Annotated in this window: 63 protein-coding genes and 1 tRNA gene (1 of these 64 cut by a window edge); 37 read left to right on the top strand and 27 right to left on the bottom strand. The window is 62.4% G+C overall.

Translation table 11 applies throughout. The features are described from left to right. Window positions 1-67 precede the first annotated feature (67 nt). The gene (locus NKH17_RS13280) at window positions 68-211 is read left to right on the top strand and encodes a hypothetical protein (protein ID WP_352477143.1); all 144 of its coding nucleotides are present in this window, start codon (window positions 68-70) and stop codon (window positions 209-211) included. A 62-nt stretch (window positions 212-273) separates the two neighbouring features. Beyond that, window positions 274-417, top strand: a complete 144-nt coding sequence (locus NKH17_RS13275; protein WP_352477145.1) for a hypothetical protein — start codon at window positions 274-276, stop codon at window positions 415-417. A 69-nt stretch (window positions 418-486) separates the two neighbouring features. On the opposite strand, the gene NKH17_RS13270 is transcribed toward NKH17_RS13275, so the two are convergent. Both NKH17_RS13270 and NKH17_RS13265 read right to left on the bottom strand, forming a co-directional pair. Then, window positions 487-858, bottom strand: a complete 372-nt coding sequence (locus NKH17_RS13270) for a DUF423 domain-containing protein (RefSeq protein ID WP_352477146.1) — start codon at window positions 856-858, stop codon at window positions 487-489. A 53-nt stretch (window positions 859-911) separates the two neighbouring features. After that, window positions 912-2171, bottom strand: a complete 1260-nt coding sequence (locus tag NKH17_RS13265) for a multidrug efflux MFS transporter (RefSeq protein WP_352477147.1) — start codon at window positions 2169-2171, stop codon at window positions 912-914. 181 nt (window positions 2172-2352) lie between these two features. On the opposite strand from NKH17_RS13265, the gene NKH17_RS13260 reads away from it, so the two are divergent. Further along, complete coding sequence (locus NKH17_RS13260) at window positions 2353-3015, top strand: GntR family transcriptional regulator (RefSeq protein ID WP_352477149.1); 663 nt, start codon at window positions 2353-2355, stop codon at window positions 3013-3015. Window positions 3016-3111: 96 nt separating this feature from the next. Continuing rightward, a complete protein-coding gene (locus NKH17_RS13255) occupies window positions 3112-3369 on the top strand; it encodes a DUF982 domain-containing protein (RefSeq protein ID WP_023674477.1) in 258 nt (85 codons plus the stop codon). Window positions 3370-3420: 51 nt separating this feature from the next. On the opposite strand, the gene NKH17_RS13250 is transcribed toward NKH17_RS13255, so the two are convergent. Together NKH17_RS13250 and NKH17_RS13245 are read right to left on the bottom strand one after the other, a co-directional pair. Beyond that, the gene (locus NKH17_RS13250; RefSeq protein ID WP_352477150.1) at window positions 3421-3579 is read right to left on the bottom strand and encodes a hypothetical protein; all 159 of its coding nucleotides are present in this window, start codon (window positions 3577-3579) and stop codon (window positions 3421-3423) included. Between the two features lie 110 nt (window positions 3580-3689). Beyond that, window positions 3690-4733: an aldo/keto reductase gene (locus NKH17_RS13245; protein WP_352971094.1), complete on the bottom strand. Its 1044-nt coding sequence runs from the start codon at window positions 4731-4733 to the stop codon at window positions 3690-3692. A 280-nt stretch (window positions 4734-5013) separates the two neighbouring features. On the opposite strand from NKH17_RS13245, the gene NKH17_RS13240 reads away from it, so the two are divergent. Further along, complete coding sequence (locus NKH17_RS13240) at window positions 5014-5487, top strand: polyphosphate kinase 2 family protein (RefSeq protein WP_352477153.1); 474 nt, start codon at window positions 5014-5016, stop codon at window positions 5485-5487. 45 nt (window positions 5488-5532) lie between these two features. Here the strand turns inward: NKH17_RS13240 and NKH17_RS13235 are convergent, their stop codons facing one another. From NKH17_RS13235 to NKH17_RS13225, 3 genes are all read right to left on the bottom strand, one after another. After that, window positions 5533-6180 (bottom strand): dihydrofolate reductase family protein, encoded by a 648-nt coding sequence (locus tag NKH17_RS13235; RefSeq protein WP_352477155.1) that lies wholly within the window; start codon window positions 6178-6180, stop codon window positions 5533-5535. Between the two features lie 515 nt (window positions 6181-6695). Then, a complete protein-coding gene (hemB, locus tag NKH17_RS13230; RefSeq protein ID WP_352896556.1) occupies window positions 6696-7727 on the bottom strand; it encodes a porphobilinogen synthase in 1032 nt (343 codons plus the stop codon). An 87-nt stretch (window positions 7728-7814) separates the two neighbouring features. After that, entirely contained in the window at window positions 7815-8639 is an 825-nt protein-coding gene (locus tag NKH17_RS13225) for a DUF8605 domain-containing protein (protein ID WP_352477157.1), read from the bottom strand. Between the two features lie 144 nt (window positions 8640-8783). On the opposite strand from NKH17_RS13225, the gene NKH17_RS13220 reads away from it, so the two are divergent. The 4 genes from NKH17_RS13220 to NKH17_RS13205 all read left to right on the top strand — a co-directional run bounded on the left by NKH17_RS13220 (window position 8784) and on the right by NKH17_RS13205 (window position 12570). Continuing rightward, on the top strand, window positions 8784-9827 hold the full coding sequence (locus tag NKH17_RS13220) for an enoyl-CoA hydratase/isomerase family protein (protein ID WP_352477158.1): 1044 nt from the start codon (window positions 8784-8786) through the stop codon (window positions 9825-9827). Beyond that, a complete protein-coding gene (locus NKH17_RS13215; protein ID WP_254817546.1) occupies window positions 9824-10246 on the top strand; it encodes a DUF6163 family protein in 423 nt (140 codons plus the stop codon). Before NKH17_RS13220 ends, NKH17_RS13215 begins: the two co-directional genes overlap by 4 nt. 202 nt (window positions 10247-10448) lie before the next feature. Next, window positions 10449-10964 carry a transcriptional regulator LdtR gene (gene ldtR, locus NKH17_RS13210; protein WP_352477159.1) on the top strand — a complete coding sequence of 172 codons (516 nt, stop codon included), beginning with the start codon at window positions 10449-10451 and terminating at the stop codon, window positions 10962-10964. A gap of 352 nt (window positions 10965-11316) precedes the next feature. Next, window positions 11317-12570: a L,D-transpeptidase family protein gene (locus tag NKH17_RS13205; protein ID WP_352477160.1), complete on the top strand. Its 1254-nt coding sequence runs from the start codon at window positions 11317-11319 to the stop codon at window positions 12568-12570. A gap of 10 nt (window positions 12571-12580) precedes the next feature. Here NKH17_RS13205 and NKH17_RS13200 read toward each other — a convergent pair whose 3' ends face one another. Then, window positions 12581-12865: a hypothetical protein gene (locus NKH17_RS13200; RefSeq protein ID WP_352477161.1), complete on the bottom strand. Its 285-nt coding sequence runs from the start codon at window positions 12863-12865 to the stop codon at window positions 12581-12583. A gap of 143 nt (window positions 12866-13008) precedes the next feature. Between NKH17_RS13200 and glyA the strand changes: the two genes are divergently transcribed. The 12 genes from glyA to NKH17_RS13140 all read left to right on the top strand — a co-directional run bounded on the left by glyA (window position 13009) and on the right by NKH17_RS13140 (window position 23735). After that, the gene (glyA, locus tag NKH17_RS13195; RefSeq protein WP_254817549.1) at window positions 13009-14322 is read left to right on the top strand and encodes a serine hydroxymethyltransferase; all 1314 of its coding nucleotides are present in this window, start codon (window positions 13009-13011) and stop codon (window positions 14320-14322) included. A gap of 68 nt (window positions 14323-14390) precedes the next feature. Continuing rightward, window positions 14391-14969, top strand: coding sequence for a hypothetical protein (locus NKH17_RS13190; protein WP_352971087.1), 579 nt, complete (start codon window positions 14391-14393; stop codon window positions 14967-14969). A 153-nt stretch (window positions 14970-15122) separates the two neighbouring features. Continuing rightward, on the top strand, window positions 15123-15632 hold the full coding sequence (gene nrdR / locus NKH17_RS13185; protein WP_023674492.1) for a transcriptional regulator NrdR: 510 nt from the start codon (window positions 15123-15125) through the stop codon (window positions 15630-15632). Window positions 15633-15634: 2 nt separating this feature from the next. After that, complete coding sequence (ribD, locus tag NKH17_RS13180) at window positions 15635-16765, top strand: bifunctional diaminohydroxyphosphoribosylaminopyrimidine deaminase/5-amino-6-(5-phosphoribosylamino)uracil reductase RibD (protein ID WP_352477164.1); 1131 nt, start codon at window positions 15635-15637, stop codon at window positions 16763-16765. 30 nt (window positions 16766-16795) lie between these two features. Continuing rightward, the gene (locus tag NKH17_RS13175; RefSeq protein WP_254817552.1) at window positions 16796-17413 is read left to right on the top strand and encodes a riboflavin synthase; all 618 of its coding nucleotides are present in this window, start codon (window positions 16796-16798) and stop codon (window positions 17411-17413) included. A gap of 130 nt (window positions 17414-17543) precedes the next feature. Beyond that, window positions 17544-18038 carry a 6,7-dimethyl-8-ribityllumazine synthase gene (ribH, locus tag NKH17_RS13170; RefSeq protein ID WP_352477165.1) on the top strand — a complete coding sequence of 165 codons (495 nt, stop codon included), beginning with the start codon at window positions 17544-17546 and terminating at the stop codon, window positions 18036-18038. Then, entirely contained in the window at window positions 18035-18535 is a 501-nt protein-coding gene (gene nusB / locus NKH17_RS13165; protein WP_352456584.1) for a transcription antitermination factor NusB, read from the top strand. The genes ribH and nusB overlap by 4 nt, the downstream gene beginning before the upstream one ends. After that, window positions 18532-19749 carry an MFS transporter gene (locus NKH17_RS13160; RefSeq protein ID WP_352477166.1) on the top strand — a complete coding sequence of 406 codons (1218 nt, stop codon included), beginning with the start codon at window positions 18532-18534 and terminating at the stop codon, window positions 19747-19749. The genes nusB and NKH17_RS13160 overlap by 4 nt, the downstream gene beginning before the upstream one ends. A gap of 159 nt (window positions 19750-19908) precedes the next feature. After that, on the top strand, window positions 19909-20820 hold the full coding sequence (gene osmF, locus NKH17_RS13155; RefSeq protein WP_352477167.1) for a glycine betaine ABC transporter substrate-binding protein OsmF: 912 nt from the start codon (window positions 19909-19911) through the stop codon (window positions 20818-20820). A 43-nt stretch (window positions 20821-20863) separates the two neighbouring features. Next, window positions 20864-22039, top strand: a complete 1176-nt coding sequence (locus NKH17_RS13150) for an ABC transporter permease (protein WP_254817557.1) — start codon at window positions 20864-20866, stop codon at window positions 22037-22039. Further along, the gene (locus NKH17_RS13145; RefSeq protein ID WP_352477168.1) at window positions 22036-22974 is read left to right on the top strand and encodes an ABC transporter ATP-binding protein; all 939 of its coding nucleotides are present in this window, start codon (window positions 22036-22038) and stop codon (window positions 22972-22974) included. The genes NKH17_RS13150 and NKH17_RS13145 overlap by 4 nt, the downstream gene beginning before the upstream one ends. Next, complete coding sequence (locus NKH17_RS13140; protein WP_352477169.1) at window positions 22971-23735, top strand: ABC transporter permease; 765 nt, start codon at window positions 22971-22973, stop codon at window positions 23733-23735. The genes NKH17_RS13145 and NKH17_RS13140 overlap by 4 nt, the downstream gene beginning before the upstream one ends. A gap of 26 nt (window positions 23736-23761) precedes the next feature. On the opposite strand, the gene NKH17_RS13135 is transcribed toward NKH17_RS13140, so the two are convergent. Next, window positions 23762-23995 carry a hypothetical protein gene (locus NKH17_RS13135; protein WP_254817560.1) on the bottom strand — a complete coding sequence of 78 codons (234 nt, stop codon included), beginning with the start codon at window positions 23993-23995 and terminating at the stop codon, window positions 23762-23764. Between the two features lie 79 nt (window positions 23996-24074). Between NKH17_RS13135 and NKH17_RS13130 the strand changes: the two genes are divergently transcribed. After that, window positions 24075-24575: a DUF2165 family protein gene (locus tag NKH17_RS13130; protein ID WP_352477170.1), complete on the top strand. Its 501-nt coding sequence runs from the start codon at window positions 24075-24077 to the stop codon at window positions 24573-24575. 252 nt (window positions 24576-24827) lie between these two features. Beyond that, window positions 24828-26969 (top strand): sodium-translocating pyrophosphatase, encoded by a 2142-nt coding sequence (locus NKH17_RS13125; RefSeq protein WP_352477171.1) that lies wholly within the window; start codon window positions 24828-24830, stop codon window positions 26967-26969. A 128-nt stretch (window positions 26970-27097) separates the two neighbouring features. Here NKH17_RS13125 and NKH17_RS13120 read toward each other — a convergent pair whose 3' ends face one another. After that, entirely contained in the window at window positions 27098-27631 is a 534-nt protein-coding gene (locus tag NKH17_RS13120) for an outer membrane protein assembly factor BamE (protein ID WP_352477172.1), read from the bottom strand. 114 nt (window positions 27632-27745) lie between these two features. Here NKH17_RS13120 and NKH17_RS13115 point away from each other — a divergent pair, with 114 nt between their 5' ends. From NKH17_RS13115 to NKH17_RS13085, 7 genes are all read left to right on the top strand, one after another. Continuing rightward, the gene (locus NKH17_RS13115) at window positions 27746-28285 is read left to right on the top strand and encodes a ubiquinol-cytochrome C chaperone family protein (RefSeq protein ID WP_352477173.1); all 540 of its coding nucleotides are present in this window, start codon (window positions 27746-27748) and stop codon (window positions 28283-28285) included. A 41-nt stretch (window positions 28286-28326) separates the two neighbouring features. After that, complete coding sequence (locus tag NKH17_RS13110; protein WP_352477174.1) at window positions 28327-28875, top strand: YceD family protein; 549 nt, start codon at window positions 28327-28329, stop codon at window positions 28873-28875. A 123-nt stretch (window positions 28876-28998) separates the two neighbouring features. After that, entirely contained in the window at window positions 28999-30069 is a 1071-nt protein-coding gene (plsX, locus tag NKH17_RS13105; protein WP_352477175.1) for a phosphate acyltransferase PlsX, read from the top strand. Window positions 30070-30078: 9 nt separating this feature from the next. Beyond that, window positions 30079-31050: a beta-ketoacyl-ACP synthase III gene (locus NKH17_RS13100; protein ID WP_352477176.1), complete on the top strand. Its 972-nt coding sequence runs from the start codon at window positions 30079-30081 to the stop codon at window positions 31048-31050. 104 nt (window positions 31051-31154) lie between these two features. Further along, window positions 31155-31478, top strand: coding sequence for an integration host factor subunit alpha (locus NKH17_RS13095; protein ID WP_023717292.1), 324 nt, complete (start codon window positions 31155-31157; stop codon window positions 31476-31478). Window positions 31479-31720: 242 nt separating this feature from the next. Then, a complete protein-coding gene (locus NKH17_RS13090; protein WP_254817568.1) occupies window positions 31721-32263 on the top strand; it encodes a MerR family transcriptional regulator in 543 nt (180 codons plus the stop codon). A gap of 74 nt (window positions 32264-32337) precedes the next feature. Continuing rightward, window positions 32338-32679: a hypothetical protein gene (locus NKH17_RS13085; RefSeq protein ID WP_352896575.1), complete on the top strand. Its 342-nt coding sequence runs from the start codon at window positions 32338-32340 to the stop codon at window positions 32677-32679. Between the two features lie 126 nt (window positions 32680-32805). Here NKH17_RS13085 and NKH17_RS13080 read toward each other — a convergent pair whose 3' ends face one another. Next, on the bottom strand, window positions 32806-33000 hold the full coding sequence (locus tag NKH17_RS13080) for a hypothetical protein (protein ID WP_352477178.1): 195 nt from the start codon (window positions 32998-33000) through the stop codon (window positions 32806-32808). 317 nt (window positions 33001-33317) lie between these two features. On the opposite strand from NKH17_RS13080, the gene NKH17_RS13075 reads away from it, so the two are divergent. Both NKH17_RS13075 and NKH17_RS13070 read left to right on the top strand, forming a co-directional pair. Further along, a complete protein-coding gene (locus tag NKH17_RS13075; protein ID WP_023674515.1) occupies window positions 33318-33596 on the top strand; it encodes a helix-turn-helix domain-containing protein in 279 nt (92 codons plus the stop codon). 119 nt (window positions 33597-33715) lie between these two features. Then, entirely contained in the window at window positions 33716-34174 is a 459-nt protein-coding gene (locus NKH17_RS13070) for a YbaK/EbsC family protein (RefSeq protein WP_352896579.1), read from the top strand. A 38-nt stretch (window positions 34175-34212) separates the two neighbouring features. Here the strand turns inward: NKH17_RS13070 and NKH17_RS13065 are convergent, their stop codons facing one another. From NKH17_RS13065 to NKH17_RS13035, 7 genes are all read right to left on the bottom strand, one after another. After that, a complete protein-coding gene (locus NKH17_RS13065) occupies window positions 34213-34404 on the bottom strand; it encodes a hypothetical protein (RefSeq protein ID WP_352506491.1) in 192 nt (63 codons plus the stop codon). Window positions 34405-34525: 121 nt separating this feature from the next. Continuing rightward, window positions 34526-34720, bottom strand: coding sequence for a hypothetical protein (locus NKH17_RS13060; RefSeq protein WP_254817574.1), 195 nt, complete (start codon window positions 34718-34720; stop codon window positions 34526-34528). A gap of 831 nt (window positions 34721-35551) precedes the next feature. Next, window positions 35552-35628 (bottom strand) — tRNA-Pro (locus NKH17_RS13055). Continuing rightward, window positions 35619-36944 (bottom strand): O-antigen ligase family protein, encoded by a 1326-nt coding sequence (locus NKH17_RS13050; protein WP_352896583.1) that lies wholly within the window; start codon window positions 36942-36944, stop codon window positions 35619-35621. Before NKH17_RS13050 ends, NKH17_RS13055 begins: the two co-directional genes overlap by 10 nt. Continuing rightward, window positions 36941-38476 carry an undecaprenyl-phosphate glucose phosphotransferase gene (locus NKH17_RS13045; protein WP_352477292.1) on the bottom strand — a complete coding sequence of 512 codons (1536 nt, stop codon included), beginning with the start codon at window positions 38474-38476 and terminating at the stop codon, window positions 36941-36943. The genes NKH17_RS13050 and NKH17_RS13045 overlap by 4 nt, the downstream gene beginning before the upstream one ends. Before the next feature lie 115 nt (window positions 38477-38591). Further along, window positions 38592-39716 (bottom strand): glycosyltransferase family 4 protein, encoded by a 1125-nt coding sequence (locus NKH17_RS13040; protein ID WP_352650001.1) that lies wholly within the window; start codon window positions 39714-39716, stop codon window positions 38592-38594. A 12-nt stretch (window positions 39717-39728) separates the two neighbouring features. Further along, window positions 39729-40292 (bottom strand): polysaccharide biosynthesis/export family protein, encoded by a 564-nt coding sequence (locus NKH17_RS13035; protein WP_352896586.1) that lies wholly within the window; start codon window positions 40290-40292, stop codon window positions 39729-39731. Between the two features lie 255 nt (window positions 40293-40547). Between NKH17_RS13035 and NKH17_RS13030 the strand changes: the two genes are divergently transcribed. Beyond that, entirely contained in the window at window positions 40548-42797 is a 2250-nt protein-coding gene (locus NKH17_RS13030; protein WP_352896589.1) for a GumC family protein, read from the top strand. 21 nt (window positions 42798-42818) lie between these two features. Here NKH17_RS13030 and NKH17_RS13025 read toward each other — a convergent pair whose 3' ends face one another. Continuing rightward, a complete protein-coding gene (locus tag NKH17_RS13025; RefSeq protein WP_352650006.1) occupies window positions 42819-44048 on the bottom strand; it encodes a GNAT family N-acetyltransferase in 1230 nt (409 codons plus the stop codon). 89 nt (window positions 44049-44137) lie between these two features. On the opposite strand from NKH17_RS13025, the gene NKH17_RS13020 reads away from it, so the two are divergent. Continuing rightward, window positions 44138-45196: a polysaccharide deacetylase family protein gene (locus tag NKH17_RS13020; RefSeq protein WP_352806464.1), complete on the top strand. Its 1059-nt coding sequence runs from the start codon at window positions 44138-44140 to the stop codon at window positions 45194-45196. On the opposite strand, the gene NKH17_RS13015 is transcribed toward NKH17_RS13020, so the two are convergent. Then, a complete protein-coding gene (locus tag NKH17_RS13015) occupies window positions 45193-45420 on the bottom strand; it encodes a DUF2842 domain-containing protein (RefSeq protein WP_254817582.1) in 228 nt (75 codons plus the stop codon). The genes NKH17_RS13020 and NKH17_RS13015 overlap by 4 nt on opposite strands. A gap of 151 nt (window positions 45421-45571) precedes the next feature. Between NKH17_RS13015 and NKH17_RS13010 the strand changes: the two genes are divergently transcribed. Next, window positions 45572-46666, top strand: a complete 1095-nt coding sequence (locus NKH17_RS13010; protein WP_254817583.1) for a COX15/CtaA family protein — start codon at window positions 45572-45574, stop codon at window positions 46664-46666. On the opposite strand, the gene NKH17_RS13005 is transcribed toward NKH17_RS13010, so the two are convergent. Genes NKH17_RS13005 through speB form a run of 3 tightly spaced genes read right to left on the bottom strand, consistent with a single transcriptional unit; the run spans window position 46656 to window position 49459 of the window. Further along, window positions 46656-47495, bottom strand: coding sequence for an aminoglycoside phosphotransferase family protein (locus tag NKH17_RS13005; RefSeq protein ID WP_352896594.1), 840 nt, complete (start codon window positions 47493-47495; stop codon window positions 46656-46658). The genes NKH17_RS13010 and NKH17_RS13005 overlap by 11 nt on opposite strands. Continuing rightward, window positions 47496-48422, bottom strand: coding sequence for an N-acetyl-gamma-glutamyl-phosphate reductase (gene argC, locus NKH17_RS13000; RefSeq protein WP_352650015.1), 927 nt, complete (start codon window positions 48420-48422; stop codon window positions 47496-47498). A gap of 29 nt (window positions 48423-48451) precedes the next feature. Next, window positions 48452-49459, bottom strand: a complete 1008-nt coding sequence (gene speB, locus NKH17_RS12995) for an agmatinase (protein ID WP_352896597.1) — start codon at window positions 49457-49459, stop codon at window positions 48452-48454. Window positions 49460-49764: 305 nt separating this feature from the next. Between speB and NKH17_RS12990 the strand changes: the two genes are divergently transcribed. Further along, window positions 49765-50823: a glycerophosphodiester phosphodiesterase family protein gene (locus NKH17_RS12990; protein ID WP_352896600.1), complete on the top strand. Its 1059-nt coding sequence runs from the start codon at window positions 49765-49767 to the stop codon at window positions 50821-50823. Window positions 50824-50853: 30 nt separating this feature from the next. Here NKH17_RS12990 and NKH17_RS12985 read toward each other — a convergent pair whose 3' ends face one another. After that, window positions 50854-51738 (bottom strand): aldo/keto reductase family oxidoreductase, encoded by an 885-nt coding sequence (locus NKH17_RS12985; protein WP_352896603.1) that lies wholly within the window; start codon window positions 51736-51738, stop codon window positions 50854-50856. Between the two features lie 94 nt (window positions 51739-51832). On the opposite strand from NKH17_RS12985, the gene NKH17_RS12980 reads away from it, so the two are divergent. Then, on the top strand, window positions 51833-52726 hold the full coding sequence (locus NKH17_RS12980; RefSeq protein ID WP_352896606.1) for a LysR family transcriptional regulator: 894 nt from the start codon (window positions 51833-51835) through the stop codon (window positions 52724-52726). A 109-nt stretch (window positions 52727-52835) separates the two neighbouring features. On the opposite strand, the gene rpsI is transcribed toward NKH17_RS12980, so the two are convergent. From rpsI to NKH17_RS12965, 3 genes are all read right to left on the bottom strand, one after another. Next, window positions 52836-53318, bottom strand: a complete 483-nt coding sequence (gene rpsI / locus NKH17_RS12975; RefSeq protein ID WP_023717316.1) for a 30S ribosomal protein S9 — start codon at window positions 53316-53318, stop codon at window positions 52836-52838. 1 nt (window position 53319) lies between these two features. Next, entirely contained in the window at window positions 53320-53784 is a 465-nt protein-coding gene (rplM, locus tag NKH17_RS12970) for a 50S ribosomal protein L13 (protein WP_023674645.1), read from the bottom strand. A 272-nt stretch (window positions 53785-54056) separates the two neighbouring features. Further along, window positions 54057-54141, bottom strand: partial view of a type II toxin-antitoxin system HicB family antitoxin gene (locus tag NKH17_RS12965; RefSeq protein WP_352477304.1) — the final stretch only. The gene runs 314 nt beyond the window's last position; only the last 85 of its 399 coding nucleotides appear in the window; its start codon lies beyond the right edge, outside the window; its stop codon occupies window positions 54057-54059.

Genomic DNA, 54141 nt, shown 5'->3' with positions numbered 1-54141 from the left:
CGTATTCTTGAATCGATCCAAGAGCGGTTTTTATCCGCAGATTGGATCGATACAAGAGGAGAGCGCCATGCACCCCGTCAATTATCTGTTCGAGGACATTTACCGGAACGACTGGAGCATCCGCTCGGGCGCAGATGCCCGTAAGGGGCGCGACAGGACCGGTCCGTGGATTCGCGACCTGCGTTTCCTCGTAGGACGCAAGCGGAGCTGATCGGCGGCCTATTTTTGTCCCCGCGGATTGGATCGATTCAAAAAGCTAGAGGAGATTAAGCCATGCATCCGATCAAGCATCTGTTCGAAGACATCTATCGCAATTATTGGGGCATCTCGCCGGCCACCGAACGGCTGGAGCGACGGCGTATAGTCAAGACGCCCAAGCGCGACGGCCAAGTCCGGCCCGAACGTCCGCAAGACTGAGCTGGCAAGACGGAGCCGTGGATCGAGCGCGGCTGGCGAAAAGAGCAGCGGCCGCCATTGGTTGCCGCATCAATGGCGGCGCGGGCGTACCAGCGCCGAGGCGGCCATCACGAGCCAGCCGCCGATGAGCAACGTGCCGCCGATCGGCGCCGACATCGGGAACAGCCGCGAGCCAAGGAAGTCGCGGGCCAAAAGATCTCCCGAGAAAAGCAGAAGCCCGACGAGAAGGATGAGGCTTCCGGTTCGCAGGATTCTATTGCCACCGAGCAGCCCGACGGTAAGGAAGACCGGCGCATGCATGAGCAGGAAGGATGCGGCCGTACCGACGAAAGCGCCGCCGAGATGTGCCGCCGCCGCCGAAAGAGCCACGCCGGTTCCGCCGCATAGGCCGCCGGCAAAAATCAGAATGCGACTGCCCGCCGTCTGTTCAGCCATGCTCATTTCCACGCCTCCGCGATTCCTGGCGACCGCCTGAGATAGTGCGGCGAACCGTGTCAGGATTTGCCGGCTTCCGCCAGCATGGCGCGTTCGCGGCGCGACTGGACCAGCCAGTTATAGGCCGCTCCGCCCGCCATCAGCACCGATGTGCCGAGAAACACCGAGCGCATACCGAAATGGCCGCCGACGAAGCCGCCGAGCAACGGTCCGGCGACCTGCCCGACATATTGCGCCGAGATCGACAAGCCCAGCACATTGCCGCCGACGCCATCCGGCACATTGTGGCGGATGACGCTGGTGATGCAGGGCACGAGACCGCCAAGCGCCAGGCCCATCAAGAAACGCAGGCCGACGAGTTGCCAGCCCTGCGTAACGAAGGCCTGCGGGATCAGGAGCAGCGCCGAGACGGCGAGTGCGGCAACGATTACGTTCCAATGGCCGATACGGTCGGCGAGCTTGCCGAGCCGCGACGCCGACACGATGGCGCCGAGCGCCGCCGCGGACATGACGATGCCGGAGATCAGCGTGACCTGGCTCTGATCTTCGATGAGCTGTTGGACATAGACGGTGATGATCGGCTCGATCGACATGGTGGCAAAACTCAACAGCATGCCGGTCGCCAGCATGGCGACGACGGGGCGCTTGTCGGGAATCTGCGACCAGCCGCCTCTCGCTTTTTCTTGTGACGCCGCCTTGACGGCAACCGGGCGAGGGGCCTCCTTGATCAGCAAGGTGGTTGCCAGAAACGCCAGGAAAATGACGCCGCCTGCGAGCAGGAAGGTGGCGCGGATTCCAATCAGCGGCGGCAGCGCGCCGCCGAGCAGCGGACCGACCAGAGCACCGGCGGTTATGCCGGCCGACAGCACGCCCAGCGCCCAGCCGGAGCGATCCTTCGGCGTCTGCATGGCAACCAGGATGGTCGAGCCCGAAGAATAGCCGCCGGCAAAGCCGATCAGCAGGCGCAGGAGCACCATTTGCCAGACGGTCTGCACCATGCCGGTCACCGACATGCACAGCGCCATGCCGAAACTGGCACGCACCAGCATCAGTTTGCGGCCGTAGCGGTCGCCTAGCCGCCCCCACAGCGGTGCGACCAGCGCGGCAGCAAGGAAGGTTGCGCCGTAGGCAATGCCCGACCACTGGGCGATCGCCGCGTGACCCTCTGCGCCCAACTGCTCGACGTAAAGCGGCAGGAAGGGCAACAGCAGCGTCATCGCTACAAGCGTGCTGAACGAGCCGGCAAAACACACGGCGAGATTGCGACGCCAGTGGACGTTGTGCGTGCCCTGCGTGGCGAGGGTGGCGTCTTGCGGCATGTCCTGTCCTGTCCGGCCGGCTTGGATGAAAACTTGTTGTGGATCCCATTTTGGTATACCAGATTGGTATCCGTCATGGACGCAAGGCTGGTCGCTGTCAATGCGGCCGCTGCAAAGTGATCGGCAACAAATGGCCGGTGAACAGAGAGCCAATGAAACGGCTCCGACAAACGGAACGCCAATGTCGCAGATGCAAAACGTCGAAAAGCAGCTTCGCGAGATGATCCTCGGGCTCGAGATCGGTCCGGGCGAGCGGCTGACGGAGCGCTGGGTCGAAAGCCGTTTCGGAGCCTCGCGCACGCCGGTCAGGGCGGCATTGCTGCGGCTCGAGACCGAAGGCCTGATCTGCCGCGACGGCCGCGGCTGGACGGTCTCGCCTATCAACCTCGCCGAACTCGAGCAGATCGCCGTCTATCGCGAGGCGGTCGAGGTCGCGGCACTCAGGCTGACTTGTGCCTTGCAGGATAGGAGTGCCGTCGAAATCATCGAGGCGATGCTCGATTCTTGCGACGACAAGACGCCGCGCGAGGAATGGCATCGCGTCGGCATGGATTTTCATATCGAGTTGGCGCGATTGTCCGGCAACGAGTTCCTGTTCAGAGCGGTTCGCGACTCGATGACACGCCTGTCGCGCGCCCGCTGGCTCGAGGTTCGCGACGAGGCAGCACTTGGCCGTGCCTGGGCCGAACACCATGCCATTCTGTCGGCGGTGCGGGCCGGCGATGCCGATAGCGCCGCCCGCCTGCTTTCAGCCCACATCAGTGGCAGCCGCGACCGGCTGGTGGCCTCGCTGCGCAACGACCGGCGCGGCCTGCGCGCCAGGGGATTTGCCGTCGTCGCTTGAGTGAGGATCGGCTGCCATTGATCACGAAAAGGGCAGATGAGCGAAGAATGCTACTTTCGGTCTCGCTTCGCAAATGCCGATGGCGTAAGAGCGGCGATGGAAAACAACCGATTTGACACACCCGTGACCGTCAAGGGTGCGGCGGGAAGCAATCAGCTCTTGCGTACGGCCCGCGAGGCTTCCGACTACCTCCTCAACAATTGGCCCGGCAAGCGCAGTCCCAAGCACCGCGAAGCGCTGCAGGCCTGTCATGATGCGCTGGCCGGCGACAAGCCGGCCATGAACGCAAGACGGGCCTTCATTGCCGCCGCTCGTGAAGTGAACGTCTTCGTCAGCGACAAGGCGCCCGCCTGAGGCATAGCGGGATTTGACCGAGGCCCGGACCGCCTGACAGGCCCGGCGTCATCACTTGGTCGTTTCGGTTTTGGTTTGGGACTCGCTCTCGCCCTCGGGCTTCGATCGCTCCTTGGCTGCGACCTTGGCAGCCTGCTTTTCCGCCTTCTTGGCAGCCTTCTGCCGGTCGCGTTCCTTGCGCTCCTGACCGTAGTTCGGTGCTCGTGCCATATCGTTTCCTTTCGTTGTGCTTGGCCTTTGCCTAGGAGCATTGGACCGCAAACACAACACCGCAAGCACGATCGGCTCCATATCTCGGCGCAGTCCTGAGAGCCCGGCTTTCAGGCGCCATCGCGGTCGAGGACGAGATCGGCCGGACCGAACCGGTCCTTTGCGGTGAACTGCTGGTGCCAGTAGGGGTAGAGCACGGGCGGCCTGCTGACCGCGTCGAGCCGTGTGCGCTCCTCATCGCCAAGCACCAGGCTTGCAGCGGCGATATTGTCTTTGAAATGCGCTTCGGTTCGTCCGCCGATCACCAACGAGCTGACGGCGGGCCGGCCGAGTAGCCAGGCAAGCGCCACTTGCGCCGCCGACACACCGTGGTTGTTGCCGATGTCGATCAGCGCGTCGACGATCCGCCACAGCCGGTCCTCGTCGCGGATCGGCGGTTCCGACCAGCCGCTGAGCTGGCGGGCGGTCGGCTGGTCACGGTGGTATTTGCCGGACAGCAACCCGCCGGCAAGCGGGCTCCAGACCAGCACGCCGAGCCCTTGGTCGACCGAGATCGGCAACAATTCATACTCGGCCTCGCGCGCTTCCAACGTGTAATGGATCTGCTGGGTGACGAAGCGCGGCTGGTGATGACGGTCACTGATCCCCAGCCCCTTCATCACTTGCCAGCCGGAATAATTGGAGCAGCCGACATAACGGACCTTGCCCTGCGTGACCAGAGTGTCGAGCGCGGCGATGGTTTCCTCAAGCGGTGTCAGGCCATCCCACTCGTGCAGGAAATAGATGTCGATGACATCGGTCCTGAGGCGCTTCAGGCTCCTCTCGCATTCGCGGATCAGATGGTAGCGCGACAAGCCTTCATCGTTGGGGCCTTTGCCGATCCGCATGCGCGCCTTGGAGGCGATCAGCACGTCGCCCTTGCGCTTGCCTCCGAGCGCCTCGCCGATGATCTCTTCCGACACGCCGTTCGAATAGACGTTGGCGGTGTCGATGACATTGACGCCGGCATCGATGCAAAGGTCGATTATCCGGCGCGCCTCGTCGAGGTCGGTCTTGCCGACCGCCGAAAACGCGCCGCCGCCGCCGAACGTCATGGTGCCCATGGTCAGCGTCGAAACCTTCAGCCCGGAACGGCCGAGAGTGCGGTATTCCATGTCGTATCCTCACGATTTATCGGGAAAGGGCGTTGCAAACGACAGCCCTCAATGAACCGGGCATTTGTAGGATAATTCGTTCCGCTTGTCGCCAGTTCCGCAGGGCAAGCTCGATCACATCTTTCCGATTGAACGCACAGCCAGCGCAGCAGTGGCTGCAATAAAAACCGTCATTGCCGGCCTATACTAACATCGGTTCAGCGCTTCGATTTCCGGCCGCCGGGCCGGGCGGCGGAGCGCCTGACAGCGGCCGGCAAGGACTGTAAGCGGAGCAGCGCAAATGACCGAGATAAAACAGAATTCCCCGGCCAGGGACTGGCTGGAAGCGGAACTCGCCGACACGCTCGACGAAGATTATGAGCTGGAAATCTCGGAGCCGGCGCTGTCGATGGAGATCGCCAAGATCTACAAGAATGCGCATCCGCCATCGATCGACCGCCTGCAGTATTTTCGCGATCTCATCACGCTGCAATCCGAATTGATCAAGCTGCAATCCTGGGTCGCCTATCACAAGAAGAAGCTCGTCGTGGTCTTCGAGGGCCGCGACTCGGCGGGCAAGGGTGGCGCCCCGTGGTTCATCGTCGAGGGCAACGACAAGAAACGGGCACGGCTGAACTGCATCGACCAACTCCTCAAGCAGATACCTTATGAGGAGGTGCCGCACGAAGAGATCATACTGCCGGAGCGCGTCTTCAATCCCGAATACGAGCACCAGGTACTGCCGCGCGAACTGTATGTGCCGGAGAAGTACTGACTAAAGCGGCGAGGAGGGCGCTGCTCTGTGGCGCCCTGCGACAAGCTAGGTACGCTCGATGATGACGTGCGTGGCTTTCGGCGTCGCGACCTGCTCGCTGCAGCGATAGCCGAGCTTGGGCATGTCGATGCCGGCAAAAAGGTTCTCGCCGGCGCCCAGCAGGACCGGTGAGATCGCCAGATGCAATTCGTCGATGAGCTTTTCCTGGAGATATTGCCGGATCGTTGCGACGCCGCCGCCGAGCCTTATGTCCTTGCCGTCAGCTGCTGCTTTCGCCTTTTGCAGCGCTGAATGGATGCCATCGGTCACGAAATAGAAGGTCGTGCCGCCCTCCATGACAATCGGATCACGCGGATGATGCGTGAGCACGAAGACCGGCACATGGTAGGGCGGGTTGTCACCCCACCAGCCTTTCCAGCTGTCATCCGGCCATTCGCCGCGGATTGGCCCAAACATGTTGCGGCCGAGGATCCATGCGCCGACGTTTTCGAAGCTGCGTGCGGCGAACGCCTCGTCAGTGTCCGTGGTCCCGCCATCCTTGCCGAGGACCATCTTGCGGAAAGTGCGGGTGCCGAACATCCATCCGTGCAGGGCTTCCCCGCCAACACCCAGCGGGTTCTTCAGGTCTTGGTCGGGACCGGCGCCGAAGCCGTCGATCGACAGGGTGAAAGCGCTGACGCGAAGTTTGGACATGAGAGCCTCCTCGATAACCAATTGTGACATGCAAGCAGTTATCGGGTTAGCTTAACTGATTGCATTTTGCAAGCGGTGTTTTTGGATCGCCGGCTAGCGATGAACGGCTGGGCCACAACCGCCAATCTCCCAACGCTGGCGATTGGCCATAATCAACCATCCCGTCGTCATCCTGGGGCGAAGCAAGGAGCGAAGCGACGCGGCGCAGACCCTAGGATCCATGCCGTGACATCGGCCGAAGAATACAGCGGCCCAGAACGACGAACCACGCGAATGGAGATCAAGAAGACCAATCTGGAATGGTCCGAACTTTTTCGGAGAACCGGATGGGTGCGTTCGTTTTCGATCCGCCGGAGCACTGCCGCCAGGTCACGGCATGGATCCTAGGGTCTCCGCGACGGAGCTTCGCTCCTGCTCCGCCCCAGGATGACGAGGGGGAAGGAGGATTCGGCCAATCCCGAAGGTTTACCACAGGCCCCATCCCATGCACCAAAGTCCCAAAACGATGCGATCACCTATCCCTTCAGCATCGCCGCTACTTCGGGCGCAAAGTAGGTGAGAATCCCGTCGCAGCCGGCGCGCTTGAACGCGAGCAGCGATTCCAGCATCGCCTTGTCGCCGTCGATCCAGCCATTGGCGGCGGCGGCCTTGATCATCGAATATTCGCCCGAGACCTGATAGGCGAAGGTCGGCATCTGCAATTCGTCCTTCAGCCGGCGGATGATGTCGAGATAGGGCAGGCCGGGCTTGACCATCAGCATGTCGGCGCCTTCGGCTAGATCCTGCTCGGCCTCGCGCACCGCTTCGTCGGAATTGGCGTGGTCGATATAATAGGTTTTCTTGTCGCCCTTGAGCAGGCCGGCGGTGCCGACCGCCTCGCGATAGGGGCCGTAAAAAGCGGATGCGAACTTGGTCGCATAGGACATGATCGCTACATCCTGAAACCCATTGGCGTCGAGCGCATCGCGGATGGCACCGATCCGGCCGTCCATCATGTCCGAGGGGGCAATGATGTCGGCCCCTGCCGCCGCCTGGATGACGGCCGCCGCCATCACCTGCTCCACCGTTTCATCATTGACGATAATGCCCTCACGCAAGATGCCGTCATGGCCATGCGAGGTGAACGGGTCCAGCGCCGCGTCGGTGATGATGCCGATCTCCGGCACCGCCCGCTTAATGGCGCGGGTGGCGCGATTGATGATGTTTTCCGGATCGAGGATGTGGGAACCGGTCTGATCGCGCAGGCCGAGCTCCACATTGGGGAAAGTGGCGATCGCAGGAATGCCAAGCTTGGCCGCGCGCTCAGCCTCCTTGACGGCGAGGTCGAGCGACAGGCGGAACACGCCGGGCATGGCGGCGATCGGTTCGCGCACTTGTCTGCCGTCGACGACGAAGATCGGCCAGATCAGATCGTCGACCGAGAGCCGGTTCTCCTGGACAAGGCGGCGCGACCAATCGGCCTTGCGCATGCGCCGCAGCCGCCGGCTGCCGGTGATCTCGTCGACGCTGCGCGCGCCGGCAGGCTTTGCAGGTGTGAATTTGTTCATCGCCAAAACTCCGGACCGGGCGGCTTTTACCACGAGCCTTCGCTGCTGACCAATGCGACACGATTGTGCCAGCGGTCCTGTCGGGCGTTATTCTGGTTGACCATTGCCCGACAGAATCTGCGCAGCACCCCGCATGGCGACGCGGAATGCCTCGTCGAAGCTGACACCGCGCACTTGCCATTTATAAGCCTTGCCGTTCATGGCAAGCCGCCAATCGGCGATCCAGCCAAACTCCTTGTCGCTCCAGATCAGGCTGCCGGCGAGCGCCTGATCGGCACCGGCCTTTCGGGCAAGCTGGTCCAGCGTCGCCATATCGGCATGGCGCAGGGCCCGGTCGTCAAGCTTCGAGGCCGACAGCAGCGACGCTTCGGGAAACACAATCCGCATGACCAGCGGACCGGTGGCATTAACGAAGGATTCGCGCATCGCCGCCCCGCGCTGGTCGTCGGCAGTCAGCGCGAACTGCCTTGTGCCTTGCTCCGCCGCCAGAAAAATCGCCAGGCGTGGCCGCTCGGCAAGCCATGGCTTGCTGCCAAGCGCGGCAAGCACCGGATCGATGGCGTCGGGCTTGTACAGGCAGGTGAGATCATGCGGCCGGTCGTGAGTGCCTTGTTCGTCATGGACCGGAATGCCTTCAAGGCGGTCGTGGTAGCGGAATTCGGCAACGAAGCTGCCGGCCTTGTCGCGCAGCGCCGCCGTCTCAGGTTTTTTCGCCAGCCGCTGATCACCGGAGACACGGACCAGCACCGCATCCAAACATGTCTTGAAACCGATCTGGCGATTGACCTCGCCCTGGCCGGTGACGATGGTCTGCGATTGGTAGAGACTATCCACGGTTTCGGCCGATACGGGAGGAGTGTTCGCAGCGATCAGGCCGACCACCACAACAGCAAGGCGTGGCAACCAAGGCATGGTCCAACCTTCCGGTTCAAAGCGCCAGCATTAGCACCGGCTGCGGCCACGGGCCAGCAGGCGGGATTGGCGCTGCCATTGACGTGGCTATGCGCCACGCATTAGCACTTCACTCCCGGCGGGCGCGGGAGGGATTCTCTGGCGATGGATTTTGGCGGAGGCGACGAGATTCGCTTCGAAAGGTTGGGCAGGGCCGGCGTCGTCACGCTGACGCGGCCGCAGGCGCTCAATGCCGTAACCCACCGCATGGTCAAGGCGCTGGACAAGGCGCTGCGCAGTTGGGAACGCGACGATGGTGTCGACGTCGTCGTCGTCAAGGCCGAGGGCAGGGCATTTTCGGCGGGCGGCGACATCCTCCACATCTACGAAGCCGGCCGGGCTGGAAAACCGCCGGTCGAGTTCTTCGCCGACGAGTACCGGCTGAACGCCCGCATCGCCCGTTTCAAGAAACCCTATGTCGCCCTGATCGACGGCATCGTCATGGGCGGCGGCGTCGGCATCTCCTTCCATGGCTCGCAGCGGGTGCTGACCGAGAACGCGCAGTTTGCCATGCCAGAGGTCGGGATCGGCTTTTTCCCGGATGTCGGCGCCAGCCATCTGTTGCCGGATCTCGGCGGCAGCTTCGGCATGTATCTGGCGCTGACCGGCAACCGCATCCGCTATGGCGATGCGTTGTGGTCGGGCCTCGCCACCCATACGATCAAGGCGGAGGACCAGGCCGGCTTTCTCGACCGGCTGGCGGCAAGCGGCGACCCGGAATCGGTGCTGCGCGGCTGCTTCGTCCCGGCCAAACGCGAGACAGACAGGCCGACGCTGGACGCCATCGCCCGGCATTTCGCGCAGCCGTCACTGGCCGATATGGTCGCCAGCCTGGAGCGGGCAGCCATCGCCGACGAGTTCGCGGCAAAGACGCTGGCCACCATCCGCACACGTTCACCGACCAGCCTGCATGTCGCGTGGCGCCAGATCAGCGCCGGGCAGACGTTGTCGATGGAGGAGTGCATGAAAATGGAGTTCCGTATCCTCAACCGCATGCTTGCCGGGCACGACTTCTATGAAGGCATCCGCGCCGCCATCATCGATAAAGGCTCGACGCCGCAATGGCGGCCGGCAGGCATCGATGACGTCAGCGCCGCCGACGTCGATGCCTATTTCGCACCGCTCGGCGAACGGGAACTGAAGCTGTGAGCGAGGCCGCCTCGAGACGCGTGGTGCTGCAGCCCTCGACGATCGAGGTCATCTTCGCCTGGTTCCAGCGCGTTATCGCCGGCTATTGTCTGCTGTTCGGCATCTTGTACTGGATCCGGCTGATCGGCGTTTACCCCGGCCAGTTGTGGCGGTTCGATCTGATGCCGGTGCACTGGCAGGTGGCGGCGGTGGTGCTGGCGGTGTTTTTTCCATTCGCTGCTGCCGGCCTGTGGATGCTGGCGTCCTGGGGGCCGGTGATCTGGTTCATCTGCGCGGTGACCGAGTGCGTCATGTATGCTGGCTTCCCCGACTTGTTCGGCCGCCGGCCGCTGATCGTCGCCTCGCACCTTGCGGTGGCGCTGCTCTACATAGTGTTCCGCGTGGTGATCTGGATCCAGAAGCGGCAAGCCCGGCGATAGCAATTCCGGCCAGGATCGTTGGCTAAATCTTTAGGTTAATTATCCTTGCTCGGGTGACCGTCCGTTAAGCCTCTTTCGAAACCCCTTACCGGTAAGCTCTTGTTAGCCTTGGCGTTTAAGTCGAATTTTATGAGTATTCGATAGTGTCGCGATCAAGGTGAAGAACAAAAAATCACCGGGCGACAAACGAGAGGCAAAGACAATGATCAATTCGCGTCCGGCGGCGAAGACCGCCAACGTATCCGATGACCGCCGCGAGGCGATCCGTTCGCTGTACATGGAGTCGCTGCAGCTGGTCGAGCGGCTGCATCGCCGTCTGCTTGATGTGATCAAGGACGAATTCGACCGCAACGCCCGCTCCGACATTAACGCCATCCAGGCGCTGCTCCTGTTCAACATCGGCAACTCGGAGCTGACCGCCGGCGAACTGCGCTCGCGCGGCTATTATCTCGGCTCGAATGTCTCCTACAATCTGAAGAAGTTGGTCGATCTCGGCTTCATCAACCACCAGCGCTCGCGCATCGACCGTCGTTCAGTGCGGGTCTCGCTGACGCCGAAGGGCAATGAGGTGGCGGAAGTCGTCGCCGGCCTTTACGAACGCCATGTCGGCTCGATCGAGCAGGTCGGCGGCATCAACACGGAAGAGTTCAAGCAGATGAACCGCGCCCTGCAGCGGCTGGATCGGTTCTGGAACGATACCATCGCCTATCGGATGTAATCGCACCCGCCGCAGCAAGATCTGAAGCTGGACCACGGAAGCGCTGCCGCGGAGCAGACCAAAGACCGGTGCCGAAAAGCACCGGTCTTGCCGTTTCGTCAGGCCGGCCGATCCAAATTCGAGCAACAGCCACGTTGCCGCCATATTCGAATGGAACCGAAGATGCGGGTGATGCTGGGCCAAAGCCGTGCATTTGTCCTGTGCTCAAGTCTCTTCCATGGGTTTTTACACCCATGTGTTTTTACACCGAAGTGATGCGGGCCATGGTTGGCTAATTGTTAAGAAGCCAACTCTAGAGTGCGGGCGAGACCGCCCGGTGGGTTGAATTGTAGCAAGAATGTCTGGACCATCCATGAGAACCAGCCGCCGTTTCTTTCTTTCAGGAGCCTCCGCGCTCGCAGCCGCAATGGTCGCCGGCCGCGCCAGTGCACAGGATGTGATCGGGGATATCCTGAAATCCTCGGCGCGTGGCAATTGGGACGACCAATTCGATGCGCGTGCCAGCGAAGGCGGCAAGGTTGCCTCGACGCTGCCGATCTTCAGCCTGCAGACGGTGTCCTTCACCGAGCAGGCGATCATGCAGTATCAGAATATCGTCGCGCAAGGCGGCTGGGAGCAGGTTCCAGACACCAAGAAGCTGCAGCTTGGCGTCGAGGATCCCGATGTGGTGCCGCTGCGCAGGCGCTTGATGATATCGGGCGATCTGGCGCAGAGCGCCGGGCTCTCGGAAGCGTTCGATTCTTACGTCGACTCGGCGCTCAAGCGCTTCCAGTTGCGTCACGGCTTGCCGGCCGACGGAACCACCGGCAAATATACTTTCGCGGCAATGAACGTGTCGGCGCCGGTTCGGCTTGGTCAGCTGCAGACCAATCTGCAACGGCTGCGTGAGCGGGCCGGCACGCTTGGCAACCGCTATGTGCTGGTCGACATCCCGGCGGCGCAGATCGAGGCTGTCGAGAACGACCGCGTTGTGCTGCGCCACACCGCAATCGTCGGCAAGATCGATCGCCAGACGCCGATCGTCAATTCCAAGATCAACGAAATCATCGTCAATCCGTACTGGAACGCGCCGGTCTCGATCGTGCGCAAGGACATCATTCCGCTGATGCGGAAGGACCCCAACTATCTCAAGGATAGCCATATCCGCCTGTTCGCGCCGGACGGCAGCGAGGTCGACCCAATGACGGTCGACTGGTCGACCGACGATGCCGAAAAATATCGCTTCCGCCAGGATCCCGGTTCCGGCAACGCGATGGCCTCGGTCAAGATCAATTTCCCCAGCCCGGACGGCGTCTACATGCACGACACGCCGCAGCAGAGCCTGTTCGGCAAGCTGATGCGCTTCGATTCCTCTGGCTGCGTGCGCGTTCAGAACGTGCGCGACCTCGTCACCTGGATTCTGCGCGACACACCGGGCTGGGATCGCCAGCATTTCGAGGCGGCGATCAAGACCGGGGAGAACATGCCGGTGCAGGTTACCAATCCGGTGCCGGTTTATTTTCTCTACGTCTCGGCCTGGTCGACAGGGCCGGGCGTGGTCCAGTTCCGTGACGACATTTACGGCCTCGACGGAGCCAACGAGCTGCAGATCACATCCGCGCTCTAAACAGCTGAGTTCATTTGCAAAAGGCCGCCGGAAGGGCGGCCTTTTTCGTTGCCGGGTCTTTCGCGACAAGCTTCGCTGGGCCGATCGCCGGACGGCTGCCCTTCCTGTGGATCTGGATCGGCGACATCGCGACGCGCGTCTCGGCGCGATTACACAAGCGCAAGGCCGAGCCGTTCGGACTGCGCGTCCGGATCGCCGGCTCTGTTGCCGGCGTGCGCGGCGCCATCACGCCGGCCAGATCAACGACCATACGACGCAGGCGCTGTTCACCGAGATCACGCTCACCGAAGCCCACCGGCCCTTCAGCAGGGCAAGGAAATAGAGGCCGCCGGTCTCTCTGGCGCAATCCGGCCAGCAAATTTCGCGCAGCAAACGTGGCGGGCCGAAAGCAACTGTGTTAATGGCGCGACAGACCCGGAACCTTGAGGATTTCAGCCCATGGCAACAGCAGCGGCAGTGTCGAACAAATTCGAATCCTTCTTCGAAACCACGCTTGCCGATGCCGACCCCGAGATTTTCGGCGCCATCCGCAACGAACTCGGCCGCCAGCGCCACGAGATCGAGCTGATTGCCTCGGAAAATATCGTCTCGCGTGCCGTGCTCGAGGCACAGGGGTCGATCATGACCAACAAATATGCCGAGGGCTATCCGGGCAAGCGCTACTATGGCGGCTGCCAGTTTGTCGATGTCGCCGAGGAACTGGCCATCGAACGTGCGAAAAAGCTGTTCGGCTGCAACTTCGCCAACGTCCAGCCGAATTCCGGCAGCCAGATGAACCAGGCGGTGTTCCTGGCGCTGCTGCAGCCTGGCGACACCTTCATGGGTCTCGACCTCAATTCCGGCGGGCACCTGACGCATGGCTCGCCGGTCAATATGAGCGGCAAATGGTTCAAGGTCGTCTCCTATGGCGTGCGCCGGGACGATCATCTGCTCGACATGGACGCGATCGAGAAGACTGCCCATGAGACCAGGCCGAAATTGATCCTGGCCGGCGGCACAGCCTATTCACGTGTCTGGGACTGGAAGCGTTTTCGCGAGATCGCCGATTCGATCGGCGCCTATCTGATGGTCGATATGGCTCATATCGCCGGACTGGTCGCCGGTGGCATGCATCCGTCGCCGCTGCCGCATGCCCATGTGGTCACCACCACGACGCACAAGTCGCTGCGCGGCCCGCGCGGCGGCATGATCCTGTGCAATGACGAGGACATTGCCAAGAAGATGAATTCGGCCGTCTTCCCCGGCCTGCAGGGCGGACCGCTGATGCATGTCATCGCCGCCAAGGCGGTGGCCCTCGGTGAGGCGCTGAAGCCGAGCTTCAAGGTCTATGCGGAGAGCGTCGTTGCCAATGCCAAGGCACTGGCCTCCAGCCTGCAGGAAACCGGTCTCGACATCGTCTCCGGCGGCACTGACAACCATCTGATGTTGGTCGACCTGCGCCCCAAGAACGCCACCGGGAAGCGCGCCGAGGCTGCCCTTGGCCGCGCCAACATCACCTGCAACAAGAACGGCATCCCCTTCGACCCGGAAAAGCCTTTCGTCACCTCGGGCGTTCGGCTTGGCACGCCGGCTGGCACCACGCGCGGCTTCGGCCAGGCTGAGTTCCGCGAGATTGGCAAGCTGATCGCCGAGGTGCTGGATGGACTGAAAGTCGCCAATTCCGACGATGGCAATGCGGCCGTCGAGGCAGTTGTGAAGACCAAGGTGGCGGCATTGACGGATCGTTTTCCGCTTTACCCGTACCTTGGTTGACCACGCCGAGTGTCCTCCATGTGTGCGACAATCCCGGTGCGACAGCAAGGCACTTGCGAAGAAGCTCAATGATGCAAACTTTCCGTTTCGCCGGCTTTGGGGCCTTGCTGGCATCGGCCATTTTGCAGCTGTCGGGCCTCGCTTTGGCGCAGACCGAGCCGACGCCGGCAGCGCCAAGGACAGAGACCTTCGGCAGGTGGTCCACCACGATGGACGAGGTCAACACCGGTGAGGATGTGCGCAAGACCTGCGCCGCCTCGACAGTCTTTTTCGACGCTAACGGGACCAGCGGCACCCTTACGCTGGCCATCTCGAATGGCGACGTACTGCCACCCGGAGGCTATCCGAGCCTCATCATCGCCGTGAGAAACAGTGACTTGCCCAAAGGTGACAACGTCCCGGCCGTGTTTCGCGACGTTAACGACAAGATCAAGGCTGGTTTTCATCTTATCGCCGACGGACAGTGGATGATGGACAACAAACCCGAGACCACGCTTGCCATACTGCGTGCCATGCGCCGTACGAGCGCCCTTGATCTCAGCTTCGCCGACAAGCCGGTCGCGACCATATCGATGGACGGCTTCACCAAGGCCTATCGCTATCTCGGCACGTCCTGCGGCTTCCCGACCGGCGACGTCGCTCCCTGATTGGCGTATTGCCGTTCAACTGATTGCCACTCTCGCAATTTTCCTCGTGCCTCGCTATCTCTGAGGCGCGATCGGTCATCGGCCATACTTTGCCATCGTGGCAAAAACCTCTAAGCCTTTCGCTCCACGAGAATCGCGAACCGAAGGCCCTCCATGCGCTGTCCCTATTGTCAGTCCGAAGATACGCAGGTGAAGGATTCACGCCCCGCCGAAGACGGCGCGGCGATCCGCAGGCGGCGCGTCTGCCCGGATTGCGGCGGCCGTTTTACCACGTTCGAGCGCGTCCAATTGCGCGATCTCGTCGTCGTGAAGAAGTCTGGACGCAAGGTGCCGTTCGACCGCGACAAGCTGCTGCGCTCGGTCGAGATCGCGGTACGCAAGCGCAATGTCGATCCCGAGCGCATCGACCGGGCGGTGACCGGCATCGTGCGCCAGCTCGAAAGCTCGGGCGAGACCGAAGTGGCTTCTGGCGAAGTCGGCCGGCTGGTCATGGAGGCGCTTAAGTCGCTCGATGATGTCGCCTATGTGCGCTTTGCCTCCGTCTACCGCAATTTCCGCGAGGCCAAGGATTTCCACGACGTATTGGGCGAACTCAAAGGCGACGAGCTCAAAACCGACGAGCCCAGGGGCGAAGAACTGAAGAGCGAAGAGGACGCCAGCTAAGCATGGCAGGGTCCGAACGCAGCACGGCTGAGCAAGAGCTCCTCGATCGCCGCTATATGGCGGCAGCCCTCAGGCTGTCGCGCAAGAATGCCGGCCGGACCTCGACCAATCCTTCCGTCGGCACGCTGATCGTGCGTGATGACGGCAACGGGCCGATGATCGTCGGCAGCGGCGTCACCGCCGTCGGCGGCCGGCCGCATGCCGAGACCGAGGCTTTGGCAGAGGCCGGCGAACTGGCGCGCGGCGCCACCGCCTATGTAACGCTGGAGCCCTGCGCCCATCACGGCCGCACGCCGCCTTGCGCCAATGCGCTGGTCAGTGCCGGCGTGGCGCGTGTGGTCGGCGCTGCCAGCGATCCGGACCCGCGTGTTTCCGGCAAGGGCTATGCAATCTTGCGTACCGCTGGGGTCGAGGTGGTGGAAAAAGTGCTGGCGGACGATGCCTCGGAGCAGATGGCCGGCTATTTGATTCGATCTCTGAAAAAACGCCCGGAAGTGATCCTGAAGCTTGCGCTTTCAAGCGACAGCAAGATCGGCATGAGAGGCGAGGGACAGGTCTCCATCACCGGCGATATCGCCCGGCGCGAAGTCTATCTGATGCGCGCCGAAGCCGATGGCATATTGATCGGCATCGGCACGGCACTGGAGGACGATCCGGCGCTGACGGTTAGGCTTCCGGGACTGGAGAGCCGTTCGCCGGCGCGCATCGTGCTCGACCGTCAGATCAGGCTAGCCGAGACTTCGAAACTGGTCGCCGGCGTCGACCGTGTGCCGCTCTATATCGCTGCCTGCGCCGAGGCCGATCCGCATCGGCGCGCCGCGCTCGAACGCGTCGGCGTTCGCTTCATCGGCACTGAGACGTATGAAGGCGATATTGCGCTGCCGGAACTGCTCGAGGATCTGGCGGCGCTCGGCATGGCCAGCCTCTTGGTCGAGGGCGGCGCCAGGGTGGCCAAGGCGTTCCTCGATGAAAAACTGGTTGATCGTATCGTGCTGTTCCAGGGGCCGGACGCGATCGGCGAGGGCGGCATTGTACCGCCAATCGATGCCAACAATATCCCGCCGGGATTTCGCAAATTGCGCAGCATGCGTTTCGGCGAAGACACATATGCCGAATGGATAAGAGACATCTAGGACCGAACTGATGTTCATGGGGCCAAACTAATGTTCACTGGAATCGTCACCGATGTCGGCACCGTCGCTGCCGTGAAGCCGCTCAGGGAAGGCGTCGGTTTGCGTATCGACACCGCCTACGATCCGCGGACCATTGCCATCGGCGCTTCGATTTCCTGTGGCGGCGTCTGTCTGACGGTAACGGGACTGCCGGAAGACGGCGCCAACGCACGGTGGTTCGAGGTCGAGGCCTGGGAAGAAGCACTCAGACTGACGACAGCTATGGCCTGGAAATCCGGCACGAGGATCAATCTGGAGCGGGCGCTGAAGATCGGCGACGAACTCGGTGGCCACATTGTATCAGGCCATGTCGATGGCATGGCCGAGATCGTGGCCCGCAAGGAGGAGGGTGACGCCGTGCGCTTTACCCTGGAAGCACCGCGCGGGCTTGCCAAATTCATCGCCCCCAAGGGTTCCGTCGCACTCGACGGCACTTCGCTCACCGTCAACAAGGTCGAAGGCACCCGCTTCGACGTGCTGTTGATCCATCATTCGCTGACCGTCACCACCTGGGGCGAACGCCAGGTCGGCGACTGGGTCAATCTCGAGATCGACACCATGGCCCGCTACGCCGCGCGGCTGATGGAGGCGGCGAAGGAGGGGCTTTGAGGCGGTCGTCCATAAAGCCCATTCCCTGATGCGACCGCCACCGGGTTGGCCTTGAAAGTTCCTTCGGCAATCTTCCGCTTGCGATCAAACCGGCTTCGGCCTAAGTCACCGGCGATCCCCGGAGACATCTATGGCAGGCACATCCCAACACGGCAAAGCGTTCATCCGTCCGAAGAAGAAGGCACACCTTCTTGTCATCGAGGCGCGCTTTCACGACGATCTTGCCGACGCGCTGCTCGAAGGCGCGACCAGCGCGCTCGACGAAGCGGGCGCGACATACGATGTCGTCACCGTTCCTGGCTCGCTCGAAATCCCCGCCGTGATTTCCTTCGCGCTCGACGGTGCCTCCGAAGGCGGGACGAACTATGACGGTTTCGTCGCCCTCGGCACAGTCATCCGCGGCGACACCTATCATTTCGAGATCGTCGCCAATGAATCCAGCCGTGCCCTGATGGACCTGTCCGTGCAGGATTCGGTCTGTATCGGCAACGGCATCCTGACCACCGAAAACGACGAACAGGCGTGGACACGGGCCAGGCGTTCGGAAGGCGACAAGGGCGGCTTTGCGGCGCGCGCGGCGCTGACCATGATCGCTCTAAAGGAACAGCTGGGAGAGCGAACGTGAGCGAACCCGCGTCGCCCGGCCAGCCTGCGGTTCGCCATGCCAACAAGCGCGGTGCAGCCCGTCTGGCCGCTGTACAGGCGCTCTACCAGATGGATGTCGCCGGCAGCGGCGTGTTTGAGATCACCGCCGAATACGAGGCGTTCAGGCTCGGCAAGGAAGTCGACGGCGCGCTCTATCGCGAAGCCGATGCGCAATGGTTTCGCGCCATTCTTGCAGGCGTCGTCGAGCACCAGAAGACCATCGATCCGATCATCCGACAGGCACTGACCGAGGACTGGCCTCTGTCGAGGCTCGATTCCACATTGCGCGCCATATTGCGCGCCGGCGTCTACGAGCTCATGCAGCGCGAGGACGTGCCGGTGGCGGTCATCGTCTCCGAATATGTCGACATCGCCAAGGCATTTTACGAGGAAGACGAGCCGAAACTGGTCAATGCCGTGCTTGATCGCGTGTCGCGCCGGGTGCGTGGCGAGGGCCGCGGCAAGGACGCCTCATGACTGCCGTCGTCGCCGTTGAGGCGGGCAAGGAAGCGCGTCGCACCGCCTTCATCCTCGCAGCCTCGCAGGCGATCATCGGCTCGGCCGCCCCCATCGCCATTTCCATGGGCGGATTGGCCGGGCAGTATCTGCTCGACGCTGACAAGTCGCTGGCAACCGCGCCGATCACCGGCTTCAATGTCGGCGTGGCACTCGGTTCCCTGCCGGCCGCGGCGATCATCCGCCGGCTCGGCCAGCGCGACGGCTTCATGACTGGAACGGCGGTGACAGCGCTTGGCGGCCTGATCGCCACGCTGGCGCTGTTTCATCCCAGCTTCTGGCTGTTCGCTTTCGGCTTGGCCGTGATCGGGATCGGGGGCGCCTTCGTCCAGCAATTCCGCTTTGCCGCCGCCGACAATGCCCCGCCTGAATTCAAGGCGCGTGCCATCTCCTTCGTGCTGGCCGGCGGCATCGTCACCGCCATACTCGGGCCGCAGATCGTCATCTTCACCGGCGATCTGTTCTCGCCGGTGAAGTTTGCCGGCTCGTTTGCGTCCATCCTGGTCCTGGCGGCGGTCGGCGCCGCCATTCTCTCTTTGTTGCGTATCCCAGCCAAGGCAACCAAGAAGGTGGAAATTTCCGACAGCGACGCCAGGCCGCTCTCAGAAATCGTCACCAGGCCACGCTTCGTCGCGGCGTTGTTTTGCGCCATCGGCAGCTACGCACTGATGAGCTTCGTGATGACCGGCGCGCCGCTGGCCATGGTCGGCTGCGGCCTTTCGACCGACGACGCCACGCTCGGCATTTCCTGGCACGTCATGGCGATGTTCGCGCCGAGCTTCTTCACGGGGTCGCTGATCCATCGTTTTGGCGCGGAACGGATCGTGGCTATCGGCCTGGTACTGCTCATTGGCTGCGGCATAGTCGCGCTGTCGGGGTTGGCACTGTGGCAGTTCTGGACGACGCTGATCCTGCTCGGCCTTGGCTGGAACTTCAGCTTCATCGGTGCCACCGCCATGGTGGCCGACAGCTACCAGTCATCCGAAAAAGGCAAGGTCCAGGGGTTCCACGATTTCGTCCTGTTCGGCTCCGTCGCCTTCGCCTCGCTGATGTCGGGCGCAGTCTACAATGCCTGGGGCTGGGAGATGCTGAACTGGATGATTTTCCCGGTCGTCGCGCTGTGCTTCGTGGCACTGGGCGTGTTGAAGATGACGGGCTTGCGGGCGGCCAACTGACGTCACGCTGTCGGGACGTCGCGGCAGCGGATTCACTCACATCCGAACAAAATTATTGCGCCCATCCCCTCTCTTGTGAAACCGTGTACCCCGACGGGGCATCGAAGCCATGCTCATATGCGGCAGCCGTATTCCGGTTCACAGCAAGGGATTTGTGAGATGTTTTCAATCAAGGTTCTGGCCGGCGCTGTACTAGCGCTCGGAATCACGTTTGCCTCGGCGAGTGCCCAGGTGGTGGTGTCGTCGAAGATCGACACCGAGGGCGGCGTGCTCGGCAATATCATCCAACTGGTGCTGAACGCCAATAATATCCAGACCACCGACCGGATCCAGCTCGGCGGCACGCCCGTGGTCCGCAAGGCGATTACAGCCGGCGAGATCGACATCTATCCGGAATACACCGGCAACGCCGCCTTCTTCTTCGAGAAGGCCGACGATCCGGTGTGGAAAGACGCCGCCAAGGCCTACGAGACTGCCAAGAAGCTCGACTACGACGCCAACAAGATCGTCTGGCTGTCACCGTCACCGGCCAACAACACCTGGGCGATCGCCCTGCGCAAGGAGGTCGCCGATACCAATAAGCTCGTCACCCTTTCCGACTTCGGCAAATATGTCTCGGGCGGCGGCAAGGTGGTGCTGGCGGCCTCCGCCGAGTTCGTCAATTCGGCGGCCGCGCTGCCCGCTTTCCAGAAGACCTATGGCTTCACGCTGAAGCCGGACCAGTTGATCACGCTGTCGGGCGGCGATACGGCGGCGACCATTGCCGCTGCGGCCAACCAGACCAACGGCGCCAACGCCGCCATGGTCTACGGCACCGACGGCGGCATCGCGCCCTCCGGCCTCGTCGTGCTTGAAGACGACAAGGGTGTGCAGCCGGTCTACCAGCCAGCGCCGATCATCCGGGAGGCGGTGCTGAAGGAGCATCCCGAAATCGAGACGCTGCTGAAGCCGGTCTTCGCCAAGCTCGATCTCGTTACGCTGCAGGAGTTGAATGGCCGCGTGCAGGTTGGCGGCGAGCCAGTCAAGGGCGTCGCTGAGGACTTTTTGAAAAAGAACGGCTTCCTGAAGTAAGGCGATTTCCGGCGCTCCGCTTCAAGGTGCGCCGGATCGGCCGATGGGGGAGGGCGTGCGCATCCGGTTCGACAAGCTTGGCGTGGTCATCGCGGCGATATCGGCCTATGCGGCTTTCGCGGCGCCATTCGCCACCTTCCGCGCCAATCGCATCGTACCCGGCGAGGCGCGCTCGATCCTCGAATCTTTGCCCGCGGCGGTCGGTCCGCTATTGATGGCGATTGTTGTCGCAGCGGCGCTCATTGCGCTGCTGAAAACGCCGCTTGCTCTGCGCCTCGCCGCCAGTGTGGTTGCACTTGCGGCGCTGGCGCTGCTGATTGGCGTTGCCGGCAGCTTCCTGACGCCCGCCGGCAACACCTTCGCCCGTATCTCGCCGGCTTCGGGATTCTGGCTGCTTATCTTCGCCTTCACCCTTCTGCTCGCCGACGTGCTTACAAGGCTGAACCTGTCGCCGCAGGCACGGGTCGGCGTGCTTGTTGTCGCCGCAGCGGCAATCGGCCTGCTGCTCGTCTCGGGAAGCTGGAACAGCCTGTCGATCCTCAAGGAATATTTCAATCGCTCCGATAGTTTTTGGGCGGAAGGCTCCAAGCACGTGACGTTGGCGCTGGGTTCGCTGGCGGCTGCGGTGATTATCGGCCTGCCGCTCGGCATCCTCTGCCATCGCGTCGAGAAATTGCGGGCCGGCGTGCTCAACGTGCTGAACATCATCCAGACCATTCCTTCGATCGCGCTGTTCGGCCTCTTGATCGCGCCGCTCGGCTGGGTCGCTTCGCATGTGCCGGGTGCTGCCGCGCTCGGCATTCGCGGCATCGGCACAGCGCCGGCTTTCGTCGCCCTGTTCCTCTATTCGCTGCTGCCGGTGGTGGCTAATACCGTGGTCGGCCTTGCCGGTGTGCCGCGTGCCGCCAACGACGCAGCGCGCGGCATGGGCATGACCGACCGCCAGCGGCTGTTCGGTGTCGAGTTTCCGCTCGCCTTCCCGGTGATCCTCACCGGCATCCGCATCGTGCTGGTGCAGAATATCGGCCTCGCCACGATTGCCGCGTTGATCGGCGGCGGCGGCTTTGGCGTGTTCGTGTTCCAGGGCGTCGGTCAGACGGCGATGGACCTGGTGCTGCTCGGCGCCGTGCCGACGGTGGCGCTGGCCTTCGCCGCCGCGATCATCCTCGATGCAGTGATCGAAATGAGCGCCAGCAAGCGCAGGGTTGAAACGGCATGATCGAGATCGAAGGCATCACCAAGCGCTACGGCGAGACGACAGTCGTCAACGACGTGTCGATGGTAATCGAGCCGCGCAGCATCGCCGTCATCGTCGGCACCTCCGGCTCCGGCAAGACGACGCTGCTTCGCATGATCAACCGGCTGGTCGAGCCGACATCGGGCGTGATCAAGCTCGACGGCGTCGACAACCGCTCGGTGCCGGATTATGAGCTGCGCCGCAGCATAGGCTATGCCATCCAGGGCCACGGCCTGTTTCCGCATCGCACGGTGGCGCAGAACATCGCCACTGTGCCGGTATTGCTCGGCTGGGACGCCAACCGCATCAAGGCCCGCGTCGACGAGCTGATGACGCTATACCAGCTCGACCCGCAAGACTACGGGCCACGCTATCCGCACGAGCTTTCCGGCGGCCAGCAGCAGCGCGTCGGCGTCGCTCGGGCGCTTGCCGCGGAACCCAACGTGCTGTTGATGGATGAGCCGTTCGGGGCGCTCGATCCGATTATCCGCAACAAGGCGCAGGAGGATCTGCTGGCAATCCAGAAGCGCTTCGGCACCACCATCATCCTGGTCACCCATGACATGGAAGAGGCCGTTCACATGGGCGACAAGATCGCCGTGATGGACGGCGGCAAAGTGGTGCAATATGCCGAGCCGGCCGAAATACTGGCGAGACCGGCCAGCGCGTTTGTCGAAACCCTGGTAGGTGCCAGCGAAAAACCGTTCCGGCTGTTGTCGCTTGGCCGGGTCCGCGACGCGGTGGAAAACGGCACCGCCGAAGGCGAGGCGATCCCCGGTGACGCCAGCCAGCGCGACGCGCTCGCCGAACTCCTGTGGTCGGGCCGCCCTGCGCTGCCGGTGACAGATACCGACGGCAAGCCGCTTGGCCGCGTCACGGTGGACGGGCTGGTTAAGCGCGCGGCGAGACCGGCATGAAAGAGGCTGGCTTAAAGGCTTGGCTTCCATCACTGCTCAGGCTTGCCCTGGTGGTGCTGCTTATCGCCTTCGTCACCAATCCCGGCTGGTTCGAACCGCTGCTGAAGCCGCTGACAGAGAACAATGCGCCGGTAATCTACAATCAGGGCAGCCTGTTGACGCTGACGCTGCTGCATCTGCGGACCGTGCTGATCGCGACGGTTGCCGCGACGATCGTTGCGGTCGCGCTCGCCATTCTGGTCACCAGGCCAGCCGGCGCCGAATTCCTGCCGCTGTCGCGCAGCCTGGTCAATATAGGCCAGACCTTTCCACCGGTAGCGGTGCTGGCGCTTGCCGTGCCAGCGGTCGGCTTCGGCGAAAAGCCGACGCTGATTGCGCTGTTTCTCTATGGCCTGCTGCCGATCTTCGAGAACGCGCTGACCGGCCTGACGACGCTGCCGGCCAACGTCGTCGAGGCGGCGCGTGGCGCCGGCATGACTGGCTGGCAAAGGCTGGTCAAGGTCGAGCTGCCGCTCAGCGCGCCGATCATTCTCGGCGGTATCCGGCTGTCGGTGGTGATCAGCCTTGCCACCGCGACCATCGGCTCGACAGTTGCGGCGAGGACATTGGGCGAGGTGATCATCGCCGGCCTGCTGTCGAACAACCTCGCCTTCATCCTGCAGGGCGGCCTGATCGTCGCCGCCCTTGCCGTACTGATCTATGACGGGCTGTCGGCGATCGAGCGCTACACAGCGCGGCGCATGGGACGCGAGGCGGAGTAAGCCTCTCCGAGCGAGCTTCGTTCCTTTCAGCGGCCGATCGAACGCGCCGGATGATCAAGCGTCAGTTCGAGCGCCATACCCGTCCCGCTGGCGATCCAGCGGCGGCGGATGACGGCGAAATCGTGCTGTGTCCCGGCTCCAACCACAGAGACCAAGTCGCCCACAGCGCAATCGCTATCGAGATCGAGGGCTTCGACAGTCTCGGCAATGTCTTGCTTGCCGGCATAATGTCTCGCAATGGCTGTGAGCACGATGATCACTGGGCCACCCGTTGCGCGATCTTCGGGACTCGGCGATTGATGAGTGCGATGCCCCGATCTTTCAGCAGGAGTTCTTGCCATGACCGCGCGTTTCTCCAAGATCGTCATGTGTTTGTGTCTGGCGGCTTTCGCCTTCCTCGTCGCCTTTGGCAACATCACCGATTACGGCTCAAACTTCGCCTTTGTCCAGCATGTGCTGAGCATGGACACGACCTTTCCCGGCAACGCACTGATGTACCGCTCGATCACCAACCCGGCCTTGTGGACGGCAGGCTACTGGCTGATCATCCTTGGCGAGGCGCTGACCTGCCTGCTCTACCTGATCGCCGCCTGGCAACTCTGGCAGGCGCGCAACGCCAGCGGACAGGCTTTCAACGATGCCAAGAAGTTCGCCATCATTGCCGCCACAATGGGCTTCCTCGTTTGGTATTTCGGCTTCATGGTCGTTGGCGGCGAGTGGTTTGCCATGTGGCAGTCTTCGACATGGAATGGTCAGGAGGCGGCGTTCAAATTCTACATGACCATGCTGGTGGTGCTGGTCTTCGTCGTCCAGCCGGACGGCGACCCGCGCAAAGCTTGACGGCCGTTCGCCGATTTCAGTCGATCTAACCGGATGGCGGTGTCGACAGGCGTACTGCCGTCCAGCCTTTTGGACGAAACCCGGGATCTTTTGGGCGAAAGCCGGACAAGAACCGAACAATATCTTGACGTTCAGAGCCCTGTTTCGCATAAGCCGCTGCGAAGGGACGGATTCCGGTTGCGGAAATTCGTCCCCTGTCTCAACGGCCCGGGGAGGGGTTCTTTTGGGCCACCAATCGAGGAAAATTCGGCAATGACCATAATTTCAGCTGTCATCGCCTGCGGTCTGCTTTCAGTCCTTTACGCCATCTGGGCGACACGTTCGGTTCTCGCGGCCGATCAGGGCAATGCACGCATGCAGGAAATTTCCGCGGCCATCCGCGAAGGCGCGCAGGCTTATCTGGCGCGCCAGTACACCACCATCGCCATCGTCGGTGTCGTGGTCCTGCTTCTCGCCTGGTGGCTGCTTTCGATTACCGCCGCCATCGGCTTCTTGATCGGCGCCGTTCTGTCGGGTGCCGCTGGCTTCATCGGCATGCACGTCTCGGTGCGGGCCAATGTGCGCACCGCGCAGGCGGCTTCCAACAGCCTCGCTGCCGGCCTCGAGATCGCCTTCAAGTCGGGCGCCATTACTGGCATGCTGGTTGCTGGCCTGGCCCTTCTCGGCGTCTCCATCTACTACCTGATCCTGACCCAGTTCATGGGTCTGCAGCCAAACGATCGCGTCGTCATCGACTCGCTTGTTTCGCTCGGCTTCGGCGCCTCGCTGATCTCGATCTTCGCCCGTCTCGGCGGCGGCATCTTCACCAAGGGAGCCGACGTTGGCGGGGATCTCGTCGGCAAGGTTGAAGCCGGCATTCCCGAAGACGATCCACGCAATCCGGCCACCATTGCCGACAATGTCGGCGACAATGTCGGCGATTGCGCCGGCATGGCGGCCGACCTGTTCGAGACCTATGCAGTGACTGTGGTCGCCACGATGGTCCTGGCCGCCATCTTCTTCGGTGGCACCGCCGTTCTCGGCGCGGCCATGCTCTATCCGCTGGCCATCTGCGGCGCCTGCATCCTCACCTCAATCGTCGGCACCTTCTTCGTCAAGCTTGGGTCCAGCGGCTCGATCATGGGCGCGCTCTACAAGGGCCTGATCGTCACCGGGCTGCTGTCGATTGTCGGCCTTGCCGTAGCCACTTCGGCATGTATCGGCTGGGGGGAGATCGGCACCGTCGCCGGCATGGCTATTACCGGCACGAACCTGTTCATCTGCGGTCTTGTCGGCCTTGCGGTGACCGGCCTCATCGTGGTGATCACCGAATATTATACCGGCACCAACAAGCGTCCGGTGAACTCCATCGCCCAGGCCTCGGTCACCGGTCACGGCACCAACGTCATCCAGGGCCTCGCGGTCTCGCTGGAAGCGACGGCGTTGCCGGCGATCGTCATCGTCGGCGGCATCATCTCGACATACCAGCTTGCCGGCCTCTACGGCACGGCGATCGCGGTGACGACGATGCTCGGCCTCGCCGGCATGATCGTCGCGCTCGATGCCTTCGGCCCGGTTACGGACAATGCCGGTGGCATTGCCGAAATGGCCGGCCTGCCCAAGGAAGTGCGCCAGTCAACCGACGCGCTTGACGCTGTCGGCAACACGACCAAGGCGGTAACCAAGGGCTACGCCATCGGCTCGGCCGGCCTCGGCGCGCTGGTGCTGTTCGCGGCCTATTCTAACGACCTGAAGTTCTTTGCCGCCAATGGCGACAAATACCCGTACTTCCAGGGCATGGGCGACGTCTCCTTCGACCTCTCCAATCCTTACGTCGTCGCCGGCCTGATCTTCGGCGGCCTGATCCCGTATCTGTTCGGCGGCATCGCCATGACCGCCGTCGGCCGCGCCGCGGGTGCTATCGTCCAGGAGGTGCGCAAGCAGTTCCGCGAGGATCCGGGCATCATGGCCGGCACCTCGAAGCCGAACTATGCGCGCGCCGTCGACCTTCTGACCAAGGCAGCGATCCGGGAGATGATCGTTCCGTCATTGTTGCCGGTCCTGGCGCCGCTGGTCGTCTATTTCGGCGTCCTCCTGATCTCCGGTTCGAAGGCATCCGCCTTTGCCGCCCTCGGCGCCTCGCTGCTCGGCGTCATCGTCAACGGCCTTTTCGTCGCCATCTCGATGACCTCCGGCGGCGGTGCCTGGGACAACGCCAAGAAGTCGTTCGAAGATGGTTTCGTCGACAAGGACGGCGTCAAGCATATGAAGGGCTCCGAAGCGCACAAAGCTTCGGTGACCGGCGATACGGTCGGCGACCCCTACAAGGATACTGCCGGCCCGGCGGTCAACCCGGCGATCAAGATCACCAACATCGTCGCGCTGCTGTTGCTGGCCGTTCTCGCGCACGGCTAAGCTCGGTCGCTACGACCTTAAGACAAAAACCCGCGGGATCGCTCCCGCGGGTTTTCCATTGCCTGAGATGTGCCGCTTCCGGGGAGGGAAGTAAAAGGAAAGAAGGAGCCGACCTCCGCCGGAATGGATCAGGTGCCGCCGAGCGTGCTGCCGCCGCCGCCGCCGGGAATACCGGGCGCCAGCTTGCTGGCGCCATTTATGATCTGGCTGAGGAAGTTCTGGTCCTTGCCGCCGGTCGGCGTGGTGCGCGAGATGAAGTCGAACACTTTGCCGTCCTTCAACCCGTAATTGGCTATCTGCGTGACGCGCCCGTCATCGCCGAAATAGACTGCCAGTACATGCTGGTCGACCAGCCGCGGCTTGTCGAAGGCGACGTAGCGCTTGCGCGTCTGCGAAATGTAATAAAAGGCCTCGTTGTCGAAGGTCGCTTTCGTCGAGGGAGTGCCGAGCGCCAGCAGCACCTGTTCGCGGCTTGAGCCGACCGGCACCAGGTCGATCGCCTGCTGGTCGATGACGTAGCCTTGCGTCAGCGTCTCGCTCGGATTGAGATCGCCGATCATCTTGGATGAATTGCAGGCGGAAAGCGCCGCAGCGATCACCAGTAGCGAAACCGCACCGGCGGGCCTGGGCAGGAAAGTCGACTTGAATTTCAGCGCGCGCAACTACAACTCCATAAGCTGGCCGCAACTTGCGCTGGGCCGCAAAACCGGTAAACCAGCTTGCTTGCCGATGCAACAAGGCCACTTCAACAAACGGTCCCGGGAGACCACCCTCAAATGTTCCAGCGCCTCTTTGGCCGCGAACGACATGCCAACCGCGCCATCACCGAGGCGCTTTACGCACAAATCGTGGCGGCGGCGCGGCAAACGGTGTTTTATTCCGCCTGGAACGTGCCGGACACGCCGCTCGGCCGCTTCGAGATGCTGTCGTTGCACATGTTCCTGTTCCAGCACCGGTTGCGCGGCGAGGGTGGTGCGGCGGCAGAGGTTGCGCAGGTGCTGATCGACGAGTTCTTCATGGATGTCGAACATTCGTTGCGGGAATTGGGCATTGGCGACGTCGGCGTGCCGAAGCGCATGCGGAAACTGGCGAAGATGTTCTACGGCCGCACCGCCGCCTATGACGATGCACTGCAACGAAATGACCATGATGCACTTACCGGCGCCCTTGCCCGCAATGTCAGGCCCGATGCCGGCGCCTGGCCGCAAGCGTCGCAACTGGCACTCTATGCCGCCGATGCATCCAGGCAACTCACGGAACAGCCGACCGAATCGATCGTTTCCGGCACGGTGGTATTTCCCGTGGCCAACGCTTGAGCGGCGGCAGGCCGAATGAAGATGGCGAAGTGGAGGCGAACATGAAACGTCCTGATATCCACAGCCCAGTGTCATTCCGGGCAAATGTCGCTCGGCTGCCGCAAAAGGGGCTGCCGGTGGTGATCGATGCCGACGCCGGGCAGCGCGCCCTGCTGGCCGCCGAGCACGAACTGCTTTCGGTAGAAAACTATCGCGCCGAACTCCTGGTCGAGCCCTGGAAGCGCAACGGGGTGAAAGTCAGCGGCCATGTCGAGGCCGATGTAACGCAGGCCTGCATCGTCACCCTCGACCCGGTCAAGGCGCATATCGACGAGCCGGTCGAAGCGCTGTTCCTGCCGGAGCAATCCAAGCTCGGCCGGCAAGGTTTCGACGGCGGCGGTGAGATCCTACTCGACGCCGAAGGGCCGGACAGCCCGGAGACCTTTTCCGGCGACGCCATCGACGTCGGAGCGCTTGCCGAACAGTTCTTTGGCTTGGCGATCGATCCCTATCCGCGCAAGCCCGGTGTGTCGCTGGAGGCCGCCGGCGATGCCGAGCCTGTGGAGAATGAGTTCCAGCAAAAGCTCAGATCACTGTTGGGAAAATCCTGATAGCTGATCCAATTTGAGAAAAGTTGGTTGTGCGGCAGCCCAAAACCGTTATTTTCGCCGAACCTTCGCGAGCCCCGTACCTTGGCAAGCCCGCTGGCCAAGCAACCGTGAGATGAACACCGCGTGATCAGGATTTCCATCGATGCCATGGGCGGCGATCACGGGCCAAGCGTGGTCATCCCGGCGCTCATGACTGTCGCCACCCGCCGTCCGGACATACGCTTCGTCATTTATGGGCGCGAAGAAGTGGTACGGCCCGAACTCGCCAAATTCCCCAAGCTGGCGGACGTGAGCGAGTTCATCCACTGCGAGATCGCAGTCCGGATGGACGACAAGCCGAGCCAGGCGCTGCGCCATGGTCGCTGGAAATCATCGATGTGGAAGGCCGTCGAGGCGGTCAAGGCAGGCACTGCCGACGCCTGCATCTCAGCCGGCAATACCGGCGCGCTGATGGCAATGTCCAGGTTCTGCCTTCGCACCATGGCGACCATCGATCGCCCGGCAATCGCGGCGCTCTGGCCGACATTGCGCGGCGAAAGCGTGGTGCTGGACGTCGGCGCCACTATCGGCGCAGATGCGCATCAACTGGTTGATTTTGCCATTCTGGGCACCGGCATGGCGCGCTCGGTTTTCGGCATTGAACGGCCTAGCGTCGGCCTGCTCAATGTCGGCGTCGAGGAGATCAAGGGTCAGGAGGAGGTCAAGGAGGCGGGCCGCATGCTTCGCGAGGCCAACATGGCCTCGATGAACTACCATGGCTTTGTCGAGGGTGACGATATCGGCAAGGGCAGTGTCGACGTCGTCGTTACCGAAGGATTTGCCGGCAACATCGCGCTGAAGACGGCGGAAGGCACGGTCAGGCAGATCGCCGGGTATCTGCGCGCGGCGATGAACCGCACGCTGATGGCCAGGATCGGCTATATCTTCGCGAAGACCGCCTTCAATCGCCTGCGCGAGAAGATGGATGTCGGCCGCTCCAATGGCGGCGTCTTCCTCGGGTTGAACGGCATCGTGGTGAAAAGCCATGGCGGGGCTGATTCGGATGGCTTTGCGGCGGCGATCGAGCTTGGCTACGACATGGTACGCAACAATCTGCTTGACCGCATCGAAGCCGATCTCGACCTGTTCCATGCCCGCAATCCGAATGCCCAGACAATCCGGAAATCCGACGTCGTCATCGACGCAAAGGAATAGGAAAGAGCATTGATCAGATCAGTCGTGCGCGGCACGGGCGCCGCGCTGCCCCGCCGCATTATGAAGAATGCCGATTTCGAAGGCATGGTCGAGACGTCGGACGAGTGGATCGTCCAGCGCACCGGTATTCGCCAGCGCCACATCGCGGCCGATGACGAGACGACGGCCTCGCTGGGCGAGGCGGCGGCGCGCGCAGCCCTCGACAGCGCCGGCCTGATGGCGGACGACATCGACCTGATCGTGCTGGCGACCTCGACGCCCAACAACACCTTTCCCGCGACCGCGGTCGAGATCCAGAACCGCCTCGGCATGCACCACGGTTTTGCCTTCGACCTGCAGGCGGTTTGCTCCGGCTTCGTCTATGCAGTGACGACCGCCGACCTCTATATCCGCGGCGGCTTGGCCAGACGGGTGCTGGTGATCGGCTCGGAAACATTTTCGCGCATTCTCGACTGGAACGACCGCTCGACCTGCGTTTTGTTCGGCGACGGCGCCGGCGCGATGGTGCTGGAAGCAGGCACGGGAGCAGGCGGCATCGCCGACCGAGGCGTTCTGGCGGCCAGCCTGCGCTCCGACGGCATCCACAAGGACAAGCTTTTTGTCGACGGTGGGCCGTCGACCACCGGGACGGTCGGGCACCTCAGGATGGAAGGCCGCGAAGTGTTCAAGCATGCGGTCGGCATGATCACCGACGTTATCGAGGCGACGTTCGCACAGGCCGGCATCAGCGCCGCCGATCTCGACTGGTTCGTGCCGCATCAAGCCAATAAACGAATTATTGACGCTTCGGCCAAAAAGCTCGGGATAGAGGAGCGGAAGGTGGTCGTGACCGTCGATCTGCACGGTAATACCTCCGCTGCTTCGGTGCCGCTGGCACTGTCCGCGGCCGTCGCCGACGGTCGCATCAAAAAGGGTGACCTGGTACTGCTTGAGGCGATGGGCGGCGGCTTCACCTGGGGCGCCGTCCTGCTCCGCTGGTAAGTGCCGAACTATCGGGTTCGGGTCCTTGACCTTGACGGATCAATTACTTAGGTTCTGCCGTTGCTTGTATCGATTTATGTTTTTGAGCTGATGGGACGGTTCGTATGGGGGGAAAGACACTTACGCGCGCCGACCTCGCCGAAGCCGTTTACCGCAAGGTTGGGCTGTCGCGTACTGAATCGGCCGAGCTTGTCGAGGCGGTGCTGAATGAGATCTGCGAGGCGATCGTTCGCGGCGAGACGGTGAAGCTGTCGTCCTTCGCGACCTTCCACGTGCGCTCCAAAAACGAGCGCATCGGGCGCAATCCCAAGACCGGTGAGGAAGTACCGATCCTGCCGCGCCGGGTGATGACCTTCAAGTCGTCGAATGTGCTGAAGAACCGTATCCTGCGCTCCCATCAAAACAGCAAAGCCAAGGGCAGCAAGTAGACGCCCGATCCACTTTGCCGAGAATCATGCTCCAGGCTTCGGTTGAAAAACGAGCCCTGCTTTTGCGCCGGGCTTGAATATTGTTTCATAAACCGCTGAAATAAGATGCGATTCGGTAGGCCGGATCGGTATTTGGGTGTAATCGTTCCGGCGGGACGGAAAGCTGCTCTCTTTGTTAAGCGTGATGTCCCCCGAACCCGGTTCCCGCCTTCGCGATCATGCTCTAGCGTGAGGATTCGTCCATGGACAAGAGCCCTGATGCTTTCCGCACCATCAGCGAGGTCGCGGAGGATCTGGATTTGCCGCAGCACGTGCTGCGCTTCTGGGAGACGCGTTTCAACCAGATCAAGCCGATGAAGCGCGGCGGCGGCCGCCGCTACTACCGTCCGCAGGACGTCGAACTGATCAAGGGTATTCGCCATATGCTCTACGATCAGGGCTATACAATCAAGGGCGTGCAGAAGCTGTTGCGCGAGAACGGCAACCAGTTTCTGATCGCCGTCGGCAATGGCGACATGGCGGCGGTCGAGGCGATCTCGCAACGCCGACAGGCCGACACGGTACCGCTGACGCAAGCGGCACAGCCGCGCGGCCCGGACGACGAAATGCTGGTCGGCCAACCGAGGGTGAAACCCAGCCGTCGTTTTTTCGGCATCGGCAAGACCGACGAGGAAGGTCCGGTTCCGCCGGACACGTCAAAGCTATCCCGTGACAATCGCGCATTGCTGCAGGAGGCGCTGTTCGACCTCCTGGAATGCAAGCGCCTGCTCGATCAGGTTCGCTAGAGCCCGCCGGGCTGACCGGAACGGTCTTCAGGGTCATGCGTTAGGCTTCCTTCTACATATGAAGGAAGCACGTCATGCCATCGCTTTCGAGCATCTCCGACACCGATCTGAACAAGCAGGTCGCGGCCCTGACCAGGGAACTGGCCACCTTGAAGAAAGCCGTGTTAAAGCGGGGCGGCGCCTTTTACGAAGACGGGCGCGATACCGCATCGGATTATTATTCGGATATCACTGAGCGCCTCGGCGACGCCTTGCCGGCAATCAGAAGGCAAGGCCGGGCGATCGAGAAGACCGCCCGAGATCACCCGGCGACGGCGGCCGCTGTCGGGCTGGTTGTGGTCGGGCTCGTCGCCAGTCTGTTCCTCGGCGGCCGGCAGCAACAAGCACCGCGGGCGCGTTCAAGATCGACACGTTGAGATAAGCAAATGGCGGCGGTCAGCGGACCGCCGCCATTTTTCGCCGACACGGCAAACCCGGCAAGCGTGCCGCCCTTGATCAAGGGCCAGAACGCCTGATTGCCGGTTGTTCGACCGAGGGTGTTTTCAGTACTTCTTCGCCACAACCTTCTTGTGATGGTGGCGGTAGTGGTGGTGGACGCGGTGATGGTAGTGATGGCGGTGATGCTTCTTGACGGTGGCGTGCATCGTCGTTGCATTCGCGCTGCTTGCGCCGATGATCGGCATCGAGAGGGCAAGTGCGATTGCAAGTCCAAGGGCGGAGAGAAGAGGCTTGTTCATGACATCGTTTCCTTTTTGCGCAGGCGGAATTTAAGCGTCACCGATTCAGGTCGGTGACCCGATCGGTGCGGTTGGGACTATCGCCTTGAAGTTTTTCGGCAGTTTTTCCGGCCTGTAGAATTTTGTTTCCGAACCGTGTCTGCCGATGATCCAGCCGGATGTCGGCGCACCGGCATCCGCCATTGATTCCGGCGTCGGTTCACGATGCCGTGACGCTATCTTTGATGCTTGGCAAATCACCGACGAGCGGGCATTCTCCCGATCGTCTCAGGCAACAACATGATTTGATCTAACTCTTTCATCCCACGGAGTTGCCAATGCCCCAAATAGCAAAACGCGAACCTTACTCCGAACTGGCGGCGAGCGCGGTTACGCCTGAACGCAGTGCCGTCCGAACCGCCCGGGAAGCCCGTGGATACAGCATCGAAGAGCTGTCCCTGGCGTGCGGGCTGGCAGCCTATGAGATTGCCGACATTGAAAGCGGCAAGGATGCCGATCCCTCGAAACGTCGGCGTATTGCCTCCGCGCTTCAACTTCCGGAAAGCGCTCTGTTTGACGAAGCCGTGTTGCCTGCCAAAAGGCGATCCGTGTCGTAGCGACGTGTCATGCTTTTATTCCACGAGCTCGCCATGGGTCGCCCTGGCGGGCTTCGTTTTTTCGGCCACTTAGTGGACTTGCCGGCCGCTACGGCGACGCCAGACGGAAATTGTCGGAGATGAGCCTCGAATCCGTTCGCGCCTTTTTCGCCGCACACGCGCCCGACATCGACGTTATCGTCACGGAAGCCAGCTCGGCGACAGTGCCTCTGGCCGCCGAAGCGCATGGCGTAGCGCCAGCGCAGATTGCCAAGACGATCTGCTTGCGCGCCGGCGACCAGACGATGCTGATCGTGGCCAGCGGGATCTCCAGGCTGGACAATCGCAAATTCAAGGACCGGTTCGGTGGCAAGGCGCGAATGCTGGATGCCGAACAGGTGCTTGCCGCGACCGGTCATCCCGTCGGCGGGGTGTGCCCATTCGGCCTACCGGCGCCGCTCCCGGTCTACTGCGACATCTCGCTGCGCGCCTTTGACGAGGTCGTCCCGGCGGCAGGCGCGACGAATGCCGCCGTACGGCTCAGCCCGCAACGCCTGGCCGAACTCGTCGACGCCGAGTGGGTGGATGTGTGCCAGTAGCCATTTATCCGGGTCGTGGGATCCGCTGAGTGTTACCGCTACTCGGTCTTCTGTGGCTCTTCTTTCTTGATCGTCTGAGCGTCTGTGGCAGTCGACATATCGGCCTTCTCGACGCTCGCTGTCGTCTGCGTGTCGACCGATGCCTGGACCTTTGAATGCGCGGGGCAATCCGCAGAGGCAACTGATATGGACATGGTCAGTGCCGCAGCTATTGCGAGGAATGTCTTCATGATCATTCTCCTCGTTCGTTCGATGGGCAAAGTTAGCCCGTCTGGCCCCGACCACAAAATCACATTTGTTCACACGCTGGCCCAGTAATTCAAATGGCTGCGCGGATAGCCGCTTGCCGTATCAAAGCCCACTGGCTCCGGCCGGAGGATTTTTGGCGTTAAAGATCTCGCCGCTCAGAGCCAGTCTCAGGTCTTCGGCGCTGAGCTGACCACTTTCGAACAAATCCATCACCCTGCGGCCGAGCACTTCTCTGCCTGGATCGCCGTCAGCGAGGCCTAGTTCACGGCATCGGGCATCAAGTGCCTTGGTCAACATGGTCAGCTCGGCAGGACAGGCAACCCCTTGAAGCGACATTGCATCTCTCCCCTAAGGGCGAAAGCGCGTGGCATCTTCGTAGCGTCCGCTCGCCCTTACAACTGCGGACGACGGCAATTCAAATAAAGCCAACCTTTTTCGAACTCAACATTCAAACGTACCAAAACGCCGCGCGCTCCAATGCGAGGATCCTGCTACAATACGGTATGGCCGTCCGAATAGCGGTTATCCTCGCGCTTCTCTTCGCCTTCGCCTACGGTTTCGCAAAACTCGCGGAACATTATGGCAGAGTTGGCCACAGACCCTCTCCGTGTGAAGAATTGCCCTATCCTGATTGTCCTGATCAAAAAGCTCTTCCCCGGGAAGAAACTGAGCCTTGAGCACGCCTGTTCAGGCCAGGCCAGGCCAGCCATCGGGATTGAATTAGTTCTTTCCAACCGACGGTTGGTGGACGCATTGCAGCTGATGGGCCTAGGGTTCACTACGATCCGCGCGCACCGGGCATGCCCAAACCCCCGAGTCACCCCTGCCTGATGCAAGGCGCCTGATCGAGTCCCGCCGTTCTGGCATGTGCGGCGGGACCTTTTCTTATTGAAGCTGGAATACGGGCTCACGATAAAGGTTGGCGTACGCACCAAACGTCGCCTAGCCACTGTCGCGCGGTTTCTCGGTGGGCTTCTGGCTAGCCGCCAGCCTCCGTGCCTCGCGCACGAGTGATCGTGATCGATTCTTCGATGAGATCACGCGCCTGCGTACGTTGCGCTGGCTGCAGTGCGGCTATTGTCTGTACAGCCAGTTTGGGGGAAAACTGGCTAAGCCTTTGGATTTTAATGGTCGGAGTGGCCGGATTCGAACCGACGACCCCTTGACCCCCAGTCAAGTGCGCTACCGGGCTGCGCTACACTCCGGACCGGTCGCGATGTATCGTGATAGACCGGCTCCGGTCAACCGAATTCGGTTGCTGTCCTGCCTGAAGCAACGGCAACGGGCATTGCGCCGCCCGCAGCTGCCACTGGTGGCGGTATTCGAGCGCGATGGCACCCCAGATCAAGCCAAGCAGCAGGTAGACATGGCGCCAGTGGTCGATGTCGATGAAGGTGCCGAGCCCGATATTGCCGATGAAGGCGACGTAGGCGCATAGAAGATAAGGCTGCCACGGCCGGTCGCGCAGCAGAATGCGGAAGCCGGCGGCGATCGTCCAGCACGTCAGCGTCAGGAACGACACGAAGCCGAGCCAGCCGTAATCCATCAGCATCTTCAGCCAGATGTCGTGCGTGTCCTCGCCGAACATCTTGCCGAAGACGAGCGGGCCGATGCCGAACGGATGCTCCAGTGCCATCTGAAAGCCGATCGTGTAGCGGGCGAAGCGGCCGAGGCGGGCGGTGTCGTAGCTTTGTTCAAGCTGTGCGCGGTTCGAGAACATCTCGGCGACGCCCGGCAGTTGCAGGATGACGATCATTGCGATGACCAGCAGTCCGACGGCGGCGATGGTCATGACGACCACGCGCAGCCGGAACTTGCCGCTGGCGCTCTGCAGGAACAAGGCACCGGTTAGCAGGATCGCCGAAACGGCGAACATGCCCCAGGCGCCGCGCGAAAAGGAAAAGAAGATGCCGGCGGTGATGATCAGCAGCGGCACAGCCAATAGAGGCATGCGCGCGACCGAGCCGGTAAGCAGCAGATAGAGCAGGTAGATGCCCGGCAGCACCAGGAACGGCCCGAACACGTTCGGGTCCTGGAAGGCGCCGGCGGCGCGGTCGTATTTGGTGAAGATCTCGGCTCCCGGAAAGGCATGAAAATAGCCGGCTATGCCGACCAGCGAAGTCAGCACCGCCGACACCACATAGGCGACGAAGATCACCCGATAGAGACTGGGCCGGACCGCCGTTACCGAAGCGAAGAAAACCGCGGTTAAGGCCAGGAACAGCGAGACGGCGAGATAGAGCGGCGTGCCGGCGAGGTCCGACATCTGCGTCATCGAGATCATGCCGCCGATGTTCATGATCAACAGCAGCACCAGAAGCGGCACCGCCGCGCGCTGTATGCGCATTCCGAACAAGGGCCACACCACGATCAGCCCGATCATATAGACGTCGTACGGCGCCGGCTCGGCAATGACGAAGCCGGACAGGAAGACGCCGAGGAAAACCGCCCCTGACGCAATCAGTGCGATCAGCTTGGCGTTGACCGCCGCCGCCGGCAATTCATAGGCCGTCGCGCTCAATATGCATTTTCCGTGTTGAGCAGGCGGATCGGCGTCAGGAACAGGATTTTGAGGTCGAACAGGAGCGACCAGTTCTCGATGTAATAGAGGTCGTATTCCGTCCGCATGCGAATCTTCTCGTTGGTGTCCATCTCGCCGCGCCAGCCATTGATCTGCGCCCAGCCGGTTACACCGGGCTTGACCTTGTGACGGGCGAAATAGCCGTCGACCACCTCATTGTAGAGGAGGTTGTGCGACTGCGCGGCAATGGCGTGCGGGCGCGGCCCGACCAGCGACAGCGAACCGAACAGCGAATTGAAGAACTGCGGCAATTCGTCGATCGAGGTCTTGCGGATGAAGCGGCCGACGCGGGTGACGCGTGGATCGTTCTTTGTCACGGTCTGCTTCGCCGTCGGGTCCGCCTTGTCGGTGTACATCGACCGGAACTTATAGACCTCGATGATCTCGTTGTTGAAGCCGTGCCGCTTCTGGTGGAACAGCACCGGCCCCTTGCTGTCGAGTTTGATCGCGATCGCGGTCGCCAGCATCACCGGCGAGAACACGATGATGCCGATGATTGAAAAGACGATGTCGAAGGCGCGCTTGGCGACCGAATCCCAGTCGTTGATCGGCTTGTCGAAGATATCGAGCATCGGCACCGAGCCGATATAGGAATAGGCGCGCGGCCTGAACTGCAGCGCGTTCGAATGCGCCGACAGCCGGATGTCGACCGGCAGCACCCACAGCTTCTTCAATAACTGCAGCACGCGCGATTCGGCGGTCAGCGGCAGTGATACGATCAGCATGTCGATGCGCGCGATGCGGGCAAATTCGATGAGTTCGGAAATTGTGCCGAGCTTGGGATAACCGGCTACAACCGGCGGCGACCGCTTATCGCCGCGGTCGTCGAAGATGCCGCAGATGCGGATGTCGTTGTAGGGCTGCCTTTCGACCGAGCGGATCAGTACTTCCGCCGCCTTGCCGCCACCGACGATAACGGCGCGGCGCTCCATCCGCCCATCGCGCGCCCAGCGCCGGATCAGCTTCGACATCACCAGGCGGAGACCCAGGATCAGCACGAAGCCGACAACAAACCACGTGCCGAAGAGCAGGCGCGAATAGTCTTCCGACATTTTCATGGTGAAGGCGGTGAGCGCCATCAAGGCGAACGTTCCGGCCCAGACCAGCAGGAGCCGGCCAAAATTGGCGATCGGCCGCATTAGCGCGACGATCTGGTAGCAGTCGGTGACGTCGAGCAGAACGACCGCGAGGAACGAGGTGGCGGCGATCGTCAGGGAGTATTGCCAGGCAAGATAGTTGAAAAAGCCGACGTAGTAGAAATAGACGGCAAGACCTGACACCAACAGCAGCGCGAATTCCACCATGCGCAGCACGCCGCTCACCATGATCGGCGACATCGTATCGCGCCGGTATTGCGAGGCGACCTGGCGGGCGACGTCGTTCATGCCGCCGGCCGTGTTGTTCTCGGCAGGGGCGTTGAATTTGCGCACCGCGTCTAGCGAAAAACGGCGCGCGGGGTCGATTTCGTTCATGGGGTGTCCGCAGGTTTCCCTCAGGTGAATAGCAAAAGAGAGCTAAGAAACCCTTGAAACAACAGATGGCTTTGGAGACGCTTTCACCAGGTGCAGCCCGGTGGAACCCGTTGCCCTATTTTTTTTGCGCGGCGAAATAAGCCTTTTCGATTTCAGCGGCCATTACATCGGCGCCGAATCGTGCCTTGAGGTCGGCGATGCCGGGCATCAGGCCCTTGTAGGCGTCGAGATCGGCCAATGCGGCGCTTATCTTGTCGCCAAGTTCGCGCGGGTCGGGCCGGATCAGGGCAGGCGAGCTGGTGTCGAAGATTTCCGGTATGCCGCCGACCGACGTCGCGATAATCGGCTTGCCGGCGGCGAGCGCTTCCAGAACGATATAGGGCATGGCTTCCGCGCGCGATGGAACGACGACCAGCTTGGCCAGCGTGAAGGCCAGCCTGGCCGGCATCGGCGCCAGGAAGCCGACGTCCAGGCCGCGCTGACTCACCTGGGCGCGATAGCGCGGCAGGTCGTCGCCGTCGCCGACCATCAGCGCCTTCAATGGGTGGCCGAGCCGTGTTGCGGCAAGCCCCAGCGCATCGATGAAGATGTCGGGGCCTTTGAGGTCTCGCATCATGCCGATGTAGAGGAGGTCAACCGCATTGTGCTCGGTCCGCACCGGCTCGAACTCTGCGGCGCGCAGGCCGTTGTGGACGAGAGCGTTCGGAATAGGCGGCTCGCCGACCTTCCTGCGATAAGTCCGTCGCTCATAATCGGAAACAAACAGCAGGCAATCGGTGAAGCGAGCCATGAAGCGCTCGAGCGCGAAGAACAGCTTCCCCATGGCGGTGGTCTCGTCATAGTGAAGCGAGCCGCCATGCGGCGAATAAAGGCGGGCTACGCGAGACCTGGATACCCGCAACAATGAGCCGAACAGACGGGCATAGGCGCCACCTTTGGCGCCATGCCCGTGCAGCACGTCCGGCCGCAATTCTTTTATGATCCTATAGGTGCGCCGGGCCGAGGCGAGATCGCCTGGCCCGACATGCCGCTGCATCGGCGTGCGGTGAATGCCGAGCGCCAGACTGCCCTTCATCTGTTCGAACAGCCGTTCCTCGAAATCGCCGCCCGTCGTCGAATCGCAGACGATGCCGACGGCATGGCCGGCGGCGACCTGAGCCTCAGTCAGGTCGCGCACGTGCCGGAAGATGCCTCCGACCGGTGAGCGAAAGCAGTGGACGATCCTGAGTGTGTCCGCCACTTGGTCAGCACATCAAAACAGGCGTTCGCGAACATAGACTGTATCGCCGGGCAGTAGCGGGTCGGAGGTCACCACGCGTCCGGTTATCACCTTGCCGTTGATGTCGCGGGTAATGTCGACGCTCTCCTGGTTGGCGCGTGGCGTGAACCCGCCGGCGATGGCGACGGCCTTCTGCACGGTCAGGCCCGGAACATAGGAATACTGGCCCGCCGCACCCACTTCACCCATGACGAAGATCGGTCGGTAGCGATCGATTTCGACAGAAACGTCAGGATCCCGCAAATAGCCCTGGCGCAGTTTCTCGGCGATCTCGCCCTCGAGCTGCTGGGCGGTGTGGCCGCGCGCCGGCACGTTGCCGACGAGCGGCAGCGAGAGATAGCCGGATTGGTCGACACTGTAGGTGTTGGTTAATCCCTCCTGCTCGAACACTGTGACGCGGACGCGGTCGCCGGCGCCGAGGCGATAGGGCTGGTCGAGAACTTCATGGAATGCGGCCGGCGTCGGCCGGTAGCTGGAGCAGCCCGAAAGCATCGATACGGCAAGCAGCGCGCGGAAAAGGGGAGTAGTGCTTTTCATGAGCGGACACGTACCTTTGAATAGCCGGCGACTCTGCGGCAAACCTTAACGATCGAGCTCGGTTATCATCCTGTTAGGGTTAATGGCCGGTAAAGGCGCACCGCCGATACGGGCCGGATCGACAAATGCAGATCGTTTTCAGCCTCTTGTTTGCGGCTTGTTAGTAGAGCCTAACAGGTTCTTACCGCGATATTAACGGCTGAGTTACCATAGTTGTTTACGGTGCATGCTGACTCAGTACCGGAGCAGGGATGCATGTCCGTTCAATCCGCAGCCGCAGATGTCGACATCGATCTCAGGCAGCTTTTCGCCAGCCTGGCGCGAAACTGGTTGCGCATCCTTGTCGTCGCGCTGGCTGTAACCGGCCTGGCCTTTGCGCTCGCCTGGCTTGCAACGCCCGAATACAAGGCGGCAGCCAAGCTGGAGATCGGGCCTCGAGAATCGGAGTTCACGCGGCCAGCCGGGGCCAACGGCAACGAGCGGTCGATTCCCGACGAAGAGGCTGTGGCCACCGAGGTCCAGATCATCTCGTCCCCCGACATCCTCAAGCAGGTGGCGGCGAAGCTCAACCTGGCGAAGTTGCCCGAATTCGACGAGGCGCTGAAGATGTCGGCGCTGAGCCGCACCCTTGTCCTCGTTGGCTTGAAAAGCGATCCCTTCGAGATCCCGCTGGAAGAGCGCGTGCTGGACGCAATGCATGAGAAGCTCAACGTCTATGGCGTCGAAAAAACCCGCGCGATAGCAATCGAGTTCTCGTCGGAGGATCCACAGCTTGCCGCCGCGATCCCGAACGCCATTGCAAACGCCTATATCGCATCCAAGGGCAACGCCAAGCTCGAATCGAATTCCGCTGCCACCGACTTTCTGGCGCCGGAAATCGCGGATCTGCAGAATCGGGTGAAGGAGGCGGAAGCCAAGGTTGCCGCATTCCGTGCCCAGTCGGATCTTTTGATGGGCGGCAACAATTCGGTGCTTGCCACCCAGCAGCTGTCCGAATTGTCGAGCGAATTGTCACGGGTGCGCGCCAACCGCGCTTCAGCGGAAGCGACCGCCGACAGCGTGCGCAGGGCATTGCGCAGTGGCGGCTCACTGGATGCCGTTCCGGAGGTGTTGTCGTCCGAACTGATCCAGCGCCTGCGCGAGCGGCAAGTCGAACTCAAGAACAACATCGCCGACCTTTCCACCACCTTGCTCGACAACCATCCGCGCATCCGGGCGCTGAGGTCGCAACTCGCCGATCTCGACCGCCAGATCCGCAACGAAGCGGAAAAGATCATGAAGGGTCTGATGGCGCAGGCCGAGACGGCAAAGGCGCGCGAGGCTCAACTCGTGGCCGACGTCAACACGCTGAAGGCGGCGTCCGCCCGCGCCGGCGAAGAGCAGGTGGAACTCGATGCGCTGCAGCGCGATGCCGCGACCAAGCGCCAGCAACTCGATCTCTACTCGTCCAGCTATCTCCAGGCGGCCGCACGCAAGGATCGCAACTACCTACCTGTTGACGCTCGCCTATTTTCGGAGGCCCGGGCGCCGACCGAACCCTATTTCCCCAAGATTGGTCCGATTGTCGGCGCGGCCTTTGTCGGCTCGTTGCTCATCATGGCGATCGTCACGTTGCTGCAGGAACTGTTTTCCGGCCGTGCCATGCGTCCGGCCGCCGGTGCCCATTTCGAACACATCGAGCAGGTTGCGATGCCGGCTGTCCAGGCCGAACGCGCATCGGCCGAGCCCGACCCGCCGGTTGCGCGGTCCGAACCGGCAGTCGCCGAGATCGATGAGACCGACGACGACAGTATCATTGAAACCAAAGTGGAGCCGGAACCCGTCGCGGTGGCGGAAGCGGCTGCCGAGAAAATCGAACCGGAGTACTCTGAAATGGCCGCTGGAGACATTGAACCGGCACGTTCTATCCTCGGCGAGATCGACATCGACAAGGCCGCGGAAAAACTGATCGCCACCGGTGCAGCCCGGGCCATATTCGTGTCACCGGAAGGCGACGAGGCGGCTGCCTCGGCGGTGCTGGTGGCGCGCGCAGTCTCCGACGCTGGGCTACGCGTGCTGCTGCTTGATCTCACCGCTTCGGGTGCTGCCTCGCGGCCGATGCTGGACAGCGGGCTGTTTCCGGGCATCACCGATCTGCTCGCCTCGCAAGCGCAGTTCAGCGATGTGATCCACCCCGATCTCTATTCGGATTGCCACGTGATTCCCGTCGGCACAGCCGATCCGGTCCGTGCCATGCGCGCCGCCGACCGGCTGCCGATCATCATGCAGTCGCTAACCACGGCCTATGATCTGGTTGTGGTCGAATGCGGGCCGGCCGACGCGCAAGGCATCAGCCGCCTGGTGGGCGAGGGCACCGAGGTGCTGCTCTCCATGCTGGAGCCGGACGACCAGGTGACGCAAGCCGCAGTCGCGCTCATCGAGAGCGGTTATCCCGACCTAACGCTGGTCACGCCAATCGGCCATGTGGCGCCGGGGCCAATGCCGGGACGGCGCTCGGCGGCCTGAGGCATTTTTCTCAAATCGAAATCAGCTGTCGTCTTCGCCTGCGGCCGGTGCTGTCTGGCCCACGGCCTTGCGGCGCAGCAGCTTGGTCAGCTTCCAGACCATTGGGCTGTGCTTGATGAATGCTTTCAGGCTTGCGCCGTGCCTGAGCGCAAGCGCCAGCGCGCGACCTTTCAGCGTCAGCGGAACCAGCGCCTCGAAATGTTGCGTTTCGACATCGCACCACAATCGCTTGTAGGGTTCGTCACCGACCGAGAAATCATAGATTTCAAAACCCGCCTCGCAGGCTTCCTGGATGTTCTCGAAGAACAGGAAGTCGCCGGGGCTGGTGTGTGCGAGTTCGTCCTCGGCGATCGCCCCGAATTCGCAGATCAGCCGCTTGCCCGAGCGGCTCGATCCGGTGACCGCACGAAGCTTGCCGGCGACTTCCAGCCCATGCAGCACGAAGGACGGATCTTCCTCTTGGAGCGCGTCGGTAAACAGCGAGCGAAAAAAAGCACGCACCTCCGCTTCACCGAAAACGTTGGCGATGCCCATCTTGCGGAAGCGAAATTCCTTCATCTCGAAAAAGGCGTCGAGCAGCCTGTTCACCTCGTCCGCAGTCCTCGCCTCGATGCGGCAATGGCTGCCGACGGCCCCGAATTTGCGCGCCTGCGAGCGATGCTTCTTGCGCCTGCGCTTGCCGCTCACGCGGGTGAGCAATGCATCAAACCCTCCTACAAGACCGGCGGCCAGAGACAGATTGGGGCTCGAAAAATGCGGCAAGGCGGAGAGCGGGTTGGCAACGCCGTCGAGATCGGGCAGCAGCCGCTCTAGCGCAACAAGATCGATATCACGCCGCACCTTGGCAATCGCAGCCAGCATAGCGCGGATCGCCGCGTTATCGGCATTCGCCAGCCATTGCGGGTCGGCGGCGGCAAAATTGCCGTTGGCATGGCGGCCGCCCATGAACCGGGCGACGCGGAACGCTCCACTGCGAGTGACCTCCAGCGCCAACGAGAAAACCGGCCTGTTGTCGGCGCGCAGCGTCGCAACGACAACGTCGGCACCGGTATGTGCGGCCCAGTTCAGGATCCAGCCTGCGCTCTGCGCCGGGGCAAAAAGCGCCGAACGGCAGAATTCGGCGTACGCCGCCAGCGCCGCACTATCGGCAACCGAGATCGACAAGCCGGCTTTGCCGGCCGGCAAGGTATACGGCGACGCCTCGCTGCTTGCCAGCCGATTGCCGTCAAATGACGCGGTGGCGTCAACCATACCTCAATCCTTAGGGCGTATTCGTCGCGATTGGGGGTCCGCGCAGGCGCATTCCATGCTTGATGAGCTTAGGCGCAAAAGGTGAATGAATGATCGACGGGGGCGAGGCAATTCGCAAACTGGCGCTCAATCTCGCCCGCTATTCCGGTCTCGCGCCGCTGGCCAAGCCGTTTATCGGCGGCCTTGGCGTCATCCTGATGCTGCATCGGGTCACCGCGACGCCGGAAAAGCCGAACGGCGTCAACCGACACTTGAACATCGCGCCTGGGTTCCTCGATATCGTGATCGCCGACATGAAGGCGAACGGCTACAGGTTCATCACGCTGGACGAGGCGATCGAGCGCATCAAGGCCGGCGACAAGGACGGCCAGTTCGCGACGATCACCGCCGACGACGCCTATCGAGACAACATGACCGAGGCGCTGCCGGTGCTGGAGAAGCACGGCGCGCCGATCACCATCTACGTCGCACCGGGACTGATCGACGGCGCTGCCGACCTGTGGTGGGACCTGGTTGAGGATATCGTCAATGCGCGCGATCGCCTGACGCTGACGACGCCGGACGGCCCGGTGACGATCGACTGCTCGAATCGGGGAAAAAAGGTCCAGGCCAATGCGCGCCTGCACGCCTATCTGACGCTGAAGGTGCGCGAGCGGGACCAGCGTGCGGTGTTGCGCGATCTGGCGCGCTCGAACGGCATCGAGTTGGGCGGTCCGCGCCCGAGCACGCTGATGAACTGGGACGAGATCCGCACCATGGCCGGGCACCCGCTGGTGACGATCGGCGCGCATAGCGTCAATCATTGCAATCTGAAGCGGCTTTCCGAGAGCGACGCGCGGCATGAGATCGGCGACGTCAAGCGCATATTGCAGGCCAAACTCGGCGAGGAGCCGCGCCATTTCGCCTATCCCTACGGTCATGCCAGCGCAGTCGGCCGCCGCGAAGTGGGCCTTGTCCGCGATGCCGGCTATGCGTCGGCGGTGACGACCCGCCACGGCGTACTGCGCGCCGAGCATGCCGGGTTCCTGCATGCCCTGCCGCGCATTTCAGTCAACGGCCGCTATCAGAGCATCGCCCACATCCGAACCATGTTGTCGGGCGTGACGACGCCGCTGGCCAATGCCGGCAAGACGGTGGTGACGATTTAACTGTTGCCTCGGCCCTTCGGCCGCGGCTCCAGGATCAGCCACTTGATGATGCCCATCGCCGGCAGCACCCACAAAAGCCCGCTCAGCAGGAAGAAGATGAAGTGCGCCAGCGGCCCGGACTGCGACAGTTGGGCGACCGCGACGATCGAGGCGACCAGCGCATAGACGACGACCAGCACTACCAGCAGGAAGCTTCCGATCAGCTTTTTCAGGCGAATGGGCATGGCGCGATCTCGTTGATCGCTATCGCTTAGGCCGAACGGCGAATGCGCGCAACCCGCCAGGAACGGCGCGACGGCGTGCCGCGTCGCCCGGCCTTGCAAGCCGGGTTGCGATGGTTCACCAATCCGCGACTTCAACTGCCGGGACAAACCCATGGCTGCTGCCATATCCGACGACGCGCCCTTCGCCGCCCGCGATCGAGACCTTCGCAATCGTGCACTGGTGCGCGGTTGGCTCTATGTCGTGCTGCTCGTGCTGTTTGCGCTGGTGGTGGTCGGCGGCGCTACTAGGCTCACCGATTCCGGCCTGTCGATCACCGAATGGCAGCCGATTCACGGCGTCATCCCGCCGCTCAACGATTCCGAGTGGCAGGAGGAGTTCCTGCGCTACCAGCAGATCCCGCAATATGCCGAACTCAACAAGGGCATGAGCATCGAGGCGTTCAAGTCGATCTTCTGGTGGGAATGGGTGCATCGTATCCTGGCACGTAGTGTCGGCGTGGTCTTCGCCCTGCCGCTGCTGTTCTTCTGGGTGACGCGCCGCATCGAGCGGGGCCTCGGCACGAGATTGTCGGGCATCCTCCTGCTCGGCGGGCTGCAGGGCGCGATAGGCTGGTGGATGGTGGCATCCGGCCTGGTTGACCGGGTTTCGGTCAGCCAATACCGGCTGGCGACGCATCTGACGCTGGCGGCGCTGATCTTCACGGCGACCATGGTTGTCGCGCGTGGGCTGGCGCCGCACTCGGAACCTGCCGCCGACCGCTCGACGCAACGTCTGGCCGGCTTTCTGGTGCTGCTGGCGCTCGTCCAGATCTATCTCGGCGGGCTGGTCGCGGGGCTTGACGCCGGCTTGAGCTACAACACCTGGCCGCTGATGGACGGCAAGCTGGTCCCTGGCGACCTGCTGCTGCTCGAGCCGGCGTGGCGCAATTTCTTCGAAAATCCGAAGACAGTGCAGTTCGTGCACCGGATCGGCGCCTACACGATCTTCGCGGTCGCGCTCTGGCACATGATTGCGACACGCCGGCGTCTGCCGGGCACGACGCATGCCCGACGCGCGACGCTGCTGTTCCTGATTGTCGTGGTGCAGGCATCGATCGGCATCGGCACCCTATTGATGCAGGTGCCGCTGCACATGGCCCTGACGCATCAGGCATTCGCGCTGGTTCTGCTGGGCTTCGCCGCCGCGCATTGGCGCGGTACCAAGGGCGCTTACCCGCTGCCCCACGAGATCGCTCTCAGAGGCTGAGCCGCACCCGCCGGATTGCCGCGGCAATCGCCAGCTCGCGGTTTTCGTCGACCGCATTGCGATCTTCATGGTGCCATGCAGCCGACAGGCAGCCATAGGCAACGGCGTGGTCCAGTACGGCAGGCCCCGTCTGGCCGAGCGTAGCGCCAAAGACTTGCGCCATATGGGCGATCCGCCTCGGATCGAGGCAAAGATCATCTCGGTCGAGTGGGTTGTAGAACATGTTGGCGGCGTCGAAACCCGGGTCGCCGAGGACGCCCTTCGGATCGATCGCCAGCCAGCCGCGTGGACCGTGCATGATGTTGTCGTGATGCAGGTCGCCATGCAGCGGCCGTACGTCGTGTGGATTGGACAACAGCCGTTCCGCGATTTCGGCAGCTTCGACATACAGGCTCTTTTCGCCGGCGGCGCGATCGGCCTTCGCCTTTTTGAACAGGCTGGAAAACCGTCTCCGCAACGGCTGAAGGTCCGGCGGGGCGGCGTGCTTCGACGGCGAGACCAGTCTTGCCATCACCTCGGCCGCGATGGCGGTGGCGGCATTGTCGTCCTGATCCGCAATGATCTGTGACAGCGAGATTTCGCCGGCGTATTCGAGCAGCATGCGGTGGCCGTCGCGGCCGAGCAGCCGCACCGCGCCTTCGCCGCGTCGCCAGGCGAGGAAATGCTCGCCACGCAGCTCGTCCTCCACATCGTCGAAAGGCTTTAGATCCTTGACGATTGCCGGTGAGCCGTCCTCGCGAACAACTTTCCAGATGAGGCTACTGAACGTTTCGGCAATGAGCTCCGGCGCGCTGACCTTCCAGCGCTTTGGAAATCTCGGCGCATCCATTCAAAGGCCGAGCATCAGATCCATGTTCTGCACAGCAGCGCCCGAGGCGCCCTTGCCGAGATTGTCGTAGACGGCAATCAGCAGCGCCTGCGCCCTGTTATCATTGGCAAAGACATAGAGCTTCATCCGGTTGGTGCCGTTGTAGATCTCCGGATCGATGTCGGGCATGCGTTCCTGATGCAGATACGGCGCCACCTCGACCACGCCGCCATCGATGGAAGCGAAATGATCGGCGATTGCCGCATGAAGCTCCGCGCCGGTCGGCACATGGTCGAGGCCGCCGAGTTGCAGCGGCACCACGGTGATCATGCCTTGCGCGAAATTGCCGACTGCCGGCTGCATGATCGGATCGTGCGAAAGCTTGGCATAGGTCCTGAGCTCAGGCACGTGCTTGTGCTGCAGGGTCAGCCCGTAGGGCAGGAATTCCGGCGCATCCTCGCCCTTGGCGACATAATCTTCGATCATCGGCCGGCCGCCGCCGGAATAGCCGGAAATGCCGTTGACGGTGACCGGAAAATCGACTGGCAACAGCCCCGCCGCAACCAGCGGCCGCAGCGTCGCGATCGGTCCTTGCGGCCAGCAGCCCGGATTGGCGACGCGCTTCGCCGAAGCGATCTTCTTCGCCTGGTTCTTGTCCATTTCGGCGAAACCATATTCCCAGCCCTCGGCGACCCGATGCGCCGTCGAGGCGTCGATCACCTTGGTGGTGTCATTGGCGATCAGCGAAACGCTTTCCTTGGCGGCCGCGTCCGGTAGGCAGAGGATCGCAACATCGGCGGCATTGAGGAACTCGGCGCGCGCTGCCGTTTCCTTGCGGCGTTCGGCCGGGATGGAGATGATTTCCAGGTCGCCGCGCTCGGCAAGCAGCGCCCTTATCTGCAAACCGGTGGTGCCGTGCTCGCCGTCGATGAAGATTTTCGGTTTCATTGCCTGCCAAAATTCCTCTTATCTCAAAGCTATATGCCGCTTGCCTGATTCAATCCGGCAACGCTGTGGTTGCTCTGGTTCATGTCCTCGAGCCGGGCCTTTCGTTCCGCCAGCAGCCCGAGATAGTGCATGGCCACCATCGAGCCGGCAATTGCCGTTATATCGGCGTGATCATAGGCTGGCGCAACCTCGACGACGTCGGCGCCGACGATATCGACCTGGTTGATCTGGCGCAGCACCGACAGGATCTTTGCCGAAGACGGGCCTCCCGCGACCGGCGTTCCCGTGCCGGGCGCAAAAGCCGGATCCAGACAATCGATGTCGAAAGTGACGTAGGTCTTCTTGCCGCCCGTACGGTCGACGATGGCATAGGCGATATCGGACGCCCGCATTTCCTCCACTTCATGGCCATATAGGATCTTGATGCCGAACGTGTCGGGTGCATGGGTGCGGATGCCGATCTGGATCGAGCGGTCGGGATCGATGATGCCCTCCTTGACCGCACGGCCGACGAAGGAGCCGTGATCGATGCGCTTGCCGTCGTCGGGCCAGGTGTCCTGATGTGCGTCGAACTGCACCAGAGCCAACGGGCCGTGGATGGCGGCATGCGCCTTGAGCAGCGGCCAGGTGACGAAATGGTCGCCGCCGAGTGAAAGCAGAAAGGCGCCGGATTTTAAAATCTTTGCCGCTTCGCGCTCGATCGTGGCAGGCGTCTTCTGGTGATTGCCGCTGTCGAGCAGGCAATCGCCAAAGTCGATCACAGCAAGCTGTTCGAACAGGTCGCGCGAAAACGGATATTGCGGATCGTTGTCGAGGATGGCCGAGGCGCGGCGAATCGCCTGCGGTCCGAAACGAGCCCCCGGCCGATTGGTGACCGCCGCATCGAAGGGAATGCCCCACACCACTACATCAGCGCCCTTCGCGTCCTTCGAATATTTGCGCCGCATGAACGACAGCGCGCCGGCGTAGGTCGGCTCAAACGACGCGCCTGTCCTGGAGCGGGTGGTGAAGGCGTGATCGATGGTCCTTGGCGGCATGAAGCGATCTCCTGTGCGTCGACGCGCAACCTTATTGGACATAATTCTCAGAATTGCGACCCCTGCGGAGGATCATGGCCATTCGATCCGGTCACAAATCCTTGCTCGCCAGGCGAACCCCGCATGGCCGGCCCGGAGATTGCCTGGTAAATAACCGAAAGTAGCCGCCAACGGCTGCTTCGGCAGGCATTGATCTGATTTTCCTGCGTTTGCGAAGCCGGCTTCGTTCACCTGCCTGTCACGGGCATCGCTTAACCGGGGTGCGATCCCGGTACGGAGCGATTCTCGTGCGAACGACTTGTCCGATGCGAACGATTTGGCTGAGCCTTCTGCTTTCCGCGGCGCTGGCGGTCTCCCTTGGCCAGGCATCGGCGGGTGAAACGCGCGCCAGGCAGATTCTCGACCGTTTCGAGCACGCCAACCAATGGCGCGACCATGTGATGGTGGCCGCGCACCGCGCCGGCGGCATGCAGGCCGGCAAGACGCTCTATCCCGAAAATTCGATCGCCGCCGTCGAGGCGTCCATCGCAATGGGCGCCGAAATCGTCGAGGTCGACATCAGGCGCTCGAAGGACGGAGAATTCGTCGTCATGCATGACAGCTGGCTTGATCGCACCACGACCTGCAAGGGCGAGGTGGTCAACCGCACATTGGCCGAACTCAAGACCTGCCGATTGGTGATCGAAGGCACCGGCGCCGTTACGGGCGAGACGGTCTCGACGTTGCGCGAGATGCTGGTGGCGACCAGGGACAGGATTCTCGTCAACCTCGACAACAAGCTCGACACCGGAAGCCTCGCCGGCATGGTCGCCGTCGCCCGCGATCTCGGCATGGCCGAACAGGTGATCGTCAAAGAGAACCTGTGGAATGCGGAGAGGATCGCCAGGGTCAAGGCTGCCATGGCCGAGATCGGCAGCGGCTTCCAGTTCATGCCGATCATCGCCGATGACGCGGTTCGCGACGCCATGTTTGCCGAGGAACTGAGCCGGGCCTTCCCGATGCGCGCAGTCGAGATGATCAACTGGCGCATGGGATCAGAGACACTGACGGAGACCGGCGGCCCGCTGTTCAGCCCGCGCATGCGCGCGCTGGCGGTGAGGGGCGACTGGCACATCTGGGCCGACACCTATGCCATCGTCAACAAGCCGGGCGGCTTCCTCGCCGGCGGTCGCGGCGACGAGCTGGCGGTTGCGGCCAGCCTGCCGCGCGAGACTTATGGCTTCTGGGTCGAGCGCGGCGCCACCATCATCCAGACCGACGAACCGAAGGCGGCCATCGGCTGGCTGGCGGCGAACGGTTTTCGCGTGCCCTACGCCGGTGAGAAGCGCCCGGCCGAGCCGGCGAATACGGCCAGCATTAACTAACGCCGGGCACGAACCAGAGCGATTGCGGCGCTACGCGTGAGCGGGGACATTGCCGGCGATACTGTCCAGTTCCTCGATCGCATCTTCGGGCAACGCGAGATCGCCCGCGGCGAGGTTCTCCCTGAGATGCGCGACGGAAGACGTGCCTGGGATCAGAAGAATGTTGGGCGCGCGGCGAAGCAGCCAGGCGAGCGCGACCTGCATGGGCGTGGCGCCGAGGCGTGCGGCGACCTTGGACAAGGTCGACGACTGCAACGGATTGAAGCCGCCAAGCGGGAAGAACGGCACATAGGCGATGCCGTTGCGGGCGAGATCGTCAATCAAGGCATCGTCGCCCCGATGCGCCAGATTGTACTGATTCTGCACGCAGACGATCTTGCAAATCCTGCGGCCTTCGGCGATCTGCGCAGCGGTGACGTTGCTCAGCCCGATGTGGCGCACGAGGCCCTGTCGCTGAAGCTCGGCGAGCGTCGCAAGCGGCGCCTCGATCGACCCTTCGGCGGGGCCATGCGCGTCGAACATGATCCGAAGGTTGACCGCCTCCAGCACGTCGAGCCCGAGATTGTGTAGATTGTCGTGCACCGCCTGGGTGAGTTCTTGGGCCGAGAAGGCCGGCAGCCACGATCCGCCCTGGCCGCGCCGGGCGCCGATCTTGGTGACTATAACGAGGTCGTCGGGACAGGGTGCGAGCGCTTCGCGGATCAACAGGTTGGTCACGTGCGGGCCATAGAAGTCGCTGGTGTCGATGTGATTGACGCCTCTCGCAACGGCTTCGCGCAGTACGGCCAATGCCGCGTCGTGGTCCTTTGGTGGGCCGAAGACGCCGGGCCCTGCGAGCTGCATGGCGCCGTAGCCGAGCCGTCTGACTTTGCGGTCGCCGAGGATGAATGTGCCGGACTGGTCGATACTGGACATGGTCTTTCTCCTTCAGGGATGGCGCACAGATAGACGCTGTCCGATCCCATGATAATTGGGTACAATCCGCACAGGCTGTGCGGAATGACGAACAATGAAGATCGATCTCGGGGATCTGAACGCTTTTGTGGCCGTGGCGCGCGCCAAGGGTTTTCGCGATGGCGCCCGCGCCAGCGGTGGCAGCGCGTCGGGCTTGAGCGAGGCCGTGCGCCGCCTCGAGACGCAGCTCGGTGTCAGGCTGCTCAACAGGACGACCCGCAGCGTCGTCCTGACGGAGGCCGGCGAAGGCCTGCTGGCGCGGCTCGGTCCAGCCTTGACCGAGGTGGAGTCGGCTCTCGACGTGGTGAACGGCTTTCGCGACAGGCCGGCGGGCTTGTTGCGCCTCAACGTGCCGGTCAGCACGGCGCGGCTGGTCCTGCCCAGCATCGTCCCGCGGTTCCTTGCCGCCTATCCCGGCATCCGGCTGGAGGTGATCGCTGAGGAAAGCTTCGTCGATGTGCTGGCGGCCGGCTGCGACGCCGGCATCCGCTACGACGAGCGGCTGGAGCAGGACATGATCGCCGTGCCGATCGGACCGCGCGTGCAGCGTTTCGCCACCGCCGCCAGCCCTGCCTACCTGGATCGTCATGGCCGGCCGCAACACCCGAGCGACCTGCTCGGCCACGCCTGCCTGCGCGGCCGCTTCGCCAGCCGTGCGATGCCGCCGTGGGAATTCGAGCGCGACGGCGAGGTGGTGCGGGTCGACCCGACGGGGCCGCTTCTCGTGACCCTGGGCGGGGCGACGGACCTCAAAGTCGATGCAGCCATCGCCGGCACCGGCATCATCAGCCTGTTCGAGGATTGGCTACGCCCTCATTTCGAGAGCGGGGCGCTCGAGCCGCTGCTTGAACCCTGGTGGCAGAGCTTCTCCGGGCCGTTCCTCTATTATCCCGGCCGGCGCCTCGTGCCGGCGCCGTTACGGGCGTTTATCGACTTCATCAAGGCCTGAAGTCTGCCACGATGCGAGCGAGCCGCGCCTGCCGCCGGTGATTGGTGCCGCCATTCATGGAAAAGGCCGCCCGGAGGCGGCCTTTCGATAGCGTGTAATTGCGCAGCGCTTAGCGCTTGGAGAACTGGAAGCTCCGGCGGGCCTTCGCCTTGCCGTACTTCTTGCGCTCGACGACGCGGCTGTCGCGGGTCAGGAAGCCGCCCTTCTTGAGTACGGCGCGCAGCGCCGGCTCGTAATAGGTCAGCGCCTTGGAGATGCCGTGGCGCACGGCACCGGCCTGGCCGGAAAGGCCGCCGCCGATGACCGTGGCAACGATGTCGTACTGGCCGGCGCGGTTGGCCGCGATGATCGGCTGGTTGAGGATCATCTGCAGGACTGGACGCGCGAAATATTCGGCGAACACCTTGTCGTTGACGACGATCTTACCGGAGCCGGGCTTCACCCAGACGCGCGCGATGGCGTTCTTGCGCTTGCCGGTGGCGTAGGCTCGGCCCGATTTGTCGAGCTTCTGGACATGGACGGGTGCTGCCGGCTGGGTGTTGGTGTTGCCGGTGGCAGTTCCGAGTTCTGCGAGCGAGGAAAGCTCAGCCATCTTACGAAACCTTCTTGTTCTTGGCGTTCAGCTTGGCCACGTCGAGGACAACGGGCTGCTGGGCGACATGCGGATGTTCCGTGCCTGCATAGACGCGGAGATTCTTCATCTGGCGTCGGCCGAGCGGGCCGCGCGGGATCATGCGTTCGACGGCCTTTTCGACGACACGCTCGGGAAAGCGACCCTCGAGCAGCTGGCGCGCGGTGCGCTCTTTGACGCCGCCGGGGTGGCCGGTGTGCCAGTAATAGACCTTGTCGGTGAACTTCTTGCCGGTGAACACCACCTTGTCGGCATTGATGACGATGACGTTGTCGCCGTCGTCGACGTGCGGGGTGAAGGTGGGCTTATGCTTGCCGCGAAGATGATTGGCGATGACAGTGGCGAGACGGCCGACGACGAGACCCTCGGCGTCGATCAGCACCCACTTCTTCACCACATCCGCAGGCTTCTGCGAAAAGGTTGCCATGGATTGTTGCTTTCGGTTCGGACCTTCCCCCATTCACGAACGAAAAGGGAAGGCGTTTCTTGTTGCTTGGATTGGCAAAAGGCACTTGCTGTCGCCAATAACAAAACGGCGGCCTTTGCGGGCCGCTGCTTCGTCACGGTTTATAGGGGAGGGTGGTTATCGCGTCAAGGCGCATGAAATGATTGCTGGAAGATAAACTTAAATGAAAACAAGGATTTGAGTTAAAGGTATGATTTTACCACATCGCGATTTTGGCCCTGTGTCAGGTGAGTTCAGTGCTTTGCCTCGATTTCCTTGCGAGCTGCGCTGGAGAGGAATGCCGATCGCGTTATGCCTCGGTCGCGCGCTGCGGCGTCG

This window comes from Mesorhizobium sp. M1334 (assembly GCF_040317995.1).
Taxonomy (GTDB): Bacteria; Pseudomonadota; Alphaproteobacteria; order Rhizobiales; family Rhizobiaceae; genus Mesorhizobium.
This window is presented reverse-complemented; position numbering and strand designations above follow the sequence as displayed.

Coding starts and splice junctions, on each gene's coding strand:
- NKH17_RS13270 (WP_352477146.1), bottom strand. CDS start 858: ATGAGCATGGCTGAACAGACGGCGGGCAGTCGCATTCTGATTTTTGCC.
- NKH17_RS13030 (WP_352896589.1), top strand. CDS start 40,548: ATGTCCGTTCAATCCGCAGCCGCAGATGTCGACATCGATCTCAGGCAG.
- NKH17_RS13005 (WP_352896594.1), bottom strand. CDS start 47,495: ATGGATGCGCCGAGATTTCCAAAGCGCTGGAAGGTCAGCGCGCCGGAG.
- NKH17_RS13070 (WP_352896579.1), top strand. CDS start 33,716: ATGAGCCTCGAATCCGTTCGCGCCTTTTTCGCCGCACACGCGCCCGAC.
- NKH17_RS13245 (WP_352971094.1), bottom strand. CDS start 4,733: ATGGAATACCGCACTCTCGGCCGTTCCGGGCTGAAGGTTTCGACGCTG.
- NKH17_RS13015 (WP_254817582.1), bottom strand. CDS start 45,420: ATGCCCATTCGCCTGAAAAAGCTGATCGGAAGCTTCCTGCTGGTAGTG.
- rpsI (WP_023717316.1), bottom strand. CDS start 53,318: ATGGCTGAGCTTTCCTCGCTCGCAGAACTCGGAACTGCCACCGGCAAC.
- NKH17_RS13175 (WP_254817552.1), top strand. CDS start 16,796: ATGTTCACTGGAATCGTCACCGATGTCGGCACCGTCGCTGCCGTGAAG.
- NKH17_RS13130 (WP_352477170.1), top strand. CDS start 24,075: ATGACCGCGCGTTTCTCCAAGATCGTCATGTGTTTGTGTCTGGCGGCT.
- NKH17_RS13140 (WP_352477169.1), top strand. CDS start 22,971: ATGAAAGAGGCTGGCTTAAAGGCTTGGCTTCCATCACTGCTCAGGCTT.
- NKH17_RS13045 (WP_352477292.1), bottom strand. CDS start 38,476: ATGAACGAAATCGACCCCGCGCGCCGTTTTTCGCTAGACGCGGTGCGC.
- NKH17_RS13160 (WP_352477166.1), top strand. CDS start 18,532: ATGACTGCCGTCGTCGCCGTTGAGGCGGGCAAGGAAGCGCGTCGCACC.
- NKH17_RS13025 (WP_352650006.1), bottom strand. CDS start 44,048: ATGGTTGACGCCACCGCGTCATTTGACGGCAATCGGCTGGCAAGCAGC.
- NKH17_RS13280 (WP_352477143.1), top strand. CDS start 68: ATGCACCCCGTCAATTATCTGTTCGAGGACATTTACCGGAACGACTGG.
- NKH17_RS13075 (WP_023674515.1), top strand. CDS start 33,318: ATGCCCCAAATAGCAAAACGCGAACCTTACTCCGAACTGGCGGCGAGC.
- NKH17_RS13150 (WP_254817557.1), top strand. CDS start 20,864: ATGGGGGAGGGCGTGCGCATCCGGTTCGACAAGCTTGGCGTGGTCATC.
- NKH17_RS13275 (WP_352477145.1), top strand. CDS start 274: ATGCATCCGATCAAGCATCTGTTCGAAGACATCTATCGCAATTATTGG.
- NKH17_RS12980 (WP_352896606.1), top strand. CDS start 51,833: ATGAAGATCGATCTCGGGGATCTGAACGCTTTTGTGGCCGTGGCGCGC.
- NKH17_RS13060 (WP_254817574.1), bottom strand. CDS start 34,720: ATGTTGACCAAGGCACTTGATGCCCGATGCCGTGAACTAGGCCTCGCT.
- hemB (WP_352896556.1), bottom strand. CDS start 7,727: ATGAACAAATTCACACCTGCAAAGCCTGCCGGCGCGCGCAGCGTCGAC.
- NKH17_RS13035 (WP_352896586.1), bottom strand. CDS start 40,292: ATGAAAAGCACTACTCCCCTTTTCCGCGCGCTGCTTGCCGTATCGATG.
- osmF (WP_352477167.1), top strand. CDS start 19,909: ATGTTTTCAATCAAGGTTCTGGCCGGCGCTGTACTAGCGCTCGGAATC.
- argC (WP_352650015.1), bottom strand. CDS start 48,422: ATGAAACCGAAAATCTTCATCGACGGCGAGCACGGCACCACCGGTTTG.
- ldtR (WP_352477159.1), top strand. CDS start 10,449: ATGATCAATTCGCGTCCGGCGGCGAAGACCGCCAACGTATCCGATGAC.
- NKH17_RS13065 (WP_352506491.1), bottom strand. CDS start 34,404: ATGAAGACATTCCTCGCAATAGCTGCGGCACTGACCATGTCCATATCA.
- speB (WP_352896597.1), bottom strand. CDS start 49,459: ATGCCGCCAAGGACCATCGATCACGCCTTCACCACCCGCTCCAGGACA.
- NKH17_RS13225 (WP_352477157.1), bottom strand. CDS start 8,639: ATGCCTTGGTTGCCACGCCTTGCTGTTGTGGTGGTCGGCCTGATCGCT.
- NKH17_RS13020 (WP_352806464.1), top strand. CDS start 44,138: ATGATCGACGGGGGCGAGGCAATTCGCAAACTGGCGCTCAATCTCGCC.
- NKH17_RS13085 (WP_352896575.1), top strand. CDS start 32,338: ATGCCATCGCTTTCGAGCATCTCCGACACCGATCTGAACAAGCAGGTC.
- NKH17_RS13260 (WP_352477149.1), top strand. CDS start 2,353: ATGTCGCAGATGCAAAACGTCGAAAAGCAGCTTCGCGAGATGATCCTC.
- NKH17_RS13255 (WP_023674477.1), top strand. CDS start 3,112: ATGGAAAACAACCGATTTGACACACCCGTGACCGTCAAGGGTGCGGCG.
- NKH17_RS13240 (WP_352477153.1), top strand. CDS start 5,014: ATGACCGAGATAAAACAGAATTCCCCGGCCAGGGACTGGCTGGAAGCG.
- nrdR (WP_023674492.1), top strand. CDS start 15,123: ATGCGCTGTCCCTATTGTCAGTCCGAAGATACGCAGGTGAAGGATTCA.
- glyA (WP_254817549.1), top strand. CDS start 13,009: ATGGCAACAGCAGCGGCAGTGTCGAACAAATTCGAATCCTTCTTCGAA.
- NKH17_RS13265 (WP_352477147.1), bottom strand. CDS start 2,171: ATGCCGCAAGACGCCACCCTCGCCACGCAGGGCACGCACAACGTCCAC.
- NKH17_RS13115 (WP_352477173.1), top strand. CDS start 27,746: ATGTTCCAGCGCCTCTTTGGCCGCGAACGACATGCCAACCGCGCCATC.
- NKH17_RS13220 (WP_352477158.1), top strand. CDS start 8,784: ATGGATTTTGGCGGAGGCGACGAGATTCGCTTCGAAAGGTTGGGCAGG.
- ribH (WP_352477165.1), top strand. CDS start 17,544: ATGGCAGGCACATCCCAACACGGCAAAGCGTTCATCCGTCCGAAGAAG.
- rplM (WP_023674645.1), bottom strand. CDS start 53,784: ATGGCAACCTTTTCGCAGAAGCCTGCGGATGTGGTGAAGAAGTGGGTG.
- ribD (WP_352477164.1), top strand. CDS start 15,635: ATGGCAGGGTCCGAACGCAGCACGGCTGAGCAAGAGCTCCTCGATCGC.
- NKH17_RS13095 (WP_023717292.1), top strand. CDS start 31,155: ATGGGGGGAAAGACACTTACGCGCGCCGACCTCGCCGAAGCCGTTTAC.
- NKH17_RS13205 (WP_352477160.1), top strand. CDS start 11,317: ATGAGAACCAGCCGCCGTTTCTTTCTTTCAGGAGCCTCCGCGCTCGCA.
- NKH17_RS13125 (WP_352477171.1), top strand. CDS start 24,828: ATGACCATAATTTCAGCTGTCATCGCCTGCGGTCTGCTTTCAGTCCTT.
- NKH17_RS13010 (WP_254817583.1), top strand. CDS start 45,572: ATGGCTGCTGCCATATCCGACGACGCGCCCTTCGCCGCCCGCGATCGA.
- NKH17_RS13080 (WP_352477178.1), bottom strand. CDS start 33,000: ATGAACAAGCCTCTTCTCTCCGCCCTTGGACTTGCAATCGCACTTGCC.
- NKH17_RS12990 (WP_352896600.1), top strand. CDS start 49,765: ATGCGAACGATTTGGCTGAGCCTTCTGCTTTCCGCGGCGCTGGCGGTC.
- NKH17_RS13110 (WP_352477174.1), top strand. CDS start 28,327: ATGAAACGTCCTGATATCCACAGCCCAGTGTCATTCCGGGCAAATGTC.
- NKH17_RS13235 (WP_352477155.1), bottom strand. CDS start 6,180: ATGTCCAAACTTCGCGTCAGCGCTTTCACCCTGTCGATCGACGGCTTC.
- NKH17_RS13250 (WP_352477150.1), bottom strand. CDS start 3,579: ATGGCACGAGCACCGAACTACGGTCAGGAGCGCAAGGAACGCGACCGG.
- NKH17_RS13090 (WP_254817568.1), top strand. CDS start 31,721: ATGGACAAGAGCCCTGATGCTTTCCGCACCATCAGCGAGGTCGCGGAG.
- NKH17_RS12985 (WP_352896603.1), bottom strand. CDS start 51,738: ATGTCCAGTATCGACCAGTCCGGCACATTCATCCTCGGCGACCGCAAA.
- NKH17_RS13190 (WP_352971087.1), top strand. CDS start 14,391: ATGATGCAAACTTTCCGTTTCGCCGGCTTTGGGGCCTTGCTGGCATCG.
- NKH17_RS13145 (WP_352477168.1), top strand. CDS start 22,036: ATGATCGAGATCGAAGGCATCACCAAGCGCTACGGCGAGACGACAGTC.